21 protein-coding genes and 1 riboswitch (1 of these 22 running past the window's edge) are annotated in these 57,671 nt (G+C 52.0%); of the genes, 4 read left to right on the forward strand and 17 right to left on the reverse strand.

Translation table 11 applies throughout. The features are described 5' to 3' along the window. Together V5J77_RS21400 and V5J77_RS21405 are read left to right on the forward strand one after the other, a co-directional pair. Positions 1-231: the 3' portion of an ATP-binding protein gene (locus tag V5J77_RS21400; RefSeq protein ID WP_338552847.1), read on the forward strand. The gene continues 2,886 nt to the left of window position 1, outside the view; only the last 231 of its 3,117 coding nucleotides appear in the window; its start codon lies off the left edge, out of view; it ends in the stop codon at positions 229-231. Positions 232-305: 74 nt separating this feature from the next. Then, positions 306-1,064, forward strand: a complete 759-nt coding sequence (locus tag V5J77_RS21405; RefSeq protein ID WP_338552849.1) for a GGDEF domain-containing protein — start codon at positions 306-308, stop codon at positions 1,062-1,064. Positions 1,065-1,159: 95 nt separating this feature from the next. Here the strand turns inward: V5J77_RS21405 and V5J77_RS21410 are convergent, their stop codons facing one another. The 17 genes from V5J77_RS21410 to pyk all read right to left on the reverse strand — a co-directional run bounded on the left by V5J77_RS21410 (position 1,160) and on the right by pyk (position 55,421). After that, a complete protein-coding gene (locus tag V5J77_RS21410; protein ID WP_338552850.1) occupies positions 1,160-1,804 on the reverse strand; it encodes a class D sortase in 645 nt (214 codons plus the stop codon). A 303-nt stretch (positions 1,805-2,107) separates the two neighbouring features. Continuing rightward, positions 2,108-7,981: an SdrD B-like domain-containing protein gene (locus tag V5J77_RS21415; protein ID WP_338552851.1), complete on the reverse strand. Its 5,874-nt coding sequence runs from the start codon at positions 7,979-7,981 to the stop codon at positions 2,108-2,110. A 256-nt stretch (positions 7,982-8,237) separates the two neighbouring features. Next, on the reverse strand, positions 8,238-9,050 hold the full coding sequence (locus V5J77_RS21420; RefSeq protein ID WP_338552852.1) for a transglutaminase-like domain-containing protein: 813 nt from the start codon (positions 9,048-9,050) through the stop codon (positions 8,238-8,240). Between the two features lie 13 nt (positions 9,051-9,063). After that, a riboswitch (cyclic di-GMP riboswitch) is annotated at positions 9,064-9,149 on the reverse strand. A gap of 353 nt (positions 9,150-9,502) precedes the next feature. Beyond that, positions 9,503-10,033 carry a hypothetical protein gene (locus V5J77_RS21425; protein ID WP_338552853.1) on the reverse strand — a complete coding sequence of 177 codons (531 nt, stop codon included), beginning with the start codon at positions 10,031-10,033 and terminating at the stop codon, positions 9,503-9,505. Between the two features lie 88 nt (positions 10,034-10,121). After that, entirely contained in the window at positions 10,122-11,285 is a 1,164-nt protein-coding gene (locus V5J77_RS21430; protein ID WP_338552854.1) for a response regulator, read from the reverse strand. A 276-nt stretch (positions 11,286-11,561) separates the two neighbouring features. Then, positions 11,562-12,083 (reverse strand): type 1 glutamine amidotransferase domain-containing protein, encoded by a 522-nt coding sequence (locus V5J77_RS21435; RefSeq protein ID WP_338556973.1) that lies wholly within the window; start codon positions 12,081-12,083, stop codon positions 11,562-11,564. Between the two features lie 103 nt (positions 12,084-12,186). Next, positions 12,187-12,744 (reverse strand): hypothetical protein, encoded by a 558-nt coding sequence (locus V5J77_RS21440; RefSeq protein ID WP_338552855.1) that lies wholly within the window; start codon positions 12,742-12,744, stop codon positions 12,187-12,189. Between the two features lie 48 nt (positions 12,745-12,792). Then, entirely contained in the window at positions 12,793-13,242 is a 450-nt protein-coding gene (locus V5J77_RS21445; protein WP_338552856.1) for a hypothetical protein, read from the reverse strand. A gap of 125 nt (positions 13,243-13,367) precedes the next feature. After that, on the reverse strand, positions 13,368-14,699 hold the full coding sequence (locus tag V5J77_RS21450) for an SPFH domain-containing protein (RefSeq protein WP_338552857.1): 1,332 nt from the start codon (positions 14,697-14,699) through the stop codon (positions 13,368-13,370). Between the two features lie 332 nt (positions 14,700-15,031). Next, entirely contained in the window at positions 15,032-16,804 is a 1,773-nt protein-coding gene (locus V5J77_RS21455; protein ID WP_338552858.1) for an ABC transporter ATP-binding protein, read from the reverse strand. After that, positions 16,801-18,585: an ABC transporter ATP-binding protein gene (locus V5J77_RS21460; protein ID WP_338552859.1), complete on the reverse strand. Its 1,785-nt coding sequence runs from the start codon at positions 18,583-18,585 to the stop codon at positions 16,801-16,803. The genes V5J77_RS21455 and V5J77_RS21460 overlap by 4 nt, the downstream gene beginning before the upstream one ends. Positions 18,586-18,625: 40 nt before the next feature. Continuing rightward, entirely contained in the window at positions 18,626-21,907 is a 3,282-nt protein-coding gene (locus tag V5J77_RS21465; RefSeq protein ID WP_338552861.1) for an amino acid adenylation domain-containing protein, read from the reverse strand. Positions 21,908-22,026: 119 nt separating this feature from the next. After that, entirely contained in the window at positions 22,027-43,014 is a 20,988-nt protein-coding gene (locus tag V5J77_RS21470) for a non-ribosomal peptide synthase/polyketide synthase (protein WP_338552863.1), read from the reverse strand. Between the two features lie 111 nt (positions 43,015-43,125). Beyond that, on the reverse strand, positions 43,126-50,778 hold the full coding sequence (locus tag V5J77_RS21475; protein WP_338552864.1) for an amino acid adenylation domain-containing protein: 7,653 nt from the start codon (positions 50,776-50,778) through the stop codon (positions 43,126-43,128). Between the two features lie 151 nt (positions 50,779-50,929). Then, complete coding sequence (gene ectB / locus V5J77_RS21480) at positions 50,930-52,216, reverse strand: diaminobutyrate--2-oxoglutarate transaminase (protein ID WP_338552865.1); 1,287 nt, start codon at positions 52,214-52,216, stop codon at positions 50,930-50,932. Between the two features lie 109 nt (positions 52,217-52,325). Beyond that, on the reverse strand, positions 52,326-53,111 hold the full coding sequence (locus tag V5J77_RS21485) for an alpha/beta fold hydrolase (protein WP_338552866.1): 786 nt from the start codon (positions 53,109-53,111) through the stop codon (positions 52,326-52,328). An 888-nt stretch (positions 53,112-53,999) separates the two neighbouring features. After that, positions 54,000-55,421 carry a pyruvate kinase gene (gene pyk / locus V5J77_RS21490; protein WP_338552867.1) on the reverse strand — a complete coding sequence of 474 codons (1,422 nt, stop codon included), beginning with the start codon at positions 55,419-55,421 and terminating at the stop codon, positions 54,000-54,002. Positions 55,422-55,645: 224 nt separating this feature from the next. On the opposite strand from pyk, the gene V5J77_RS21495 reads away from it, so the two are divergent. Together V5J77_RS21495 and V5J77_RS21500 are read left to right on the forward strand one after the other, a co-directional pair. Next, positions 55,646-56,431 (forward strand): AraC family transcriptional regulator, encoded by a 786-nt coding sequence (locus V5J77_RS21495; protein ID WP_338552869.1) that lies wholly within the window; start codon positions 55,646-55,648, stop codon positions 56,429-56,431. Positions 56,432-56,579: 148 nt separating this feature from the next. Next, the gene (locus V5J77_RS21500) at positions 56,580-57,554 is read left to right on the forward strand and encodes an aldo/keto reductase (protein WP_338552871.1); all 975 of its coding nucleotides are present in this window, start codon (positions 56,580-56,582) and stop codon (positions 57,552-57,554) included. The last annotated feature ends 117 nt before the right edge of the window (positions 57,555-57,671 follow it).

Consider the following 57,671-nt stretch of genomic DNA (forward strand, 5'->3'; position numbering starts at 1 on the left):
GATTATGCTGAAATTGCGATTATAGATAACGGGGTCGGTATGGAAGAAGAGAAGGCCAGAAGCGTGCTGGAGCATAACCGTGGAGGAATTGGCCTCCGCAATACGGACCGTCGTTTGAAACAGCTGTACGGCAAGGGATTATATATCGACAGCACAGTAAGACAAGGTACGATTGTTCGCTTTTCTATTCCAAAATTGTCATCCGATGAAGCTAATTTAAATAGGCTATAAAACAAGTATAGAAATTGTATAGATATTGCGTGTATAATATTGGGGAACAAAAAAAATAACTATGGTGATAAAACATGCGCTTAAAAAAATGGATTAAAATTCTCCCGACTTCCATTATGATTGCCGTAATAGCGGGAATGCTGGTGCTGTTTTTCACACAATTGTTCAGACTCCCCGAGCCATTCTTCTCTAATCAGAACCTTCCTTTCTTCTTCAACACCTTAATGGTCATTATCATTACCGTTCTTATTATTATCATGCGTGCCATGCTTGTTGAGAGAGCAGTATTGAAGAAGCTTGCCTTTAGGGACGGTATTACGGGTCTTTATAATCGACATGGGCTTGAGCAATTTTGGAAAACATATCGCAGCAAAAAAAGTATGGCGATTCTTTATCTGGATTTGGATCACTTTAAAGAAATAAATGATCGTTTCGGCCATCATGTTGGAGACGCACTGCTTCGGGAGGTCAGTGTTCGCTTACAGCAGGTGGAGCCTAAAAAGCGCTGTGTGCTATTCCGTCTTGGCGGTGATGAGTTTGTGATGATTCTCAAAAACTGCGATCCTATTATGGCAAAGCGCGCTGCCACGCAAATTTTGGAAAAGCTGACGACACCTTACGCAGTAGAAGGTTATAACGTGTTAATTACCGTTAGTATCGGTATTCGGATGTGCACGGCCAGAAACGCTGAGCATGATATGCTTGTGAAAGAAGCGGATGCTGCGATGTACGTTGCCAAGAAACAAGGCAAAAATGGATTTTTTGTATTCAGGGAAGGCAGAAGCACGCTTCCGAAAGAGAAATACGGCCATATTAATCAAGCCAAGCTGTAAGGTCAATACGCAAGGAATACTACACCCTCCGCTTGTTTAGTGGATCGTGAGGTACTTCCTTGCTTTTTTACGTTTCTATCAGCCCTCAATTCCTTTTATAATGTCTCCATTTGACGGGCATGCACAATTAACCTGTGAGTCGGGTTGATAAGTGGATCGCAGGTAATAAGTGTAAGCAATTTGTCACCGGGAGCACTATTTAATACTGACAGCTCAGTTGGCTCGACAATAAGGGTCTCGTACACTTTGTAAACATATTTTGCGTTACTGGTCTGAACAACAATTTCATCGCCAATCTCGACTTCATTCAGCCGATTGAATAACCTTCCGGTTGTATGAGCACGATGCGCTGCGACAGCCGCATTTCCCTCCTCCCCAAACAAAGCAGTCTCTTGCATATGAACGGCCGCATGCTTCATATTAGCCTTAGTAGCGCCATCTAAGATCGGTAATAAGACATCAATACGATCTATTGTAATTGTCGCAATAGGCTTGCCGTTCTGAAAATCGTTTAATAGAGAAGCTGCCTCATCCTCGGTTTCTTCTCCTGCATTTAACATATCATTTAGCTGCGCGTAGCTATGTGCAGCCCCCGTATTTACAGGCTCGGGCGTATCCATGAGCAGGAGCGCTTCTTGTAACAGCTTCTTCTGCTCCCGATCAGCCATCCATTCATTCCACTGCGGATAAATGAGTAGCAGCACTCCGGCTGCCATCAATATTAATGCGATTTTACGCAAATTCTCAGCTCCCTCTGCTTATGTGTTTCTTAACTAAACGGAATAGGCTTCTCTATTATGCAGAGCCTGACTCTACAGTTTCTATACAGGCCGCACACTTCAATCAAGCAAAAACGACTTCGTCGTCCTTCCATGGCGATGAAGCGCTTTGCCTTAGAAATATAGGCCCATTTATAAGTGTGAAACGTATAAATGCTTATATTTTAAAAAAACCTCCAAAACGAATGAAAAATCTTCGTTTTGGAGGTCTTATGCGCAGAGTATCCAACTTCTTCTACTCTGATGAAGCTTGCTGCATCACAATTACGAGCGTGAGCGTTTTTTTCTAAGCAATATCGCTCCAAGTGCAATTAATACTGCACCTGCAAGCTGGATTGGCAATTGACTGGATTCACCTGTCTTCGGAAGTGTGCCTTGGTTATTCGGTGCTGGCGTTTTTCCATCTGAATCCGAATCCTCCACTACTCCGAGCGGGATTTCATCCACATCGATTTCAAACAATATTTCCTCTTCGATTCCGTCAGCATCTTTTACGATAATCGTGAAATCATCTTTGCCTGTATACCCTGGATCAGGTGTATACACCCATTTTCCATTATCGTCGACCGTTACTTGTCCATGCTCCGGTTGCTTGCCAACATCTGCATTTCCACCTTTTGGAACGTCAACCTTACCTTCAACTGGCGTATTTTCCTGTGTCTTATCTTTCTCTACGACAGGAGTCGCAGTTGGTGCTGGTGTCGGTGTACCTGATTGCTCAGGACTTGGAGCCACCGGCGTTGGTGTTGGCGTTGGAGGCACTGTAGGCGTCCCCGTTACAGCAGGTGTTGGTGTAGGAGATGGTGTCGCCGTAGGTGTAGGCGTCGGCGTTGGTACAGATGGGTTACCCGAATTTCCACCTGGACTAGTTGGCTTATAAATAAGCCCAAGGTCAATCGTCAGGTCTTCCCAGCCACGCGGTGCCCCTTCACCAATAACGATAACTTCTGTATAATCATCAACCTGTTTGTTTGAATCTTCCTCAGCAGAAACACCGTCTGCCTCGGCTTTTGTTACTGTGTAGCCGACTGGCACTATAAATTTCACAAAATATTGTCCGCTTGGCAGTTGATCAAACAAATAGTAACCAGGATTTCCACTTGCATCATTTGCTGTAGTGGTTTCGCTAATTTGCTCTTTGTTTTGATTAAAAAGCTGTACGGTTACGCCATTGCGGCCATCCGTAGCCAGTTCATCCTGCTTGCCATTATCGTTGCGGTCAAACCATACATAATTGCCAATAACCCCTTTGGCAACTACCCCAAGGTCAATCGTATGATCAACCCAGCCGGCCGTTTCATTAATAATGATTTTGGCTGTTATGCCGTCTGCATCCGTTGCATTGGAATCAAGAGCTGTGCTTGCTCCCTGCTCCGCGCTTGTTTTCACATAATCGCTTGGCAAAACGAATTGAACATAATATTCGCCTGCAAGCAAATTATCGAATAAATAATAGCCCGGCTTGCCGCTTGCATCATTCGCTGTTGTCGTCTCAGCTACAGGCGACCCTGTGCTGCTGCCTTTATACAGCTTCACCACAATGCCATTAATACCGTCTTTCTCATCTTCGTTCTGCAAGCCGTCGCGGTTGCGATCAAGCCATACATAATTCCCGATTTCACCGCGTGGAACAAGACCCAAATCAATCGTCAAATCATTCCAGCCCGCTGGTCCAATCGCAATGACCTCGGTTATTCCTTGGCCATCCGTTTTGTTCGAATCCACATCTGGCGCTCCAGCTTCCGGCTTAGTTACACCATATTCCGCCGGAATGACGAACTGAACATGATAGTCGCCTTGCGGCAATCCAGCAAATAAATAATAGCCTGGTTTGCCATTTTCATCATGCGTAACGGTCTCAGCCAATACATGGTTTGCATCGTCATAAAGCTTAACGATAATGCCATTAATGCCTGTTTCCGCTGCATCTTGCAGCCCATCTTCATTACGGTCAAGCCATACAAAGTTGCCGATTGAGCCGCGCTCATCCGAAACGACAGGTATTTCATGCTCAGTCGTCACTGGCGGCGTTTCATTCGATACCGCTTTAGCCACATTAATAATGGAAGCCGCTGCTGTATCTACTGATGTTACCTGGTAGGAATACGTAAATTCTTTTGATTCCCCAGATTTCAGCGATGGAATGCTTGGTATGCCAGATACTTTTGTATCGGTAATCACAACATTCGTTAAATCGCGCTTGCCAGTATTGGTTACTTTAACCGTGTAGTTAATCCAGCTTCCTGCTGCTGTATCGGACACAGCAACTGCACTGCTCTTTTTCTCAATCTTGAGCCCTGCTGTCGGAATGCTAGCCTCATCCTTAATTGGATCAGGAGATTCATTGTAATATACAGTTGCTACATTATCTAAATCTGTCAAATCCAAATCTGCATTTGTGACGCGGTATACACCCTCAAGCGTCAATCCCGCACCTGCTGCCAGATCTTTAATGATGATAGACGGATTTGTACCCGTGCTTACCAGTTGACCAATAATGTCTGGTCTGCCATGACTGCCGCTATTCAAGGCAATTTCCTCGCCATTATACGTCAGCTTAGTAAACTCAAAGCCGGCTTGCAGTCTATCAAGCGCATCTGAAATTTTAAAATTATGCAAAGTAACAGAAGAGGTATTTTTCAAAGAAAGCTTATAATGTACATCGTTTCCTACCACTACATACTGCTGCGAAGGAGCAATCGTGGAGGAGCCTTGCGTCACACTCGTAATTTCTTTCTCGAATGTGATGGAAGGGTACGGGTCGCCCGTAGGTGATGCCGTTTCAATGAGTCCCAAATCGATTGTCGGAATTTTACCAGCTGTACCTAAGCTGATCATATCCGTACGATATGGCGTATAACCGTCTACAGTAGCGCCTTTCGTAACCAGATTGGAGTCATTGTCAATTGTATGGCTCGGATCTGCTCCACTCACATTTGCAGTCGTTGGCATGTAACGATCCGGCAGCACAAACTCAACGAAATAATTGCCTGCCTCAAGTCCCTGGAACAAATAATAGCCTGGACTGCCGTTGTAATGGTAGCCCGTCTTGCTTGACTTGAACGGCGTCGTTTCACCTGCTTTGTACAGATTTACGGTAATGCCGTTAATACCTGCACCTTGACCGCTGTCTCCCGGATATTCTTCATCCTGCGTGCCATCGCGGTTGCTGTCGAACCAGACAAAATTCCCGATTTCGCCAAGCGGTACATGCTCGTTGTTTGGATGAATCAGGAAACCCACCTTATTAGGCGCTGTTGGAAGCATTTTGCTGCCTTCATCATTGCCTGCACCGACTTCAGTTGCTTGAATGGCAAAAGAGTTCCAAGCTACTTCATTGGTCGGTGCTCCTACAGGGGCATCCATCTTCCAGTCCAATACGATATAGTCGCCTGGCGCAAGTCCTGCTAATCCATCACTGCCTACAATGTTCGACAGTTGGAAGTATAGCGACTTGATGTCTGTCAAATCATCCTTCTGATAATTGCCTTGTTCGATCCAGCCTTGCTTGCTATCATTCACATTCGTGAAATTGACAACCTGCTCCTGATTAACCGACTTGCTGTAATAGGTGGACAGCGTATAGTTCACCGTTCGGCTGCCCGCTGCCGCTGAAGAGGTAAAGGTTTTATTGCCGGAAGAAAGTACTTCCGCCAAGTTAGGCTGCCACTGCGTGCCCCTTGCTTCATAAGGTGAGCTGCTGTTGACGCGCAGCGCATGATCACCTACATGCGGCAAAATATCGAGTACATCAATGACGCCGAGTCTCGTATTCCCGCTATTGCGTACCGCCAAACGATAATCTGCTGTTCCGCCTTCATACGTTACACTGTAGCGTGGATACTCGGTGTAATCAATATCGCCAGCATAATCAAATGGCGGTACGGGAATAGCCGGTTCTCCATCGTACGTAGCATCATCTGATGCCCGGAAAATAGGCTCCAGATCGCCTTGATTCCATTTTGTCGACTGTACGAGCGACGCCTTGCGTACCGTTACATTCGCAGAGGCATGGACAAAAAATTCATCCGTTCCCGCTGTAGGATCAAAGCCTATTACTGTATCTTTAATCGCATTGTTGCGTGTTTGCCATGCTGGCAGACTTTGCGGATTATCCTGTGCGGAATCTCCTGCATGCCAGAATTCTGAGTTTGGATCACCTGTCGTAATATACATGTCGTTCGTGTAGGTTGTACCTTGAGGCGTCCCCGCACGAACCTCCCCTTTATAGCTAATCTCAAAGCTTGTGCCTGGAGCAAAAGAAGTGCCGTCAGACCATGACCATTTGACAAGAGTCCGTCCAGTACCGTTCCAGTTTTTATCAACAATCTCTAGCTGTGGAGTACTTGCCCCAGCAGGCGTGCCCGTGAACGTAAACGAGGCTGCCAGCGCCGCAGCAGGATCGGCTATTTTAGGATTGAGGTAATAATTAAAGCTTGTTGGCAATAAATCATAGACCACTGGATTAACATAAGGTCCCGTTGCTTTAATGTCATTGCGAACCGTTAAAGTGAATGGCACCGTGCTGAGTGGACGGAAATTGCCTGCTCCAACCGTTTTATTGGCAACAAGCCATGGTTTCTCATTGTTGATATTGAAATCTGCTTGAGCCGTTTTCTGCGGCTTGTTATCCCATTGGCCCGGAATGGCAACATTCAGTGCCTGATAGTCCAGCGTCACTTGATTCGTTACTTGGTTGCCATGGACGACGGGGGAATTCGTGCCATTGGCAAACTCTCTAACGGTTCCTGTAATTTCAATGCCGCCAATCGTACCGCCTGGAGCCAAAGAGTTGAATGACCACTCTAAAGCGGCCAAATATTCCCCAGCATTTAACACGATGCGATTTGTACCAGCTGTCGTGCTCACTGTAATGGTGCCGTTAGGCGCAAGACTGCCGCTATAAGCATGCCAAGTTTCAGTCACGCCATCGCTTGTTTTATAACGAAGCTGGGATGTGAAAACATTGGGCATTTTAATGCTGCTGTAGTCCATTTCCACAGGCAGCACATCAGTTAATACCAGGCTCGACAAAGAGGTATTTACATTCGTTCCCGTATTGCTGATGCCGCCGATGTTGAACTTCTGGGTTTGACCATGCCAGCGATACTGATAAACGCGTGACTTAGTTAAACCGGAAACGCCAGATACCGGCTCTCCGAATTTAGTTGTCACATCAGCGTCTGGATCAGTAACCGAGCCGTCTCCCTCAAGCGTATAGCCGCTCAAAATTTCAACATTGTTTTTACGCTCCAGCGGTGTTCCAGTAGGATGACCATACCCTAAATCGTCAGGGAAGGTGACCGATACCTTCGCTTCGAAGGACTGTCCAGAAGTCAGCTCAATGTTCGACCAAGTGACCGTACGAGCCGATGAATCATAGACGCCACTTTCTGTTGAGCTTACATAAACGGCATCCGGCGGCAAAGTATCGACTAACGTCGCATTTTTCAAGCTGCCCGGATTCGTATTGCCCGCTTCACCCTTAATACCTACCGTATACTCTACTGCTCCGCCAATAATTGGAACTCCGCTGCCAAATCCAGTCGTTTGGCTTTTGTAAGCCCACCATTTATCGTATGTGGAGGCAGTTGGCGTTGCTGTCGGTGTCGCTGTAGGCGTTGGTGTAGCTACCGGATTCGGGTCCGCGTTAATCGTTACATCCGCCGACGCTGTTGTACTTTCCGCTGAATCAACGAGTGTAATCGTCGCCGTATTCGTCGTAGGAACAGCTGAGCTTGAGCCAGTCGGCTTCGCCTTCACTGGAATTTCCAGCTTCACCGAAGTACCCGAAGGCAGTGGATGTGCATTAACCGTTAGCGTTTGGCCGTTTTTCGTATCCCAGCCTCCATCCTCCCAGCCATCCACAATTTCAAATTGTGCCGGTACCGTATCCACAATCGTTACGTTTTTACCAACATGAGTCGCGCCATCCGCCTGATACAAGATGGTATACTTGAAGGTATCTCCTACATTTACGGTGCTCACACTGGCTGTCTTTGTAAAAGTCAGTCCTGTAATCGGTCCTGCTGCCTGTATTGGAGCTGCGAATGGCTGGAATGCGGCTTGCAGTAGCAAAACGAGCAGCATAATCCAGGAAATCCTTTGCCTAATCGCTCTCTGTCTACTTGCGGGCATCTTATCAATCCTCTCTTTTTCTCTATCTTGAGTTGTTCTCTTGTTGTGATTACCTCACGAAAGCCAAGTCTTTCTCCATCCTCTCCCTCCTTGCATTCAAATAAGTAAATTATATCTAGCTAAACTGTACAAAAACTTTACAAGCTTCCTCACCATTGGACAGCCTAAATAACAGTAAAAAAAGCTCCGTCCATCCCATATTAGGATAGACGAAGCTTCTGTGCGTACCTATTAATTTATCTGTGTTTAAATCCGTTTAATAAACCTTAGCAGCTATATAACGCGAGCTGTCCTTAATCATTTTGCCCGCTTTCTTGCTGTTCTTCATACCAGCATCAAGCGTCGTATCGACCGTGATCCATTTGCCGTCCAAGTATACTTCATTCCAGGCATGATAATTTGATACATCGGACGCTTTACCCGTCACCATCTTGGTCGGTATGTCCAAGCTGCGAAGCATGCCCGCCATTAATGCAGCATAACCGTAGCATATGTCTTTCTGCGAGCTAAGCGTACGATCGATTTGAGGCAAATAATCGTTAGTCACCTTAGCCGCAAGCTTATGATCGTAAGAAATATTCGCTACAATATAATTGTAGATCGCCGTTACCTTCTCGGTATCCGTCTTGGCACCCTTAGTTAGTTCCAATGCTTTCTTGACTGCTTTGCTGTTGCTGCTCCAGTCAATATTTTGAATAGAATTTAAATAGACGACGTTGCTGTCACTCAAATTCAAGGTAACTTTTCCTGTTTGAACTGCTCTATATTTATTGGTTCCACTGACATTTTCCAATAATGTTATCGTATAGTCTCCATTGCCCAGTTGAAGCGCGAACCACTCTTCTGTTTGGTTTGCCCGGAGCGCATACGTGTAATTTTTGCCGTCTTTGGCTACAACCAGCCTTGTATCTACGCCTGACTTGACCTCATAACGAATACCGATGCTTCCTTTATCCACATTGGATTCATCGAGCCAGCTTGTCCCAGCTGCTGCCACTTGAGAAGCTGCTTGAGGGAACACGGATAGGATCAAAGCAAGCAAAATCATAACCGTTAAAATTTTACGCATAAAAAAAACTCCCTTCGGTGGCTAGGCTGCCATCTAATGAATAGAGAAGGCCCTTTAGCTTTGCGTCCCTGCCTTTCGACAGGTTTGCCGTTATCGTGTAAAGTTTTGAAAGTGGTGTTAGGTAGAAAAACTACCTTATATAAAACTATCTCTAGTATATACCCATTAATTGCAACAAACAATACGTTAAACCTTTTTCATTTCCAGGCTGAAGCTTTTATTTTCTTATTTCTCTTCATCCATTTCCGCTTTAATCGCTTCATGAAAGACTCTTCTTTGCGTTCTTTAAGCATGTCCTTTACATCTCTTAGCAGGAGCAAATACCGCATTTCATCCTCATGCTTCAAGCTTTGAAACTCTCTCAAATGCTCAGCGCCCATCCTACTTCAGCTCCATCATGCGTTTTATCAATCCTGTGTAGGCTGATAAAATTCTGATACCCGAACCAGCATTTAGCTGCTTTTTACCGTATAAAATTTTTGGAATCTCCAAAACTTCCTCGGTCCTGTCGACAAATAAAGCCAAGCAAAAAAATCACGAATACCGTCATCCACAATTCCCTCATTGTATTGATAAAGCTGCCGCTGATAGCTCAGTCGACATATTTCTACCCCATCCCACCAAAAAGAGAACGTGTTTTGCTTGTCGTCATGCTCCAGAGCAATCATAAACTTGCCCTCCGAAAGCTGAAAATATTGCTTGTCATAGAAAAACAAAGGCCCCTCAGAAGTAGCTGTAATGCCAATAAAATGACCCCGATGATGGGTATAAAAGCCTCGAACAATCGTGTAATCGGTCATTTGATTTAAATTCAGCTGTCGTAGGTGCTGGGCTCCCGCGCTTATACAGCAAGCCAGCTCAGGATAGCGAAAATGGCGAATGACGTTTATTTGCCGCTTCTCGGTTATCATCATTTTCTTCAACCATTCCTTTGAACATGCTATTTTTTGAAAATAAAGCCCGTTAAGCTTATCCGTCTCCATTTTCACCTGCTCCCCCATTATAAATATACAAACTCTACAATTTCTCGACAAAATTCTTGTTTAATTTCGGAAAATTTACAAAATAGCTCTACAACGCGCTAACGCTGCTTTTCCACTCTTTATACCATTCTGTAATGTACGCGCTTGGCTGCTCATTCAATTCTTCCAACAGCGCAGCGGTTAAAGCATTGTACTGCTGATTAACCATAAGATGATTCCCTTTAGACGCATACAGCTGCATTAAGGCAAAATAAGCCTCTTCCTCTGGCGCATGCTCCTCGATAATCCGCATATATCCGGCAATCGCTTTATCCAGCTGACCATGCTCGACATGCCATGCCTCCAAGCGATAGGAAATATTCAGCCATAGCCGTTTCAGCCGCTGGCGCTCGCTCTCCGCCCACCAATAATCATAATCCTTTAAATAATCGCCTCTGTAAAGATTCATAGCCTCTTCATATTCCGCAAGCGTTGCCGCCGCTAGCGGCGGTGCGGAAGCAATGCCTCGTTCCCATTCCTCTACATCGAGCACAACCTGATTCAGCGTCAATATGTAGCCTTCTGTTGTATTCGCAATGTGAAAGCACTTTCCAAACTGATCTAGCGTTTTCCTAATGTGATACACCGTCGTATACAGCTGGGCATATATTTTTTCCGTCCCATTATCGGGCCATAGCAAATCGATTAAAATCGATTTTCTTACAAGCTGCTCGCGATGCTGGAGCAAATACAGAAACAACTCCTGCGCCTTCGTTGTGCGCCATCTTATGGCTGCATCCTTTTTCCCCGAATACTCCACACTGAACTGCCCCAATAGCTGCAAAACCAGCTGCTGCTGCTCATGCGCATTTTTCACTGGCTGTAGAGCCTGCTCTTTATCCTTTGCAGACGAGTCCAACTGCTTCTGAATCCGTTCCATCGTTTTCAACAAACGCTCAGGATGAATCGGCTTAACGACATAATCCAGTGCATTCAGCTCAAAAGCTTTCACTGCATATTCATCATAAGCAGTTACAAATACGATATTCAGCTCCGGCCTGACCTCAAGCAGTTGTTCAGCAAGCGCAATACCACTGACTTCGGGCAAATTAATATCCAAAAACACAACATCTGGCAAATCGCGCAAAATCCGCTCTTTCCCAATCATCGGATCCTCATATTTCCCCAAAATCTCGACGTTATTTAATTTCACGAGTTGTCGCTCCAAGTAATCCAAAGCGAGGCATTCATCATCTACAAGGATAACCTTCATGCTTTACTCCTTTAATATACGAAATAACCACTCGTTCACAAACTGCCATACTGACAACAATTATAATCCAGTTAAATAGTTGCCGCAATCATTTGGCTTGAGCAGTCGTTACAAATTAAGGAAAATTTGCAAAGCAAAAAGAGCAGCATCCGATAGCCTCACCATAGGCTAATCGCTTGCTGCTCTTACAATCTGCTGGCTTCGTTTTGCCTGGGGGCAGAACGAAGCATCGTTAGTAGCTGGAATGGTTGTGCGCAAATACTGGTAGAAAGTCGTCTACCAGGCGTTGACACCCAGCTGTTCAATCGTTGCCTGAATAAAAGCGGGCTCGTCCTTTGGTGTGCGGGAAGTAATCAAATTGCGATCTACCACAACTTCCTCATTGCGAAAATGTCCACCTGCTGCCTGCACTTCCTGCGCAAGCTCCGGATAAGCCGTCAGCGTCCGACCTTGCAGCAAGCCCGCCTCTGCCAAAATTTGCGGGCCATGACAGATAGCTGCAATGGTTATGCCTTTTGCATCGGCCTCCTTGACGAAAGCATGGACTGCGGCATCCTTCTTCAAGTGCGAGGGGGAAGCACCACCAGGAATAATAATCGCCGCATAATCGCTCGCCTTCGCTTCATTAATCGCTAGATGCGACTTATACGCAACCGTCCCCTGCTTGCCCTTTAACTCCTCATTGCTGCGCAAGCTTATAATAACCGCCTCATGGCCATTTTTGACCATTTCATCATACGGATTTTGCATTTCGGAGTCTTCAAAGCCATCAGCCAGCAGAAAAGCTACCTTCTTCATCTGCGTCATCACCTACACGCTCCTTCTTGTTTGGGCTCTAGATTACTTTGCCCTAAAAAAGGATTTGCAAACAGTTTTTTCATTTATCGTGTGGGCACAGCCCTTAACTGTACACTAGCATCGTGCCGCAATAGTCGCATTCCGTACTTTGCATCGGCTGAAGCACCTTTCTTGCGCCACAGCCCGCACAGCTGATATTTTTAGGCATGAGCGGCGGTGGTGGCGGAGAAGATGGTGGAATTGGCGGAGTTGACATGCGTCTCCTCGCAGCAGCCCGCCTTGCCGCTTCCTCCGTTTCTGCGCGCATAGCCGCCAGCGTCGCTTCCTTCTCCGCCTCTAGCCTAGCCGCTTCCTCAGCCGCTTCCGCTCGTTCGCGCTCCTCTCTTGCCAGCTCCTGCTCATGCTCCAGCTTCTGGAGCTCCAGTCGAAACTGAACCAGATACGGCTCCTGCTCATCTAAATATTTTTGCTTCCATTTAAAACGCCTGCTCTTCCTCGCCCCGATGCAATAAAGGGAAACTCCAGGAAATAAAGAAAAGATAATCAAAGTTGCTATGAGTCCATCTAATCCATAACTTGGGGACAATGTATGCGGATATAAGATAAGACTTAAAGCTGACCAAAATACACCAAATGCCTTGTACCAAAAACCAGCTCCCATTTACATTCACCCCGTCTTTCGCTCCAAATAGCATAGGAGCCGTTACACCTAGCGGTATTCAATATTTGCATGGCAATATTCACAGAGGATCGTTTGTTTAGGCCACAGCATCGTATGATTGCCGCAGCTTGGGCAAGCAACCGACTTTCTCCCTTGCCCCGAGCTGCCTACAGGAGACCTTCCTTCCCTTGCCTGCTCCCTCTGCAGCCGCGCTTGCCTCATTTCATCGGCCATTTTTTTAGCTTCTAAAGTATTCTGTTGTATGGTCGCATAGCTCGCCCTAATGTCTGCAACCCATGCGGCATCCTTCTTCTTCTCTCCTTTGGCAGAAAAATAGGCCAACATAAAGAAAAACCAAGCAGGAAGAATCGCTGTATATATAAACAACTCTATTTTCTGTGAGAATAAGCGCGAGCTTGTCCTACCATCAAATTCCCCAAATATATCAGTTCCAAATAGCAAAATTCCTATTGCGATTAGACGAAACAGCAAACTCATGTAGTCTTCCCTCTTTCCCAGCAGCAACACAATGACAGCTTACGCTCCATCATTCGCTGCTTTTGATAGCTGCCGCAGCCTAGTCACCTGCTTCTCCCATGGACTGTACACAAGCTGCTTAGGAGCTATGCTCTGCCAGCAAGTCCATGCCCGCATTCTGGGCAAAACTTCTGCCCTGCCAGCACTTCATGACGGCATCCCGGACATTGCTGGCTGCCGCTGCTATTATTGGTGCCGCAATGCGGACAAAACTTGGCGCTGGCGGCCACCTGCTCGCCGCAGCCTCTACATGGACGCGGCAGCGTCTCGCCGCAAGCGCTGCAATTGACTGCATCCTCCGCACAATCCGCGCCGCAGCTTGGACAAGGATTATACGCATCGCCGCAGTTGCCGCAAAACTTTGAATTTTCCCGATGCGGCATGCCGCATTTATCACAATTATGAATGGGTCTCGGCGCTCCCGCTTGACCACCGGCGGAGCTGCCAGCAAGCCCTTTGCCGCAGCTGTTGCAAAACTTCGCCTGCGCATCATTGCGGCCTTGGCAGCTCGGACAAACCTGAGCTGCGCCTGCTGCACCATATAGCTGCTCGCCCAACTGCCCAAATTGGCTGCCAAAAATGCCGCCAATTCCCGCTCCCATGCTCAGTCCAAGCGCTGCGCCCATAACGCCAGCTTGCGAGCTGCCTTCATTTTTCGCTGCGCCCTCCAGTGTGTCGAAGGTACGCTCCTGCTGGTAATTGTAGCCGATAATGTCCATCTCTGCTTTGCGCGCAAGCGCATCACGAAGCCGTTTCAGCGAGGCATCATCCTCCGGCGTACTGATTGAATCAATGAAGAAATTGATGAGTCGAATGCCGAAGGGATGCATTAGCGCACCAACACGTTCCTCGACATGCTTCGAAATTTCACCGATGTAGGCGTTGATTTCCAGTAGACTCACTTTTTTGAACACGAGGTAGGAAGAAAGCAGTTCATTAATATTCATCATAATCATGCCGCGCAAATGTTTGGACAGCGTGTCCTGATTAAACACTGGCAGCGTTCCGACCAATTTGGACAAAAATCGGCGTGAATCCTCAATCGCAATGCCGAATTGGCCGAAAGCACGAACTGGAATGACAATATTGTATTTTGGGTCCTGCAATTGAATCGGCGACGCCGTACCCCACTTCACATCGAGCGACACCTGCTTGTTCACAAACCACACCTCGGCCGAGAACGGCGATCTCCCGCCAAAAGGGATATTAACCAGCTGGTTTAAAATCGGTATATTAAGCGTACTAAGCGTATGCCTGCCAGGGCCAAATAAATCGAGCGCCTGACCGCCCTTGAATAACAGCGCCTCTTGCGTATTATTAACGATTAGCTGCGTCCAGGTTCCTAGCTCCGCATTCGGATATTTCCAAGCGTATACATCCGGAGAACCGTCGTATTTGACCACCTCTACTATAGCCATTCCCTCTCACCTCTACCATGCTGACATTTTTAGTTTCTATTAAAACTTTATATCTCTATATCTATACGTTTAATAATAAGAACAATTTTCCTGTTTTTCAACAAAATTATGTTCCCTATTCCACATATTCACGCGAATTTCGCCAGCTTTCGACTATACTGCGCATACCTATACATAAGAAAAAAGACATAGATTGATAGTCCTGCCCCGTCTGGGCCAGTCTATCATCCATGTCTTATCTTGTAGCTCACGTTCAGCCTATCGTTTAGGCTTGCTGTCAGCCGTTATTTTTCAGATTGAGGTTTTGGCCTAACAACCCTCGTCACTCCCTCCTACTTCACTTCCGAGCTGCCGTATAATTTTCTGAAGTAGCCCTCTCGCTCAAGCAATTCCTGATACGTGCCTTGCTCCACAACGGTTCCCTCATTCATGACCATGATCAGATCCGCCTTCTCCACGGTGCTGAGCTGATGAGCGATCAGAATAGTCGTGCGGCCTTCCATCAATTGGTTGAGTGCCTGCTGCACCCAATATTCCGATTCGGAATCCAAGGCGGACGTTGCCTCATCCAGCAGCAAAATCGGGGCGTTCTTAAGCAATGCGCGGGCAATGGCAATCCGCTGTCTCTGACCGCCTGACAAAGACTTCCCGCGCTCCCCCACCTGCGCCCGATACTGCTCGGGCAGCTCCTCAATAAAATGATGCGCATGTGCCGCTTTAGCCGCCTCTATAATCTCCTCATCCGTGGCTTGCGGATTGCCGTAACGAATGTTCTCTTCGATTGTACCGCTGAACAGGAAGGCATCCTGCGGCACATAGGCGATGCGTGCGCGAAGCTCGTTCAAGGTATAATGTCCTAGCGGCTTGCCCTCAATCAGAAGCTCCCCGCCGTCAATGGGGTAGAAGCCCAACAGCAGCTTGATTAGCGTGCTTTTGCCGCTGCCGCTGCTGCCTACGATCGCAGCGATTTGTCCCGGAGCTACTCGTAAGGATACATCGCTCAGCGCTTTTTTGCCTGGCAGATAGGAAAAATCTACGCTCTGGAGCTCCACCATAGCAGGCGAAGATGCAGACAAGGTCTTAAACGCGGGCTTCTCCTCTGACCGATATCCGATTTGCTCGGGCTCCTCTTGCTCGTCCAATAATTGCTCCAGACGCTGCGCACCCGCCAATGAGTTCTGCGCCATGGATAGCGTCGTGCCAAAATTCATAATGGCGTGAGTCAAGTTGATTTGAAGCACGGCCAGCGCCGCTACAGTTCCCATTCCAATTAAGTCATAGGTGTAGAGCACACTGCCTGTGGCAATGATTCCGCATAAGGTTACATAACTGACAAAATAATTCACGGCGGCCAGCATGCCATTCTTTTTTGCGGTTTGTGTAGCTACTTTCGTTACTTGTTCATTCAAGCCCGCATACTGCTCATAGATCGGCTGGATATGAAATAATTTAACAAGCTGTATCCCTCCGATAAAGTCGGAGAATTTACCCGTCATTTTGGCCAGAAGCAGCAGCGATTGCTCGGAGAGTAAGCGGATCTGCTGTACAAACCGCGCACCGATTGCAAAGGAAATCAGCAATATGGCAAGCGACGCGCACGCAAACGGCCAATGAACGACAAACATCGCCACAAGCGAGCCCACACCGAATACGAGCTGCAGCAGCAGCACGAAATACACGCCTGTGTAGGTCACTTCCAATGTAGTTACGTCGTTGTTCATCCTAGAGAGGATATCCCCGTTGTGTGTTTGCTCCAAATACCTCGACCGAAGCTTGCAAAGCTTGACAAACAGACGCTCCCTTATATCCGCCATCGTCAATTCCACGCTGCTGCGAAACATATAGGAAAAAAACGGAGCGACGAAGTTCACAAGAAACAGGGAGCCGGCCAAGATAAAAAGGGCGCGATACATTAGCGAAATATCCTGCGTCACCGCAAAATCCACCAGACCCTGGACGACCAGACTGAAGGATACCAAAAACAAGCTTTGAATGCTCGTGCTTATACTAAGACCCGTGAAATAACGAAATTTGCTTCTTTTGCTCATAAAGCTTAGGATATGGCCAAGTTCCTTTGCATGGAAGACTATGTCAGCCACTTTCATAAGTAGACCACCTCTCTACTCTTCACAAGAGCGGTGGTAAACTCCTGATGATACGAACGGGCGTACAAGCCGTTCAACGCTAGCAGCTCGCCATGATTGCCAGCCTCTGCAATCCCGCCCTGCTCCATAACCAAGATTTCATCCGCCTTCTCAATGGTTGACAGTCGGTGCGCAATTACAATGGTTGTTCGGTCCTTCATGAGTACGTTCAGCGCTTCCTGAACGTACAATTCAGATGCCGTATCCAGCGCGGATGTAGGCTCGTCCAAGAGCAGGATAGGCGCGTCCTTAAGGAACGCGCGCGCAATGGTAATCCGCTGACGCTGTCCGCCGGACAGAAGTCCTCCCCGCTCTCCTACCTCAGCTTGGTACCCGCCGGGAAGCTCCATGATGAACGAATGCGCATTAGCCAGCTTCGCCGCCTCGATAACCTCGTCCATCGTCGCATGCTCCCGTCCGTAAGCAATATTGTCGGCAATCGTACCGCTGAACAAATATGCATCCTGAGTAACAACGGAAAAACAAGAACGAAGCTCATTTGGGTTGCTTTCTTGAATCGGCTGGTCGAAAATTCGAATCGTTCCTTGGTCAGCAGGCAAGGGATAAAATCCGCATAGCAGCTTAAACACCGTGCTCTTTCCCCCGCCGCTCTCTCCAACCAGCGCAACGGTTTTCCCCGCCGCTACCGTAAAGCTGAGATTTCGCAGCACAGGGGCGTTATTATCGTAAGCGAACGTAACATTATCGAATACGACAGGGGGATCATCGGTTTTTGCAATCGCATGCCCCTCCAGATTTTCGGCAGGCTGCTTCAGCATTTCGGCCACCCTCTTCAAAGCCCCAGTCATTTGAAAGGTGTTCGTAATCAGAGTCGGGATATGTTCCAGCGGCTCCAGGCATAAATTAAGCAGATACAAGAAGGCGATTAATTGTCCGGCGCCAAACTTTCCTATGGATATCAAGTAGCTGCCGTAGATGACGGCAAAGATAATCGGACTTAGCATCAACGAGAACAAGAGCGGATCAACCCATGCCTCACGTTTTCGCAAGGCCAGTTTCTTGAGCAGCGTCAATTGAAGCAAAGACTGATACGAACGAAGCAGCATTCCTGAGAGCAGGTAACTTTTCACAATTGGCATTCCGCCCAGCGTATCCTGCGTAATAGCGTTCATTTGCCCCGTATGCTCTTGCACCTCTTCCGTCAGCCGCTGCATTTGTTTGCCAACCCAATGCGATACAAGCAAGGATATAGGAAGAAGCAGAATACTGAACAATACGAGCTGCCATTGAATCCAAATCAAATAGATGAAGCAGCCGATAAACAATATCGGATGGTAAAACCATTGCGCCAAATCTCGACTCATGAATTGATGGATGACCTGCAGGTCATTGCTGGACCGCGACAACACATCTCCAGAGTGCTGCTTTTCGATATAATGAACAGGCAGCTTCCCAATATGGTTCATCAGATGATTACGAATATCTCTTATGGTCAGGGCGCTGCTTCGCTCCACGCCGAACGCCATAAAATACTTCGCAGGAACGCCGATTAGGATGACGGCAAAAACGGTGAAAACGATGGATAAGACAAGCCGCCCTGCCCCATTCTCCGCACGAGTCGTTAAATCTTGAATGAAGCTGCCTATCCATATCTCGATCAGCGCTGCCGCCATGGCCGAAATAATTCCAACGATCATCCAGCCTATGTGAGTTTTCATATATGTCCATATCCAAAGAAATGATTTCCACAGGGTCAATCCGTCTTTTCGCTCTTGCACCACATGTTGTCCCCTTTCAAGGTATGCGCAGGGTTTATCGACTTCAAAACGGCACCTTATGAGATTCCAGCTTCCGCTCAATAATGTGTTGGACGATGCCGCCAATCACGTTTGCGTTCTCTTCCACGTATTCAGGAGCAAACACCTGCTCGTGAACCCCGGCGAGCTCATATTCCTCATAATTTTGCAAGGTCGCTTCCTGCCATGACGGCCTATGTTCAAGCGCTCCGCGCTCTCTGGAGCCCTCCGCGATTAGCCCATGAATATTCGCCTGAACCGTGCCCGAGTGAATCAGCCTCGCTCCATATGTCAAATACGCCCGCACTTTGCGCTCCACGCGTTCGCGAATGAATGGGTTGTCGAGCAATTCTTTCTCCTCGCCCTCGGCAGGCTCCAGAATTTCCTTGATGTCACTTTCCACCTCGTCCATCGGCGTTTCGAATTGTTTATACGCAGAATCCAACATGATTAGGTCGGAGACGCGGCCGCCTCTCCTCTCTATCGCTTGGGCCACCTCATACATTAAATTGCCGCCTAGCGAATACCCCAGCAGCACATACGGCGAGCCATCCTGCACGCGGAGTATCTCTTCTACATAACGGTCTGGTATGTCCTTGAAGCCATCCGTGTCGTCTATAAAATCTATGGCGTAAAGCACGCAGCGGTCATCCAGCTTCTTCGCAAGCTCCATATAGCTTATGCCATATCCGCCCCCCGGAGGAAAGCAAAAGACGTTGATCGCTCCGTTCTCGTTGAGCTTCATAAAGCGATTGCCGCTATGTCCCTCCAGCCCGGATTGCCATATCTCATAAGCCATCGCTTCGACGGACGGATTCTGGAACATGCTGTGGAGTGAAATTTCGACTCCCATTGCGGCATAAACTTTTTGAATCATTTGCATAAGGCTTAAGGAATGCCCGCCAAGATCGAAGAAATTGTCCTTCACTCCGATCCTTTCCGTTCCAAGCACCTCTTGCCAAATGCGCACGAGCTGCTCCTCCAGCGCTGTACGAGGCGCGATGTATTCCGTACCGGTATTCACGCTTCCCTCCGGCGCAGGCAGCGCCTTGCGGTCCGTCTTCCCGTTCGCCGTCAGCGGCATTTTCTCCAGCTGTACGAAGTACGACGGAATCATGTACCCCGGCATCTCCTGCAGCAGCCTTCCTCTTAGCTCGCTCACCGTCAGCAGCTTGTCCGCTACTACGTACGCGCACAGCTGCTTCTCGCCGCTTTCATCCTCCCGCGCCATGACCATCGCTTCCCGCACGGACTCCACCTTCAACAGCTGCGCTTCCACTTCCCCAAGCTCGATTCGGTACCCGCGTATTTTCACTTGATGGTCGATCCGTCCCATGTATTCGATGTTGCCGTCCGGCAGCCATCTCGCCAAATCCCCTGACCGGTACATCCGCTCGCCTGGCGCAAACGGATCGTCCACGAATTTCTCCGCTGTCAGCTCGGGGCGGTTCAAGTAACCGCGCGCCAGACCTTCTCCGGCTACATACATCTCTCCTGCCACTCCCGCTGGCACGCATCGGCGCTTCCCATCCAGCACGTACACCTTCAGCGTCGGGATCGGTCTTCCGATATTGCTTCTTCCCTCGGCGATTTCCACCTCGGTAATTTCCTTGTAGGTCACGTGTACCGTCGTTTCGGTGATCCCATACATATTGATCAGCTGCGTATTCGGGTACCTCTTCCTCCACGCCTTCAGCTGCTGCGGCGCCAGCGCCTCTCCTCCGAAGATGACCTTTCGAAGGCTCAGCGTTTGCCCGCTCTCCGCCAGCGCTTCGCGAAGCAGCTGGTAGAAATACGTCGGCGTCTGGTTCAGAATCGTCACGCCTCGCTCCTTCAGCAGCTGCAAAAACTGTCCCGGCTGCTTCGCCGTCATCGGCGGCACAATGACCAGCTTGCCTCCGTACAGCAGCGCTCCGTACATTTCCCACACTGAGAAGTCGAAGCAGAACGAGTGGAACAAGGTCCATGTATCGGATGCGCCGAAGTCGAACTGGTTTTTGCTGTTGAACAGCAGCCGCACGACGTTTTTATGCTCGATCAAGGTGCCTTTCGGCTTGCCTGTCGTTCCCGAGGTATAGATCACGTAAGCCAAATCGTTCGGCTCGTTAACCGAGGCGAGGCTCGTGCCGTCCGCTGCGTAGGTCTGCTCGTCATCCAGCAGCAGGCAGACGCCCGCAAACGTCACTTTGTCACGCAAATGCGCTTGCAGCAGCAGCACGCCGACTCCTGAATCGTCCAGCATGTAGCGAATACGCTCCTCTGGATATTCCGGATCAATCGGCACATACGCCCCGCCCGCCTTCAGAATGGCGAGAATCCCGATCACCATGGAAGGAGAACGTTCAGCCATAATGCCCACCAGCTGATCCGCCCCTACGCCTTGGCTGCGCAGAGTACGCGCCAGACGGTTCGCCCGCTCATTCAGCTCGCGGTACGTCAGACGCTCGTCCTCGTACTCGACCGCGACCGCATCCGCATGACGCTCCGCCTGCTCCTCGAACAACATGTGAATCGTCTTCTCTCTCGGGTAATCCGCTTCCGTATCGTTGAATACAGTAACAATCTCATGCTTCTCGGCTTCAGACAGGATGTCCGCTCTATCAACGGCAAGATCCGGCTCGAACAAAATGCCAGAAAGAAGCCGAATGTAATGATCGGTCACCTTGACCATAAAATCTTGGTCGTATCGAGTGGAGTCGAAGCTTAGATTCAATACGATAGAGCCCTTCTTCAATTCGAATTGAAACAAGCTGTCGGTCCAAGCTTTGTTCTTCCCGGCATCCATATGTATGTTTGCAAACGAGACCACTGTTGGGACAATGGGCTCGCCAAGCGAATTGTACTCTACATTCATAGGCCGAACCATTTTTCGAAACGGAATATTCTGATGCTCTATCGCTCCGCTGACAGACGATTTGATTTGGCCCAGCAGCGTTCTTATCGTGCTCTCACCATTCACCCTGGTTTTAATCAAAAGAACTTCTTGGCTCAGCAGATTTCCATCATCGGGCTCGCTGTAAGCGGGCATGCCCACAATTGTATGTTCTTGGTGAGTATAGGTGTAGAGCAACCCATTGACCCCAGCAAGTACGATCAAATAGACGGCCATGTCCGATCCATTCGCCAGCGAAAGAATTTTCGCCGATAGCTCCGGCGGCAGCGTGCGGCAGATTACACCTATGTTGGATGCAGCATTCACGCTCGCTCCGTTATTGACGGGGCTGCTGTACGGCAAAAAGCTCATACTATCTTCGGCGTCAAATATGTCGTTCCAATAGGCCTCTTCCCTCTCAAACACCGACTTCATTATTATCCCTCCCCATACTGATGTCAGACAAAACCCGGATTGTGTGCCCCCAGAACAAAGCGGGCACACAATCTTTCGGGTATATTTCGGGTGTAGACGGTGCATTTCTTCAGTTCTTTCTAAAATGCAAATTCAATATCCTCCAAGGAGCCCCTGCGGCTTGCCGAAGGTGCATGACATTGGATTTGGTTTAATGGGATGTTCGGGTCTTCACAAATCTGCGACAACACGTACAGGAAATCCTTCAACATTTTATGGATCATCGCCGGCTTGAACAGCTTAGCGCAGTACTGGAAGCCGCCCGTGATAACTCCGTTATCTTCCGCTACAAACAATGAAAGATCGAATTTCGCATCATTCGTATGGTCAAGAACGTACGGGGTCAAGTGCAGCGCTTCAAACCGGGCCTCGCGCTCCTCGGTATTTTGCATGACAAACATCGTGTCAAACACCGGATTGCGACTTGCGTCCCGTTGCACATTCAGCCTTTCTACAAGCTCTTCGAAAGGATAGTCTTGATGATCGAATGCACCCAAGGTCGTTTCTTTGACTTCTTCTAGGAAGGAAGCAAACGTCTTGTCTCCCGCCGGATAATTGCGGAGGGCAAGCGTGTTGACAAACATCCCGAGCAGCGGCTCCAAATCCGGATGTGTTCTTCCTGCGACAGGCGTCCCCACAATGATGTCTGCCTGGCCACTGTACCGGGAAAGCAGCACGTTATAGGCGGATAGGAGAACCATATACAGCGTGCTTCCGCTTGTCGCCGCCAATTGGTTTAATTGCCGTGCAAGCTCGGAATCGACCTCGAATTCGACATGTGCTCCTTCAAAGCTTCGAACAGAAGGCCGTTCGTAATCCGTTGGTAAATCTGCAACAGGCAATTCCCCTGCGAACGCCTGCAGCCAATAGCCCTCCTGCTTATTCATGCGCTCGCGCTGCTCCTCGTGCTGCTGCCATACGGCAAAATCCTTGTATTGAATCCGCAAAGCGGGGAGCTCCTCGCCTGCATAGAGTCGGGACCATTCATCCACCAAAATCCCCATAGAGGCACCGTCGGAAATGATGTGATGCATGTCCACCATCAGCAGATGGCGCTCCGGCTCCAGCTCAACAAGTTCTACGCGCAGCAGAGACGGATGTCTTAAATCAAAGGTGCGGACGAAACCGCGGACAATGTCCTCGACCTCTTTTTCGTCAGCCTGACTGTACTCCACCTCAAATTCCACATTCGCGTGTACCCGCTGTACCGGTTCGCCGTGAACCATCTCAAAGCCGGTGCGCAAAATCTCATGCCGTGCGATCAGCTTCCTAAACGACTCTTCAAACTGTACGCGATTCAGCGGACCCTCAAGCGTCATGAATTCCGGCATGTTGTAGCTTTGTTCCGCGCCTTCCAGTTGATGCAAAATGTAAAGCCGCTTTTGCGCCGAGGATAGCGGGTAGTACGCCCTTTCCTCAACGGCCGGTATGGATGCATAGGTCATTTGCGCCATGCCCTTGATTGCTTTCGCCATCTCCTCAATGGTCGGAAGTCGGAATACGTCCCGCAGCGGCAAATTGATGTTCATCTCTTTGTAGAGCTGGCTTACCAATGCGGTCGCACGAAGGGAATGCCCGCCAAGATCGAAGAAATTGTCCTTCACTCCGATCCTTTCCGTTCCAAGCACCTCTTGCCAAATGCGCACGAGCTGCTCCTCCAGCGCTGTACGAGGCGCGATGTATTCCGCACCGGTATTCACGCTTCCCTCTGGCGCAGGCAGCGCCTTGCGGTCCGTCTTCCCGTTCGCCGTCAGCGGCATCTTCTCCAGCTGAACGAAGTACGACGGAATCATATACCCCGGCATCTCCTGCAACAGCCTTCCCCTTAGCTCGCTCACCGTCAGCAGCTTGTCCGCTACCACGTACGCGCACAGCTGCTTCTCGCCGTTTTCATCCTCCCGCGCCATGACCATCGCTTCCCGCACGGACTCCACCTTCAACAGCTGCGCTTCCACTTCCCCAAGCTCGATTCGGTACCCGCGTATTTTCACTTGATGGTCGATCCGTCCCATGTATTCGATGTTGCCGTCCGGCAGCCATCTCGCCAAATCCCCTGATCGGTACATTCGCTCGCCTGGCGCAAACGGATCGTCCACGAATTTCTCCGCTGTCAGCTCGGGGCGGTTCAAGTAACCGCGCGCCAGACCTTCTCCGGCTACATACATCTCTCCTGCCACTCCCGCTGGCACGCATCGGCGCTTCCCATCCAGAACGTACACCTTCAGCGTCGGGATCGGTCTTCCGATATTGCTTCTTCCCTCGGCGATTTCCACCTCGGTAATTTCCTTGTAGGTCACGTGTACCGTCGTTTCGGTGATCCCGTACATATTGATCAGCTGCGTATTCGGGTACCTCTTCCTCCACGCCTTCAGCTGCTGCGGCGCCAGCGCCTCTCCTCCGAAGATCACCTTTCGAAGGCTCAGCGTTTGCCCGCTCTCCGCCAGCGCTTCGCGAAGCAGCTGGTAGAAATACGTCGGCGTCTGGTTCAGAATCGTCACGCCTCGCTCCTTCAGCAGCTGCAAAAACTGTCCCGGCTGCTTCGCCGTCATCGGCGGCACAATGACCAGCTTGCCTCCGTACAGCAGCGCTCCGTACATTTCCCACACCGAGAAGTCGAAGCAGAACGAATGGAACAAGGTCCATGTATCGGATGCGCCGAAGTCGAACTGGTTTTTGCTGTTGAACAGCAGCCGCACGACGTTTTTATGCTCGATCAAGGTGCCTTTCGGCTTGCCCGTCGTTCCCGAGGTATAGATCACGTAAGCCAAATCGTTCGGCTCGTTAACCGAGGCGAGGCTCGTGCTGTCCGCTGCGTAGGTCTGCTCGTCATCCAGCAGCAGGCAGACGCCCGCAAACGTCGCTTTGTCCCGCAAATGCGCTTGCAGCAGCAGCACGCCGACTCCTGAATCGTCCAGCATGTAGCGAATACGCTCCTCTGGATATTCCGGATCAATCGGCACATACGCCCCGCCCGCCTTCAGAATGGCGAGAATCCCGATCACCATGGAAGGAGAACGTTCAGCCATAATGCCCACCAGCTGATCCGCCCCTACGCCTTGGCTGCGCAGAGTACGCGCCAGACGGTTCGCCCGCTCATTCAGCTCGCGGTACGTCAGACGCTCGTCCTCGTACTCGACCGCGACCGCATCCGCATGACGCTCCGCCTGCTCCTCGAACAACGCCTGAATCGTCTTCTCTCTCGGGTAATCCGCTTCCGTATCGTTGAAGGCGGTAAGCAATTGAATCCGCTCTTCCGCTGTCATCATATCCAGCGCTTCAAGGGTCGCCGATGGGGTCTGGATGACGGTCTCAATCAACCGGTCGAAGTGCTTCGCCAAACGTTCCACCGTTTCCCTTGTATATAACGCCGTCGTGTATTCGATGCCGCATACCAGCTTGTCAGCATCCTCTGCAATTTCCAGCGTCAGATCAAACTTCGCTACAGTCCGTTCGTTAGCGAAAGGTGCCAGGCGCAGCCCGTTGATCGCAAATTCTCCTTCTTCCACGTTTTGCATGACCAGAAGCGTGTCAAAAAGCGGATTGCGGCTTACGTCGCGAGACACTCGTACTTTTTCCACTAATTCCTCGAACGGGTAATCCTGGTGTTCATAGGCCTGCATGGTCGTTTCTTGTATTTCCGTCAGGAAGGAGCGGAATGATTTCTCCCCTGAAGGATAGCTGCGAATTGCCAGCGTGTTGACAAACATCCCGATCAGCGGCTCCAAATCGCCGTGACTTCTTCCAGCAATTGGCGAGCCTACGATGATGTCTTCTTGGCCGGAATATTTATGAAGCAGCGTGGTATAAAGGGCTAAAAGCACCATATACAACGTGGCCCCGGTTTCAGCGGCAAGCTGCCGCAAGGCTGCACTCTTCCGCGCGTCGATCACAAACTCGTACGTGTCTCCTTTGAAGCTGCGGAATACAGGACGAGAGAAATCCGTCGGCATCTCGAGCACCGGAAGCTCTCCGCTGAACTGCTCCAGCCAGTACGCCTCCTGACGCTTCATCCTATCCTTCTGCGACTCGGACTGCTGCCACACGGCATAATCCTTGTACTGAATGCGCAGAGGTGACAGTTCTTCTCCGCCGTACAAGCGGACAAACTCCGCAACCAATATCTCCATCGACACGCCATCCGAGATAATATGATGCATGTCGAACAACAGAATGTGGCGGCTTTGCTCCAACTCGATCAATCCGACCCGCAGCAGCGGAGGCTTCGTAAGGTCAAACGACCGGACAAATTCGCGCACGAGCTCGTCGGCTTCCCGTTCGTTAGCGACCTGCTTGTACTCCACCGCAAAATCCACCTGCGCGTATATCCGCTGTACCGGCTCGCCGTCTACTAGCTCAAACCCAGTGCGCAGTGACTCATGACGCGCAATCAGAGCGCGGAATGCCGCTTCAAAACGGGCCCGGTCGAGTGCCCCTTCTAGCAGCATCGCTCCCGGCATGTTATAGCTTTGCTCGGCTTCTTCCATCTGGTGCAAAATGTACATCCGTTTCTGTGTGGAGGATAAAGGATAATACTCCTGATCCTTAGCCGCCGGAATGGAGGCATATTGCCGCTGCTCCATCCGCTTGATCGCTTCGGCCATTTCCTCGACCGTCGCGTAGCGGAATACGTCCCGCAGCGGCAGCTCCACGTTCAGCTCCTTGTGAATTTTGCTGACCAGTGTGGTTGCCCGCAAGGAGTGACCCCCGAGGTCAAAGAAATTGGCTCGAACGCCAACCCGCTCAGCCCCGAGCACCTCCTGCCAGATGCCTGCCAGCTTCGCCTCCAGCGCTGTCCGTGGCGCCACATGCTCCACGCCGCTCTGTCCGCCTTCCGGCGCTGGCAGCGCCTTGCGGTCGATTTTGCCGTTCGCCGTGAGCGGCAGCCTCTCCAGCTGCACAAAGTACGACGGGATCATGTACCCCGGCAGCTCCTGCGACAGCGCTGCTCTCAGCTCGCTTGCCTTCCGCTCATGGTCCGCCGTGTAGTACGCGCACAGGGCTTTCTCCCCGCCTGCGTCCTCTCGCACCACCACGACCGCTTCTCCTATGCCTTCTGCTTTCAGCAGCTGCGACTCGATCTCCCCGATCTCGATCCGGTAGCCCCGGATTTTCGCCTGATGGTCGATCCGGCCGATAAAGTCCACGTTCCCGTCCGGCATCCAGCGTGCCAGATCACCCGTTCGGTACAACCGCTCCCTCGCTTCGAACGGGCTAGGCACAAACTTCTCCGCCGTCAGCTCCGGTTGATTCCAGTAGCCGCGGGCCACGCCCGCTCCTCCGATGCACAACTCGCCCAGCACGCCCACCGGCACCGGATTCAGATGCGCATCGACGATTGCAAACCGTGCGTTCAGCCACGCCTTGCCGATCGGCACGTTGCCTGCTTCCGGTAGCTGCTCCAATGGCTCCTCGTAGTAGCTCGAGTCAATCGCCGCTTCCGTCACGCCGTACGCGTTGATGATGCGGATCTGCTCGCCGTACCTCTCCTGCAGCTCGCGGTAATCCCCCACGCTGCAGCTGTCCGAGCTCGTAATCAGCAGTCGCATCGAGGGAAGCGACAGCTCCTGCTCGGTGATATACGCCATGAACGGTACGATGAGCGCCGGTGTCGATTCGAAGATTGTAATCTCGCATTCCCGTATCCAGCTGTACAGCCGGGCAGGGTCGATCCGGTCGTCCTTTGGACAAATGACCATCGTTCCCCCGTTGTACAGCGTCCGCGCTATATCCCCCACGAACACGTCGAAGGAGAAGCTCGCTAATTGCAGCAGCCGGACGGGGAACTCGTTCAGGCGGTATTCCCGGCGATAGCCATCCGCCGTATTCACCAAACTGCGGTGCTCAATCATGACGCCCTTCGGTCGCCCCGTTGTCCCCGACGTGTAGATGACATAGGCCAGATCACTCGGCTTGTTGACATGCGTCAAATTCATTCGGTTCGAATCGTTCGACGCGCCTTCGCGGTACAGCGCCTCATCATCCAAGCACAGCACGGTCTGCAACGTCTGCTCCTCCGCCAGCCACTCCCGCGTGCGCTCCTCCAGATGCGTCTGTGTCAACAGCACTTCCGCTCCGCTATCCGCCAGCATAAAACGGATGCGGTCGGCCGGGTAATCCGGATCGAGCGGCACATAGGCGCCTCCCGCCTTCCATACCGCCAGCGCCCCGACCAGCAGGTCCACCGACCGATCGGCCAAAATACCGACCAGCTGATCCGGCTTCACCCCTTGGGCTCGCAGGCTGCGCGCCAGAACGTTCGAACGCTCGTTCAGCTCGCGGTACGTCAGACGCGTCTCCTCGTACACCACCGCCGTCGCCTCCGGGCTTCGCTCCGCTTGCTCCTCAAACTGGTGATGGAAGGTTTTCTCCAGCAGCGGCGGCAAGGTCTCTGGATTGAATACGCGCTGAATTTGCTCCTGCTCCTCCGCCGTCAGCAGACCTAACGACGCGATTGTCGCGCCCGGATCATTCACGATCGCGGCGACCACTTGCTCGAAGTGCTTCGCTAACCGCTCTATCGTTTCTTGCTTGTACAGTGCGGTTGCATATTCGAGGGCACATTCCAGCCCGTCGCTGCCTTCCATAACGTCAAGGCTCAAGTCAAATTTCGCCATCCCGTAGTCACTCGGGAACGACGTCAAACGAAGCCCTTCGAGCGCAAATGCCTTGTTTTCAATATTTTGCAGCGAAAACATCGTTTCAAAGAGCGGACTACGGCTCAAGTCTCTGGTCAGCTGCAATTGCTCCACCAGTTCCTCGAACGGATAATCCTGGTGCTCGTAGGCTCCCAAGGTCGTTTCCTTCACTTCCGCCAAATACGACAGGAAGGTTTTGTCCCCCACCGGGTTATTGCGCAGCGCCAGTGTATTGACGAACATCCCGATCAAAGGCTGCAGGTCGCCATGCGTCCTTCCCGCGATGGGCGTGCCGACAATAATATCTTCCTGACCCGTATACTTTTGCAGCAAAATCGTATACGCCGCAAGCAACACCATGTACAGCGTCGCACCGTTTTCCGCCGCGATTCGCTTCAAGCCCTCGCTCTTCTCCGCATCCAGATGGAATTGCAGCGTATGCCCATCGTAGCGCTGCACGGCAGGACGCGCATAATCTGTCGGCAGCTCCAGCACCGGCAGTTCGCCGCTAAACTGGCTCAGCCAGTAGGCTCCCTGCTTGTTCAGGCGCTCGCGCTGCGCTTCGGATTGCTGCCATACTGCGTAATCCTTGTACTGGATTCGCAGCTCAGGCAGCTCCTCGCCGCCATACAGGCGGGCGAATTCTTCGACGAGGACATCCGTAGATACGCCATCCGAAATAATATGATGCATGTCCACGAGCAGGATATGGCGCTCTTCCGCCAGCTGGATCAAGCCGATCCGCAGGAGCGGCGGCTTCTTCAGATCGAACGCACGGATGAAGGCCCGCACCTTCTGTTCCGCCTCTTCCTCCCTTGCCTCCATGTAAGCCACGGCAAAATCCACCTCAGGATATACCCGTTGTACCGGTTCGCCGTTAACGATCTCGAACCCGGTGCGCAGCGTCTCATGGCGTGCGATCAGAGCGCGGAACACCGCCTCAAACCGTTCACGCGCAAGCGTCCCCTCCAGCAGCATCGCTCCCGGCATGTTGTAGCTTTGCTCCGCTCCTTCCAGCTGGTGCAAAATATAAAGCCGCTTCTGCGCCGACGATACCGGGTAATGCTCGCTTGCCTCCGTTCGAGGAATCGCTTCGTAGGCCTGCTGCGCCATCCCCTCGAGCACCTCCGCCATCTTCTCGACGGTAGCCGAGCGAAACACCTCTTTTAACGGCAGACTAACGTGCAATTCCTTGTGAATCCGACCCACCAGCGTCGTCGCGCGCAGCGAGTGGCCGCCAAGCTCGAAGAAATGATCGTGGACGCCGACCCTTTCCACGCCAAGCACGTCCTGCCAGATGAGTGCCAGCTTCGCTTCCAGCGGCGCTCTTGGCGCCACATAGTCCATCCCCGTCTGCATGCTTTCCTCCGGGGACGGAAGCGCTCGGCGATCCACCTTCCCGTTGGTCGTCAGCGGCATCTGCTCCAGCTGTACAAAGTACGTCGGGATCATATAGCCCGGAAGCTCTTGCGACAGCGTGTTTCGTAGCTCGCTTGCCGCAAGCTGGCCACCAGCTACGAAGTAGGCGCAGAGCTGCTTCTCCCCTTCGGCGGTTTCACGAACCACGACTGTCGCTTTCTCAATCGGCTCCACCTTGAGCAAATGCGATTCGATCTCGCCCAGCTCGATGCGGAAGCCGCGAATTTTCACCTGATCATCCATCCGGCCCACATACTCAATCGTGCCGTCTGGCAGCCATCTAGCTAGGTCGCCCGTTCGGTACATCCGCTCGCCTGGCGCAAACGGGTTGTCCACAAATTTCTCCGCCGTCAGCTCTGGACGGTTCAAGTAGCCTCGAACCAATCCTTCTCCTCCTACACACAGCTCCCCGGCTACTCCAATCGGCTGTAGCTTGTTACGTGCATCAACGATGTAGACCGTCGTGTTGCTGAGCGGCTGTCCAATTGGGATGTTCACAGCATCCTCGCTCACCTCATTCACGTCCAGCCAGGTTGTATAAACCGCGCTTTCCGACGGACCGTATGCATGCTTGAGCTTGCCGGGACCGATATAGCTGAGCGCTTTGCGGACGTGACTGACGGAAACCCGTTCGCCCCCGAACAAAATCACTCTTAGGTGGCGCAAGCAATGGACATTCACGTCCACAAGCACATTAAAGAAAGCTGTTGTAATGAGCATCACCGAAATGTGCTGCGTTTCGATTAGACCCGCCAATTGCTGGACGTCCAGCATCGTTTCTTTTGGCACCAGAACCAGTCTAGCTCCATTGGTTAAAGCCCCGAAAATATCAAAGGCCGACCCGTCGAAGGAGTAGCTGGACAACTGGAGCACATGGTCCTTATCTGTAATCTCAATATAGTTTGTATTCCGAACAATTCGCATCAGGTTGCGATGAGTGGTTAGATTGCCTTTCGGCTTGCCGGTCGTACCGGACGTGTAAATGACGCACACCAAGTCAGTCGCTTCGTTGCAGTGCTCCAGATTGGAGCCGTCGTCGCTGTACGATTGCTCATCGTCAAGGAAGACTAGTGTGCTCTGTGTCGGAATCCGCTCGCGCAGCTGGCGCTGTGCCAGCATCACATGCGCTCCCGAATCCTCGATCATGTAGCGGATGCGTTCTTCCGGATATTCCGGGTCGATCGCCACGTAGGCTCCTCCAGCTTTTAGAATCGCCAGCATACCTACGATCATTTCCATGGATCGCTCCGCCATCAGAGCCACCAAACGTTCCTCGCCGACTCCTTGGGAGCGCAGCGTCCTCGCCAGTCGATTGGCCCGCTCATTCAATTCACCGTAGGTCAACTGCCGCTCCTCAAACACAAGCGCCACTGCATCCGGGAGACGCTGCGCTTGTTCCTCAATCAGCTGGTGAAGCGTCTTCTCCCGTGGATACACCGTCGCCGTATTATTAAACTGCTCTACAATCTCGGCTTTCTCCCCGGCTGTCGCAAGCTCCAGTTCTCCTACAGCAGCGAGTGGATTTTCGACGATTTGTTCGAAGATGTAGACCAGATGCCCCTTCAACCGCTCCATTCCCGCCCGATCAAACACATTGGCATTGTAGTCCAGATGCAGTTGAATGTTGTCTCCCGGAAGCACCGTCAGTGTAAAGTCATAGTTCGTATGCTCTGCCATTTCAACATCCGCAATTGAAAGCTTTCCGCCGTCTTCATGTCCGGCCTGCTCCATCTGCTCATCGACCGGATAGTTTTCGAACGCCATAATATGGCTGATCAGATTCTGCTTTTGTGTGCTCTGCGCCTGTATTTCGTACAGCGGATAATAATCGTAACGACCAGATTCCAACGCCTGTTCCTGCAATCTTCCCATCACTTCGACAAAGCTCGTATCCGGTTCAGAAGTGACGCGCAGCGGGGTCGTATTAATAAATAGCCCGATCATCTCCTCAATCCCCGGAATTTCCGCTGGTCTTCCCGACACGACATGGCCGAATACCACATCACCAGTTCCGTTATATTTCTGCAAAATGATCCCCCATGCCGCTTGCATGAGCGTATTAACCGTCACCTGATGCCGCTTTGCAACACGGCTCATCCGTTCGCTCAGGCTGTTGCCCAAATCGCATACGATGCGCTCCAAGGCATACCCTGAGCTTCTTCCCTCCGTCTTGTCCTGCGGCAATAGGGTCTGCCCCTCGTAGCCTGATAAGTACTCGTTCCAATAGTGGGACGCCGCTTCCTTATCCTGCCGCTCCAGCCACTCAATATAATGGCTGTAGACTGGCGTTAGGCTCCGCTCCGCAGCGTCTTCCCGCTCTGGACCCTGTACGTAGGCGGCGTACGTTTCAAACAGCTCTTTCGTCAACTGCGGCAAGCACCAGCCGTCCATCAAAATGTGATGGAAGCTCCAGAGCACCTGGCAGCTTTCCTCTTCTGTACGAATGACCGTTACGCGTGCCAGCGCATCCCGCTGCAAATCAAATCCGCGAGCTTTATCGTCTTGCTCTAATTGGTCAATCTGCGCTTGCTGCTCAGACGCATCAAGAGCAGTAAGATCCTTGTAAGCAAATCCGATCCGCTTGTCTCGGAACACGATTTGCATCGGCTCCCCGTTCCAGCCGCTGTAGAAATTGGTCCGCAGTACGGCATGACGTACCGCCAGCTCCTCCCAGCTTTTCGCAAATGTTTCGATATTGAGCGTTCCTCGCAAGGTAAATCGCGCTTGCTCAAAATATGCGCTGGCATCCGGGTCCATGGCGCTGTGGAACCACATCCCCTTCTGCATAGGCGTAAGCGCATAGATGTTGTCAATCTGTCCGAGATGACGCGTTTGCTCCGCGAGCTGCTCCAGTTCCTCCAAGCTCAATCCCTTAAGCTGCACATCGTTTGGCGTCAGCTCCGCCTTATCCTTCGCCTCGCAATGAGCGATCAGTTCCCGCAGGCTCTCAAGCAGGAATGAAGCCAGCTCCTCCATCGTTTCCCTGCGATACTCCTTGCCGCTGTAGCCGAGGTCCAGCGTCAGCGAGCCGTCCGCGATCATTCCGTTAATGTCCAGCGCGTAGCTCCGGGCTTGCTTGCCGCTCCACTGCGCCCCACCTGCATACCGTGATATGCCAAGCTCGTTGTTTTGCAGATCTTGATCAAACTGACCCAAGTAGTTGAAGCTGATCTGCGGTGTCACTCTCCATACGTCTTCCTTCGCATGCTCCGACAAATACCGACATATGCCGTACCCGATCCCTTTACTTGGGATCTGACGCAGATCTTCCTTCGTCTTCTTGATCCGGTAGGACACATCCTTGCCTGGGTCCATCTCCAGCAATACCGGATACTTGCTTGTAAACCATCCCACGGTACGCGTAATATCAATATCCGGCAGGATGGATTCACGGCCGTGACCTTCCAGATTCACCAGCACCCGGTCATGACGGCTCCACCTCTGAATCGCCGTTCCCAGCGCCGTCAGCAAAATGTCGTTCATTTCGGTGTTATACGCTTTATGAACCTGCTTGAGCAGCAGCTCCGTTTCTGCCGCGCTCCACTGAATCGTGATCGTTTCGCTATCCTCCTGCAAGGAGAGCTCCGCTTCCTGATCCTTGGGCAGCGGCGGCACAACTGTTTGTGCAACGCGTTGCCAATAGGCCACTTCCTTGTCCATGGCCAAACTTTGCGCGTATGTCGAAAGCTGCCCTGACCAAGCACGATAAGAATCGGTCTTCGCCGGAAGACGAATCTCATCTCCCTTCACGGCTTGCTCATACCCAGCCGCGATATCCTCAAGCAGGATGCGCCACGATACGCCGTCGATGACGCCATGGTGTATCGCAATAAGCCAATGATCCCCATCCTCACCGTGGAATAACCCGGCTTTCACCAACGGGCCCGACTCCAGATTGATGCTGCTCTGAATGTCGCTTGCTTTGGCTTCGATCGCTTTTTCGTAAGCCGACGCTTCTATTCCCTTAAAGTCGACCTCTTCCAGACTGTAAAGCTCGCCTTCCTCCACTGCTCGGTTCCATGCTTTAACTCCGTTTTCCGTCTGACGGAAGACGATACGCAGCGCGTCGTGATGCTCAACGATTGTTTGAAGCACCTTGCGAATCGCCGCTTCGTTGAAGCCCTCCTTGCGATGAAGCATGACCGATTGGTTAAAGTGGTGAGGGTCGGCAAATTGCTGTTCAAAAAACCAGCGCTGGATTGGCGCTAACGCAACCTCTCCGGCCACCTCGCCCTGATCAGCCAGTCTGGCAATCGGCCTGATGTGCCGCCCCAGTTGGGCAACGGTCGGGTATTTGAACAAGTCGCGAATTTCCAGCTTGTAGCCAGCCTGATGCAGCCGTGACGAAACCTGAATCGACTTAATGGAATCGCCGCCAAGCTCGAAGAAATGATCCGTCACGCTGATGCGCTCCGCTCCAAGTACCGCCTTCCATACAGCCGCAAGCACTTTTTCCTCCTCGGTTCTAGGCGCGACATACTCACCGCCGGTGTGCACATTTCCTTCTGGAGCGGGCAGCGCCTTGCGGTCGATCTTCCCGCTCGCAGTGAGCGGCATCCGCTCCAGCTGCACAAAGTGGGACGGAATCATGTAGCCTGGCAGCTCCTGCGACAGCGTTAACCTCAGCTCGCTCACCGTAAGCTCACCGTGCGCCACAAAGTAGGCACAAAGCTGGTTTTGACCACTCTCGTCCTCGCGTGCAAGCACAATCGCTTCTTGAACATGCTCCACCTTCAAAAATTGCTCCTCAATCTCTCCAAGCTCGATGCGGTAACCGCGAATTTTCACCTGATGGTCGATCCGTCCCAAATATTCGATATTGCCGTCAGGCAGCCATCTAGTCAAGTCACCTGTTCGGTACATTCTCTCTCCCGGCGCGAACGGATTATCCACGAACTTCTCCGCCGTCAGCTCGGGGCGGTTCAAGTAGCCGCGGGCCAGCCCAACGCCCGCAATGCATAATTCGCCGGCCACGCCGACAGGCAGCGGTTGATTGTACGCATCCAAAATGTAGATCCGATGGTTCGCAATCGGACGGCCGATTGGCACAGACTTTTGCTCGAACACGCCTGACGGGGCTGCCCAAATCGACGTTACAATGGAGGCTTCGGTTGGGCCATAGGCATTGAAATACATCACCTTGTCCTTCCACTGGTTCACAAGCTCAACGGATACCGCCGAACCTCCTGTAATTAACTTCTTGAAGCTCGGCATATGCTCCGGATTCAGGTAGGTCACATAGGTAGGAGGCAGAATTGCCGCTGTAATCCCGTTTTCATTCATGTAGGCTTCGAACAATTGATAATCCAGAATCGTCGCAGCCGTCGGGATGTATAAGGTTGCTCCGAAGAACAAGGCTTTATAGATTTCCCAGCACGCCGCGTCGAAGGAGAGACTGGCGAATTGGACGACCCGGTCCCGATCGGTAATTCCCAAGGTGTTCTTAAACATCAGCTTCAGGCTGCAAAGCCCGTGGTGCTCTACCATAACCCCTTTGGGCTTGCCCGTTGTTCCTGACGTATAAATTACATAAGCCAAATGATTCGGCCCGACTACCGGCTCAAGATTCGAGCTATCCTCGCCGTATGACTGCTCGTCATCCACAATGACGTATTTTCCAGCAAAAGCCACGCGATCCCGAAGACGACTTTGCACCAGCATCAGCTTCGCACCGCAATCCTCTAGCATATAACGGATGCGTTCCTCCGGATATTCGGCATCAATTGGCACATAGGCGCCCCCGGCTTTTAAGACCGCGAGTATTCCGACGATCATCTCCAAGGATCGCTCCAGCATAATGCCGACCGGCTCGTCCGCCTGCACGCCCTCCGCTCTCAATGTCCGCGCCAGCCGATTGGCCCGTTCGTTCAACTCCCTATACGAAAGCTGATTGCCCTCAAATACGACAGCCGCATGATCCGGCGTGCGCTCTGCCTGCTCCTCGATCAATTGATGGATAGTGGCCCCGGCCGGATAAGCCGCCGCCGTCTTGTTGAACACGCGGTGAAGCTGGTTCTCTTCTTGCGCCGTCAGCATACCGAGCATCGCAATGGTCGCTTCTGGAGAAGACACAATAGCTTCGAGCAGTTGCTCATAGTGCTTGGCCACCCGCTCAATCGTTTCCCGTTTATATAAGGAGGTGGCGTATTCCAAGCTGCACGCCAAACCGTCATTCCCCTCCGTTACATCCAAAATCAGGTCGAATTTTGCCACCGTATACTCGCTCGGGTACGGCTTAAGATGAAGACCTTCGAGAGCGAGCTCCTTGTTTTCCGTGTTTTGCAGAGCAAACATCGTGTCAAAGAGTGGGTTGCGGCTTAAATCGCGGGTCACCTGTAATTTTTCCACCAGCTCCTCGAAGGGGTAATCCTGATGCTCGTAAGCCCCGAAGGTAGCTTCCTTGACTTCCTTCAGATACGAAAGGAACGGCTTGCCCCCGGCCGGAGCTATGCGAATGGCTAACGTATTGACGAACATTCCGATCAGCGGCTGCAAATCTTCGTGGGTTCTGCCTGCAATCGGCGTGCCGACAATGATGTCCTCTTGCCCCGTATACTTTTGCAGTAAAACGGTATAGGCCGCAAGCAACACCATGTACAGCGTCGCTCCATTTTCCGCTGCCATTTGCTTCAAGCCCTCGACCTTTTGCGCAGCGATCTGGAAATGAAGCGTGTTCCCATTAAACCGCTGTACCGCAGGGCGCACGTAATCAAGCGGCATTTCCAATACGGGCAGATCCCCGCCTAGCTGCTCCAGCCAGTAGACTTCCTGCTGCTTTATTCGCTCCTTCTGCGACTCGGATTGCTGCCACACAGCATAATCCTTGTACTGAATGTGCAGAGGCGGCAATTGCTCCCCGCCATACAAGGAGATAAACTCCCCTACCAGAACATCTGTCGAGATTCCGTCAGAGATAATATGATGCATATCGAACAGCAGAATGTGACGGCTTTGCTCCAGCTCGATTAATCCGACTCGCAGCAGCGGAGGACTCGTAAGGTCAAACGGCCGGACAAATTCGCGCACGAGTTCGTCGGCTTCCCCTTCGTTGGCTGCCTGCTTGTACTCCACCGCAAAATCCACCTGCGGGTATATCCGCTGCAAAGGCTCGCCGTCTACCAGCTCAAAACCGGTGCGCAGCGTCTCATGACGCGCAATCAGAGCCCGGAATGCCGCTTCGAAACGCGCCCCGTCGAGTACCCCTTCGAGCAGCATCGCTCCAGGCATGTTATAGCTCTGTTCAACCTCCGCCATCTGGCGTAAAATATACAGCCGTTTCTGCGCCGAAGACATCGGGTAATAATCGCTTTCTTCCGCCGCAGGAATGGAGACGTGCTCCGCTTGCTCCATCCGCTTGATCGCTTCGGCCATTTCCTCAACCGTCGCGTAGCGGAATACGTCCCGCAGCGGCAGCTCCACGTTCAGCTCCTTGTGAATTTTGCTGACCAGCGTGGTTGCCCGCAAGGAGTGACCCCCGAGGTCAAAGAAATTGGCTCGAACGCCAACCCGCTCGGCCCCGAGCACCTCCTGCCAGATGCCTGCCAGCTTCGCCTCCAGCGCTGTCCGTGGCGCCACATGCTCCACGCCGCTCTGTCCGCCTTCCGGCGCCGGCAGCGCCTTGCGGTCGATTTTGCCGTTCGCCGTGAGCGGCAGCCTCTCCAACTGCACAAAGTACGACGGGATCATGTACCCCGGCAGCTCCTGCGACAGCGCTGCTCTCAGCTCGCTTGCCTTCCGCTCATGGTCCGCCGTGTAGTACGCGCACAGGGCTTTCTCCCCGCCTGCGTCCTCTCGCACCACCACGACCGCTTCTCCTATGCCTTCTGCTTTCAGCAACTGCGACTCGATCTCCCCGATCTCGATCCGATACCCCCGGATTTTCGCCTGATGGTCGATCCGGCCAATAAAGTCCACGTTCCCGTCCGGCATCCAGCGTGCCAGATCACCCGTTCGGTACAACCGCTCCTTCGCTTCGAACGGGCTCGGCACAAACTTCTCCGCCGTCAGCTCCGGTTGATTCCAGTAGCCGCGGGCCACGCCCGCTCCCCCGATGCACAACTCGCCCAGCACGCCCACCGGCACCGGATTCAGATGCGCATCGACGATTGCAAACCGTGCGTTCAGCCACGCCTTGCCGATCGGCACGTTGCCTGCTTCCGGTAGCTGCTCCAATGGCTCCTCGTAGTAGCTCGAGTCAATCGCCGCTTCCGTCACGCCGTACGCGTTGATGATGCGGATCTGCTCGCCGTACCTCTCCTGCAGCTCGCGGTAATCCCCCACGCTGCAGCTGTCCGAGCTCGTAATCAGCAGTCGCATCGAGGGAAGCGACAGCTCCTGCTCGGTGATATACGCCATGAACGGTACGATGAGCGCCGGTGTCGATTCGAAGATCGTAATCTCGCATTCCCGTATCCAGCTGTACAGCCGGGCAGGGTCGATCCGGTCGTCCTTCGGACAAATGACCATCGTTCCCCCGTTGTACAGCGTCCGCGCTATATCCCCCACGAACACGTCGAAGGAGAAGCTCGCTAATTGCAGCAGCCGGACGGGGAACTCGTTCAGGCGGTATTCCCGGCGATAGCCATCTGCCGTATTCACCAAACTGCGGTGCTCAATCATGACGCCCTTCGGTCGCCCCGTTGTCCCCGACGTGTAGATGACATAGGCCAGATCACTCGGCTTGTTGACATGCGTCAAATTCATCCGACTCAGGTCGTTCGACGCGCCTTCGTTATAAAGCGCCTCATCATCCAAGCACAGCACGGTCTGCAACGTCTGCTCCTCCGCCAGCCACTCCCGCGTGCGCTCCTCCAGATGCGTCTGTGTCAGCAGCACTTCCGCTCCGCTATCCGCCAGCATAAAACGGATGCGGTCGGCCGGGTAATCCGGATCGAGCGGCACATAGGCGCCTCCCGCCTTCCATACCGCCAGCGCCCCGACCAGCAGGTCCACTGACCGATCGGCCAAAATACCGACCAGCTGATCCGGCTTCACCCCTTGGGCTCGCAGGCTACGCGCCAGAACGTTCGAACGCTCGTTCAGCTCGCGGTACGTCAGCCGCGTCTCCTCGTACACCACCGCCGTCGCCTCTGGGCTTCGCTCCGCTTGCTCCTCAAACTGGTGATGGAAGGTTTTCTCCAGCAGCGGCGGCGCGGTCTCGGGATTGAATACGCGCTGAATTTGCTCCTGCTCCTCCGCCGTCAGCAGGCCTAACGACGCGATTGTCGCGCCCGGATCATTCACGATCGCGGCCACCACTTGCTCGAAGTGCTTCGCCAAACGCTCTGCCGTTTCTTGCTTGTACAACGCGGTTGCATATTCGAGGGCACATTCCAAACCGCCCTTGCCTTCCATAACGTCAAGGCTCAAGTCAAATTTCGCCATCCCGTAGTCACTCGGGAACGACGTCAAACGAAGCCCTTCGAGCGCAAATGCCTTGTTTTCAATATTTTGCAGCGAAAACATCGTTTCAAAGAGCGGACTACGGCTTAAGTCTCTGGTCAACTGCAATTGCTCCACCAGTTCCTCAAACGGATAATCCTGGTGCTCGTAGGCTCCCAAGGTCGTTTCCTTCACTTCCGCCAAATACGACAGGAAGGTTTTGTCTCCCACCGGGTTATTGCGCAGCGCCAGTGTATTGACGAACATCCCGATCAAAGGCTGCAGGTCGCCATGCGTCCTTCCCGCGATTGGCGTACCGACGACAATATCTTCCTGACCCGTATACTTTTGCAGCAGAATCGTATACGCCGCAAGCAACACCATGTACAGCGTCGCACCGTTTTCCGCCGCGATTCGCTTCAAGCCCTCGCTCTTCTCCGCATCCAGATGGAATTGCAGCGTATGCCCATCGTAGCGCTGCACGGCAGGACGCGCATAATCCGTCGGCAGCTCCAGCACCGGCAGTTCGCCGCTAAACTGGCTCAGCCAGTAGGCTCCCTGCTTGTTCAAACGCTCGCGCTGCGCTTCGGATTGCTGCCATACTGCGTAATCCTTGTACTGGATTCGCAGCTCAGGCAGCTCCTCGCCGCCATACAGGCGGGCGAATTCTTCGACGAGGACATCCGTAGATACGCCATCCGAAATAATATGATGCATGTCCACGAGCAGGATATGGCGCTCTTCCGCCAGCTGGATCAAGCCGATCCGCAGGAGCGGCGGCTTCTTCAGATCGAACGCACGGATGAAGGCCCGCACCTTCTGTTCCGCCTCTTCCTCCCTTGCCTCCATGTAAGCCACGGCAAAATCCACCTCAGGATATACCCGTTGTACCGGTTCGCCGTTAACGATCTCGAACCCGGTGCGCAGCGTCTCATGACGTGCGATCAGAGCGCGGAACACCGCTTCAAACCGTTCACGCGCAAGCGTCCCCTCCAGCAGCATCGCTCCCGGCATGTTGTAGCTTTGCTCCGCTCCTTCCAGCTGGTGCAAAATATAAAGCCGCTTCTGCGCCGACGATACCGGGTAATGCTCGCTTGCCTCCGTTCGAGGAATCGCTTCGTAGGCCTGCTGCGCCATCCCCTCGAGCACCTCCGCCATCTTCTCGACGGTAGCCGAGCGAAACACCTCTTTTAACGGCAGACTAACGTGCAATTCCTTGTGAATCCGGCCCACCAGCGTCGTCGCGCGCAGCGAGTGGCCGCCAAGCTCGAAGAAATGATCGTGAACGCCGACCCTTTCCACGCCAAGCACGTCCTGCCAGATGAGTGCCAGCTTCGCTTCCAGCGGCGTTCTTGGCGCCACATAGTCCATCCCCGTCTGCATGCTTTCCTCCGGGGACGGAAGCGCTCGGCGATCCACCTTCCCGTTGGTCGTCAGCGGCATCTGCTCCAGCTGTACAAAGTACGTCGGGATCATATAGCCCGGAAGCTCTTGCGACAGCGTGTTTCGTAGCTCGCTTGCCGCAAGCTGGCCGCCAGCTACGAAGTAGGCGCAGAGCTGCTTCTCCCCTTCGGCGGTTTCACGAACCACGACTGTCGCTTTCTCAATCGGCTCCACCTTGAGCAAATGCGATTCGATCTCGCCCAGCTCGATGCGGAAGCCGCGAATTTTCACCTGATCATCCATCCGGCCCACATACTCAATGGTGCCGTCTGGCAGCCATCTAGCTAGGTCGCCCGTTCGGTACATCCGCTCGCCTGGCGCAAACGGGTTGTCCGCAAACTTCTCCGCCGTCAGCTCTGGACGGTTCAAGTAGCCTCTGGCCAGTCCGTCGCCAGCCACACACAGCTCCCCGGCTACTCCAATCGGCTGCGGCTTGTTCTGTTCGTCGACGATGTAGATCGCTGTATTGCTGATCGGCTGCCCGATCGGAATCGTGATCGCATCCTCTTGCACTTCGTTCACATCGTGGCAGGTCGCAAATACCGTGCTCTCCGTCGGTCCATACACATGCTTGATTTTGCCCGGTCCAAGATGCTTAAGCGCTTTTCGCACATGGTTGACGGAAACCCGTTCTCCGCCGAACAAAACAGCACGAATGTAGCGCAGACAATCCGGTTTCATGTCTACGAGCACATTGAAAAATGCGGTGGTAATAAACATCACCGAAATTTGCTGCCGTTCGATCAGGCCAGCCAAGTTTCCTACATCCAGCATCGTTTCCTTGGGAACAAGAATCAGCCTGGCTCCATTTAATAGCGCTCCGAAAATATCGAACGTCGATCCGTCGAAGGAATAGCTTGATAATTGCAGCACGCTGTCCTTATCGGTCACGTTTATGTAGTTGGTGTTGCGCACAACACGAACGATGTTGCGATGGGTCGTCAAATTTCCCTTCGGCTTGCCGGTCGTGCCGGATGTATAAATGACATAGGTCAGATGCTCCGGCTCGTTGACATTTTCCAGATTGGAGCTATTATCGTCATAAGATGCTTCATCATCCAGCTCGATCCATGTACCGCCAAAGGATGCCCGTGTTTGCAAACCACGCTGAGCCAACAGCACCTGCACTCCCGAATCCTCCAGCATGTAGTGAATGCGCTCCTCTGGATACTCCGGATCAATCGGCACATAAGCCCCGCCAGCTTTCAAGATCGCCATAATTCCAACGATCATCTCCAGCGAGCGCTCTGCCATCAGACCGACAAGCTCGTCCGCCTGCACTCCGCTTGCGCGCAATGTCCGAGCCAGCCGGTTCGACCGTTCATTCAGCTCCCGGTAGGTCAAATGCTCCTGCTCATAAACGACCGCCACCGCTTCTGGGATTCGCTCCGCCTGCTCCTCAAACAACTGATGGAGCGTGCGTTCACGCGGGTACTCCGTGCTGGTTTCGTTGAAGGCGTGAAGCAATTGCTGCTTCTCAGATTCAAACAACATATCTACTTGACGAATTTCAAGCTCGGGCGAAGAGAGAACGATCGAATACAGCCGTTGCAGGTGGTCTAAAGCCTGAGTCATAAACGATGCATGATACAAATTCTCGTTATACTCAAGCTGGTAACGAACTAGGCCGTTCTCAATTGAGAACTGCAATGAAATATCTGTCATCACATGCTGACTGACATCAGCCGTGTGGATTTCCTTCAAAGAGACGAGGGTGTTGACTACAGGAACTCCGTCGATATATTCAAGCTCCAGCCGTTCTGTCATTTTTCGGAACGGTATGTTCTGATGCTTGATCGCTTCCGTCAATGAAAGCTTTACTTGGTTCAATAGAGCCTTAAAGGTTTGCTCCGCGCTGAATTTATCCTTGAGCATGACAACAGGGCTGATATGCCCCGCGGTTTCGTTCGACTTGCTGACAACCGGCATGCCGAGCAGGATATGCTGCTCGTTGGTATATTTGTAAAGGAGGCATTGCACTCCCGTTATTAGAACCATGTATGTAGCCAAGCCGGAGCCTTTGCTTAACTGAATAATCTGTTGCGATACATCCGCAGACAGCGCGCCAGCAATCGTCTGAATTTTCGCTGCAGCGTTATTTGGCGATTTGTTATAGGGTAGCTTCGTAGGTGTAACGTCTTCACCATCAAATTTTCCATTCCAAAAAAGGGCTTCCTTATCAAATGCCACTTTCATCGTCTCCTTCTCTACCCGAAAAAGTCTGGTTGTACCATGCTTACATTCGCCGTATGTGTGCGCTATGGCGTTTCGGCCATCACGCACACTTGCAGCAAATGAAAACTAAAAAGCAAAATCAATGAATTCTTCAAGGAGCTGCTCTTGCTCCGCACTACGTGTAAGCGAAATCGTGTTCAACAGAACGGAAGGCTGTTCACAAATCTGGCTAATAATCGTTAATAAATCCTCGGCGAAATGACGAATCATATTCGGGGTAAACAATTTCGTACAGTATTCGAATTGACCGCTAATCGTGCCATCCTTCTCTACTTTCAGTTCCAGAGTCAGATCGAATCTGGCGATCGTTTGATAGTGCATGAACGGTTCTACGGTCATCTCTCGGATCTCGTCAATACTTCGGTCTTCGGTGTTTTGCAGCACAAATACGGTGTCAAACAACGGATTGCGGCTTAATTCCCACGCAACCTGCACTTTTTCCAAAAGCTCCTCGAACGGATAATCCTGATGCTCATAGGCTTGGAGAGTCGTCTCCTTCATTTCCTCCAAATAGGACAGGAACGTCTTCTCTCCCGCCGGATAACTGCGGATGGCGAGCGTATTGACGAACATTCCGATCAGCGCCTCAACATCTGTATGCGTTCTTCCTGCAATCGGCGCGCCCACGATGATATCTTCCTGACCAGAGTATTTATGAAGCAAAACCGTATAAGCTGCCAACAACACCATGTATAAAGTTGACCCGGTTTCCTCGCAAATTCGCTTCAATCCTTCGCTTCTCTGATTGTCGATGACGATGCTCAGCACGGCTCCCTCAAAGCTGCGAATGACCGGTCTGGCGAAATCGGTCGGCAGTTCCAAGCGCGGCAGTTCGCCGCTCAAAACATTTGTCCAGTAAGCCTCCAGCTGTTTCATTCGTTCACGCTGCGCTGCGGACTGTTGCCATACGGCATAATCCTTATATTGAATCCGCAGAGGCGGCAACGTCTCCTCGCTGTACAAACGAACAAATTCATCTATTACAATGTTGATGGAAATGCCGTCGGAAATGATATGGTGCATATCAAACAACAGAATATGGCGTTTTTTCTCTATTTGAATCAGCCCTACCCTCAGTAAAGGAGGCTGCTCCAGATCAAAGGTACGGACAAATTGTCGTGCAATTTCCTCAGCTTCCTCTTCCGTTGCCTGCCTATACTCCACCGCAAAATCCACCTGCGGGTATATCCGCTGTACCGGCTCGCCGTCTACTAGCTCAAACCCGGTGCGCAGCGTCTCATGACGCGCAATCAGAGTGCGGAATGCCGTTTCGAAACGCGCCCGGTCGAGCGGCCCTGAAAGGAGCAGCGCTCCCGACATGTTATAGCTTTGTTCCGCTCCCTCCGTTTGCTGCAAAATATATAACCGTTTCTGCGCCGAAGACATCGGGTAATAATCGCTTTCTTCTGCCGTAGGAATGGAGACGTGCTCCGCTCGCTCCATCCGCTTGATCGCTTCGGCCATTTCCTCGACCGTCGCGTAGCGGAATACGTCCCGCAGCGGCAGCTCCACGTTCAGCTCCTTGTGAATTTTGCTGACCAGTGTGGTTGCCCGCAAGGAGTGACCCCCGAGGTCAAAGAAATTGGCTCGAACGCCAACCCGCTCAGCCCCGAGCACCTCCTGCCAGATGCCTGCCAGCTTCGCCTCCAGCGCTGTCCGTGGCGCCACATGCTCCACGCCGCTCTGTCCGCCTTCCGGCGCTGGCAGCGCCTTGCGGTCGATTTTGCCGTTCGCCGTGAGCGGCAGCCTCTCCAGCTGCACAAAGTACGACGGGATCATGTACCCCGGCAGCTCCTGCGACAGCGCTGCTCTCAGCTCGCTTGCCTTCCGCTCATGGTCCGCCGTGTAGTACGCGCACAGGGCTTTCTCCCCGCCTGCGTCCTCTCGCACCACCACGACCGCTTCTCCTATGCCTTCTGCTTTCAGCAGCTGCGACTCGATCTCCCCGATCTCGATCCGGTAGCCCCGGATTTTCGCCTGATGGTCGATCCGGCCGATAAAGTCCACGTTCCCGTCCGGCATCCAGCGTGCCAGATCACCCGTTCGGTACAACCGCTCCCTCGCTTCGAACGGGCTAGGCACAAACTTCTCCGCCGTCAGCTCCGGTTGATTCCAGTAGCCGCGGGCCACGCCCGCTCCTCCGATGCACAATTCCCCCAGCACGCCCACCGGCACCGGATTCAGATGCGCATCGACGATTGCAAACCGTGCGTTCAGCCACGCCTTGCCGATCGGCACATTGCCTGCTTCCGGCAGTTGCTCCAATGGCTCCTCGTAGTAGCTCGAGTCAATCGCCGCTTCCGTCACGCCGTACGCGTTGATGATGCGGATCTGCTCGCCGTACCTCTCCTGCAGCTCGCGGTAATCCCCCACGCTGCAGCTGTCCGAGCTCGTAATCAGCAGTCGCATCGAGGGAAGCGACAGCTCCTGCTCGGTGATATACGCCATGAACGGCACGATGAGCGCCGGTGTCGATTCGAAGATCGTAATCTCGCATTCCCGTATCCAGCTGTACAGCCGGGCAGGGTCGATCCGATCGTCCTTCGGACAAATGACTATCGTTCCCCCGTTGTACAGCGTCCGCGCTATATCCCCCACGAACACGTCGAAGGAGAAGCTCGCTAATTGCAGCAGCCGGACGGGGAACTCGTTCAGGCGGTATTCCCGGCGATAGCCATCCGCCGTATTCACCAAACTGCGGTGCTCAATCATGACGCCCTTCGGTCGCCCCGTTGTCCCCGACGTGTAGATGACATAGGCCAGATCACTCGGCTTGTTGACATGCGTCAAATTCATTCGGTTCGAATCGTTCGACGCGCCTTCGTTATAAAGCGCCTCGTCATCCAAGCACAGCACGGTCTGCAGCGTCTGCTCCTCCGCCAGCCACTCCCGCGTGCGCTCCTCCAGATGCGTCTGTGTCAGCAGCACTTCCGCTCCGCTATCCGCCAGCATAAAACGGATGCGGTCGGCCGGGTAATCCGGATCGAGCGGCACATAGGCGCCTCCCGCCTTCCATACCGCCAGCGCCCCGACCAGCAGGTCCACCGACCGATCGGCCAAAATGCCGACCAGCTGATCCGGCTTCACCCCTTGGGCTCGCAGGCTGCGCGCCAGAACGTTCGAACGATCGTTCAGCTCGCGGTACGTCAGCCGCGTCTTCTCGTACACCACCGCCGTCGCCTCCGGGCTTCGCTCCGCTTGCTCCTCAAACTGGTGATGGAAGGTTTTCTCCAGCAGCGGCGGCGCGGTCTCAGGATTGAATACGCGCTGAATTTGCTCCTGCTCCTCCGCCGTCAGCAGACCTAACGACGCGATTGTCGCGCCCGGATCATTCACGATCGCGGCGACCACTTGCTCGAAGTGCTTCGCTAACCGCTCTATCGTTTCTTGCTTGTACAATGCCGTTGCATATTCGAGGGCACATTCCAAACCGCCCTTGCCTTCCATAACGTCCAGACTCAGGTCAAATTTCGACACCAAATGGGCATTCGGATACAAAGCCAGTTGAAGGCCCTCAAGATGATAAGCTCTATTTTCCAAGCTTTGCAGCGAAAACATAGTGTCAAAGAGCGGATTCCGGCTCAAGTCGCGGGTCAGCTGCAATTGCTCCACCAGTTCCTCGAACGGATAATCCTGGTGCTCGTAGGCTCCCAAGGTCGTTTCCTTCACTTCCGCCAAATACGACAGGAAGGTTTTGTCCCCCACCGGGTTATTGCGCAGCGCCAGTGTATTGACGAACATCCCGATCAAAGGCTGCAGGTCGCCATGCGTCCTTCCCGCGATGGGCGTGCCGACAATAATATCTTCCTGACCCGTATACTTTTGCAGCAAAATCGTATACGCCGCAAGCAACACCATGTACAGCGTCGCACCGTTTTCCGCCGCGATTCGCTTCAAGCCCTCGCTCTTCTCCGCATCCAGATGGAATTGCAGCGTATGCCCATCGTAGCGCTGCACGGCAGGACGCGCATAATCTGTCGGCAGCTCCAGCACCGGCAGTTCGCCGCTAAACTGGCTCAGCCAGTAGGCTCCCTGCTTGTTCAAACGCTCGCGCTGCGCTTCGGATTGCTGCCATACTGCGTAATCCTTGTACTGGATTCGCAGCTCAGGCAGCTCCTCGCCTCCGTATAAGCGGACAAGCTCCTCCACTAAGATATCCACGGACACGCCGTCGGAGATAATATGATGCATATCCAGCAACAGGAGTTGGCTCTCTTTAGACAGCTCCAGCAAACCTGCACGCAATAATGGCGGCTGTCCCAGATCGAACGCTCGGGCAAAATGTCTCATCGCCTCCTGCGCTTCTTCATCACTTACTTTCCGATGCTCCAATATTAATTCCGCCTGCGGGTATATCCGCTGCACAGGTTCCCCATCCACCAGCACAAAGCCAGTGCGCAGCGTCTCATGACGCGCGATTAAAAGCCGGAAAGCTTCTTCAAGCCGCTCCCGGTCAAGTATGCCGTCAAGCTTCATAATCCCCGGCATGTTATAGCTTTGCTCTGCTCCATCCAACTGTTGCAAAATATAAAGCCGCTTTTGCGCTGACGATACCGGGTAATACTCCTTTTCTTCGGTGAGCGGTATAGAGGCATACAGCTTCTCTTCCATCCCGCCCATCTCCCGAGCCATTTCCTCAATGGTCGGAAGTCGGAATACGTCCCGCAGTGACAGATTGATGTTCATCTCTTCGTGGAGCTTGCTTGCCAACGCGGTCGCACGAAGGGAATGCCCGCCAAGATCGAAGAAATTGTCCTTCACTCCGATCCTTTCCGTTCCAAGCACCTCTTGCCAAATGCGCACGAGCTGCTCCTCCAGCGCTGTACGAGGCGCGATGTATTCCGCACCGGTATTCACGCTTCCCTCTGGCGCAGGCAGCGCCTTGCGGTCCGTCTTCCCGTTCGCCGTCAGCGGCATCTTCTCCAGCTGCACGAAGTACGACGGAATCATGTACCCCGGCATCTCCTGCAACAGCCTTCCTCTTAGCTCGCTCACCGTCAGCAGCTTGTCCGCTACTACGTACGCGCACAGCTGCTTCTCGCCGTTTTCATCCTCCCGCGCCATGACCATCGCTTCCCGCACGGACTCCACCTTCAACAGCTGCGCTTCCACTTCCCCAAGCTCGATTCGGTACCCGCGTATTTTCACTTGATGGTCGATCCGTCCCATGTATTCGATGTTGCCGTCCGGCAGCCATCTCGCCAAATCCCCTGATCGGTACATCCGCTCGCCTGGCGCAAACGGATCGTCCACGAATTTCTCCGCTGTCAGCTCGGGGCGGTTCAAGTAACCGCGCGCCAGACCTTCTCCGGCTACATACATCTCTCCTGCCACTCCCGCTGGCACGCATCGGCGCTTCCCATCCAGAACGTACACCTTCAGCGTCGGGATCGGTCTTCCGATATTGCTTCTTCCCTCGGCGATTTCCACCTCGGTAATTTCCTTGTAGGTCACGTGTACCGTCGTTTCGGTGATCCCGTACATATTGATCAGCTGCGTATTCGGGTACCTCTTCCTCCACGCCTTCAGCTGCTGCGGCGCCAGCGCCTCTCCTCCGAAGATCACCTTTCGAAGGCTCAGCGTTTGCCCGCTCTCCGCCAGCGCTTCGCGAAGCAGCTGGTAGAAATACGTCGGCGTCTGGTTCAGAATCGTCACGCCTCGCTCCTTCAGCAGCTGCAAAAACTGTCCCGGCTGCTTCGCCGTCATCGGCGGCACAATGACCAGCTTGCCTCCGTACAGCAGCGCTCCGTACATTTCCCACACCGAGAAGTCGAAGCAGAACGAATGGAACAAGGTCCATGTATCGGATGCGCCGAAGTCGAACTGGTTTTTGCTGTTGAACAGCAGCCGCACGACGTTTTTATGCTCGATCAAGGTGCCTTTCGGCTTGCCTGTCGTTCCCGAGGTATAGATCACGTAAGCCAAATCGTTCGGCTCGTTAACCGAGGCGAGGCTCGTGCTGTCCGCTGCGTAGGTCTGCTCGTCATCCAGCAGCAGGCAGACGCCCGCAAACGTCGCTTTGTCCCGCAAATGCGCTTGCAGCAGCAGCACGCCGACTCCCGAATCGTCCAGCATGTAGCGAATACGCTCCTCTGGATATTCCGGATCAATCGGCACATACGCCCCGCCCGCCTTCAAAATCGCGAGAATCCCGATCACCATGAAAGGAGAACGTTCAGCCATAATGCCCACCAGCTGATCCGCCCCTACGCCTTGACTGCGCAGAGTACGCGCCAGACGATTCGCCCGCTCATTCAGCTCGCGGTACGTCAGACGCTCGTCCTCGTACTCGACCGCGACCGCATCCGCATGACGCTCCGCCTGCTCCTCGAACAACGCCTGAATCGTCTTCTCTCTCGGGTAATCCGCTTCCGTATCGTTGAAGGCGGTGATCAGCCTGCGCTGCTCCTCTTCGCTTATAAGCGAAAGCTCGGAGATTTTCTGATATGGGCTGCGAATCATATGCTCCAAGACACAGTTGAATTGTTGAATGATCGCCTTCGCTTCCTGCTCGTCAAATAGCTGTGTGCGGTAATACAGATCAACAAAGAGCTTCCCATCATCTGTAAAATCCAGTACATGAATATCAAAGTCGTTAACCGAATCCTCGGTGTAATCTTGATTCCCATTTACAACCGCCTCATCCATACGAAAGAAGCTCAATGCTCGGTATTGTATCGACACGCCAAACAACCGCTGGACATCCTGATTGCGGTGAACCTCTCGCAAGTCCTGAATGATCTTATTGTACGGATAACGCTGATGACGCAGGATGGAGGCTTGTTCTTTGGCGACATTTTTTAGAAACGAAAGCAATTCCTGCTCAGGCTCTACCAGCATCCTCGTTGCGACCGTACTGACGAACATACCTACCGTTTCCTTTTCTTTCCTTGTCGTCCGGTTCGCATACAATGTTCCAATTGCCACATCCTGCTCGCTCGTTACCTTATGCATGTAAATATATAAAGCGCTCAAAAAGAAGGTAAAGATACTGATCTGATGCTCCTCGCAAAAAGCTTTTACGCCATGATGCAGCTCATCATTAAGCATCCATCTCTCAGCTCTTGCGTCCGTACCCATCGTTAGCGGATTGTATGACTTCAAGCTTATGGCTTCGGGCAAAGTGCCGAATTTTGCGAGCCAATAGTCCTTGTCCTTCTGATAGCGCTCGGATTGCTCGTAATCGTGCTCGACCTGAATAAAATCAATATAAGAGCTGTACTTACAAGGAGAGCTGTTGCCCCTTATGATATTGGAATAATGCTGCATGATTTCATTCGTGACCAAATTCATGGAGATGCCATCGGATACGATGTGATGCATCTTGAAATTGATCCACGTCTCCTCGTCCCCAATCCGTACCACAACGAACTCGTGCAGCTCGGATTCCAGCAGCTCAAGCGGAATCGACCGAAGCTCAAGCATCTTTTGCTCCGCCTGCTCCTTGCTCAAATCCATACATTCGAAATCCTTCTCCTCATAATCCCGAACGTATTGATAAGGAACTCCATTCTCCGTCTTCAATCGGATACGAAAAGAGTCGCTTTGCTCAATGACTTTGTTTATGGCTTGCTTCAAAGCGGTCACATGGATGCGGCCTGTTATTTTCACTATCGCAACGATCGTCGAGGTCGTTCGATTTGGATATAGCAATTCGGTATACCAAATCCGCTCCTGGGGTTGCGTTAATGGAAATAATGGAACATTGTTGTTTTTCATCGTCTCTCCCCTTGATAAATTCTTGATTGAACCTCCGAGGTACGCGCCGCCTAGCCAGACGCTCCGACGTTGTGCTATGTAAACGCCAAAATGATCGCTACAAGCCAGAGCGCTTGGCAAGAGCATCGCCGTCCATTCTTCCAAGCGGTGTTTATGTCAGCTGAGGCTGAAGTGAATTGATCAAGGTGCAGCATTCCGATACGACCCGCTTGAATATTTCGCATCCGGCAGCTAGCTCGTCCATGGAAATCGTAAGCGCAGGCATCAGCTTAACAACCATATCTTGACGTCCGGCTCGTTCGACAATGAGTCCAAGCTCATAGCATCGAGACACGATGGCTTTGGAGAGATGCTCATCCTGGCAAGCCGATACGTCGATGCCCCAAATCAATCCCATACCGCGCATCGTGATGAGTGGATTGATCGGCAAAATATGCTCCTTCAAGTATTGCTCAACAAACTGCGCTTTACGTTCCGTCTCTGCTTCCAACTGCGTCAATTCCCGCAGCTCAAGAGCCGCCGTCGCGCCAACGAACGCAAGCTGATTTCCCCGGAACGTCCCGTTATGTTCAGCCGGCTGCCAAACATCCAGTTCGGGCTTTAACAGCAGCAACGACATCGGCAGGCCATAACCGCTGATTGATTTGGAGAGCACGACCAGATCGGGAACAATCCCCGCCCGTTCGAAGGAGAAAAATGAACCTGTTCGTCCGCAGCCTACCTGGATATCGTCGACGATCAGCAATATATCGTGACGGTTGCAAAGCTCCCGAAGATCCTGCAGCCACTGGGTAGGCGCCGCATTTAAACCGCCCTCAGCTTGCATGGTTTCAAGGATGATAGCTGCCGGCTTGGCTATCCCCGAATGATCATCCGTTAATATCGCTTCCATGTAGCCGATTGTATCCAAGCTGTCGATAAAGCCCGTTGGGAATGGCATAAACGTAACATCATGAAGCGGCAATCCTCCCGCTTCGCGGTGGTATAGACTACTTGTAGCGGATAAGCTTCCAAGCGACATTCCATGAAACGAACCGATGAAAGCAAACACGCCCGTCCTTCCCTTCACTTTTCTTGCCAATTTCAGCGCCGCCTCTACCGCATTGGTTCCAGTAGGGCCGCAAAACTGTAGCTTGTAGTCGAGACCGCGCGGCTTCAGAATTTTGTCTGAGAACGTCTGCAAAAAGGTCTCCTTGGCGGAAGTGTACATATCCAGTCCGTGACTAAGGCCGTCCGATTGCAAATATTGGATGAGCTGTTGCTTGATAAAATCATTATTGTGCCCGTAATTTAGCGCTCCGGCTCCGGCGAAGAAATCGATAAACGCTTTGCCGGACTCGGCGTATAATACCGAGCCTTTCGCACGCACAAAAACATCGGGGAAAGAACGGCAATAAGATCTTACATTGGATTCCAGCATTTCGAATGTGGTTGTCATAAAAAAAATCCCTCCATAATTATGAAAATGTGCATAACAAAAAGACTTCCTTAATAGGCGGCGATGGACAGCAATGAGCGTGATTTCATCATTTTTATGCGACCGTTGGTTAACGTACAGCCTGACCGCTTGCAGCAACCCCCCTCAACTGAGGTGATAATTCGCGCAACACACTTCTGATGACCTCTTGTTCCTGTTGTTGGAGAAAAAAATGATTACCCTCCAGCATCTGAACTTGGAATGCACCATTTGTATGCTCTTGCCAAGCGTCAAGCGATTCAATACTTACGTCATGGTCCTGCAATCCGCCAAAAACCGAAATCGGACAAGGAAGCACTTCCCCCGGTCTGTATACATAGTTTTCAACGGCGGAAAAGTCAGCCCGCAATTGAGGCATTACAATTTCCATCAATTCATCATTCTGTAAAACTTCTTCAGGTGTGCCTTGCATGAGCTGAAGCTCTTTCTTAAACTGATCATCGGGCAATTTGTGTAGGGATTTTCTTGGATAAGGCAGGTGAGGCGCAGTTTTACCTGATACGAATAAGTGGAGTGGAGCCACATGATGCTTGAAGTGTAATTGACGAGCGGTTTCAAAGGCTATTAGCCCCCCCATGCTGTGGCCGAAAAATGCGAAGGGCGTATGTAAAAACGGTGTTATCTCCGAGACAAGCGAATGAACGATAGCCTCGACGGAATCCATCGGGTCCTCTAACATTCTGCTTTCTCGGCCTGGAAGCTGAACGGGACAAACTTGAATGTGAGTCGGCAATTCTCGCTTCCAGTTACTAAATACAGAGGCTCCGCCGCCGGCGTAAGGAAAACAAAATAAGCGGAGCTTTGCAAAAGAGCCGGCATGCGCATTCAAGAACCAGGAACTCTCTCGAACAGTCATCTCTCTATCACCCACATCATAGTATTTATGTGGCTACTATAACAAAAATATCAAAAATATACAATTTAAAAATTGTAAAAAGCGAGTAAAACAGACTAAATTAAACATTAAGAGACCGTAAAGGCGCATAACCATTGATTTTTATAGATATTGGGAGATTTCCCATAAGGTTCTTTAGTTCGTGAATCCTCACTGCCTAAAACACCCCATTTTCATCAAAAATCCATATAGGACAAGGCTTACGCCTGCACCACCTTGGTTCATTTCCTCCCATTTCAATTTTTGAAGCTTTTGGTTTTTACCATTTTGGAATTATTATAGATTTTTATGGTTATTACACCAAAAAACTCGATTTTTACTACCTACCTACAAATTAACGAGAAACTAGGCTGCAATCCGGAACCCGTTGAAGACGAAAACTTACCCTTTGTGCAGAGCTGTCTATCTACTACGCTTCTTGTATACATAATTCATTAAGCCTATTGACAGTACATACCAAACCCTTGTCTGTGACAACATGAAGGAGCACTCAAACGATTAGTCGGTGATGAGAAAGAGCCTACCGAAGAGCTATTGCAATTATCTGTTTACTATGAATTTGGGTTTCGCTTTCGGTTTTGTCATGTTCGTAGCGGAAAAGAAAAAGCCTGGCGCATTAACCGATAGCACGGCAATTGCGCAGGCTTAATCCTACATCAAAAACATATATAAGACCTATATTCCAAAACAGGCCGAAATACACTTGCGTCAGTACGACGAAATGTTTAGAGCCCAAATGCGACCAAAGGAGGAGTCGATTGCATGACTCCATCCATGCGCAAGGCTTGTTGATATGATCCTTCTTGTTGGGGCTCTGGCTTACGTTCAGCCTATCGTTTAGGCTTGCGGCTATACGCCATATTGCTCGATTTTGATTAAATTCGTCGTGCCGGACTGACCAACAGGCGCACCTGCCGTAATGACGACAAAATCGCCCTCAGCAAGCAGTCCCGTTTGCTCCGCATCCGCCATTGCAGCATGCAGCAGCTCGTCCGTCGTTCCTGTCTTCGTGCCCTTCACCGGAATAACGCCCCATAGCAGCGCTAGCAGCGGCAACATTTTCTCGTCGGAAGTAATCGCGATAACTGGCGATTGCGGGCGATATTTGGATACCATTCGCGCCGTAAAGCCGCTTTCCGTGCGCGTTAGAATCGCTTTCGCCTTCAGCTCAAGAGATGAGCTGACAACCGCTTGGCTAATGACTTCTGTAATCGTCGTTGAAGCAAGCTGACGGCGCTCTTGGAAGCCTGTGTAGTAGTCCAACTGAGACTCTGCTTTAAGCGCAATGGCTGCCATTGTCGCAACCGATTGGACCGGATATTTTCCTGCAGCCGTCTCGCCGGACAGCATGATCGCATCCGTTCCTTGCATAACCGCACCTGCAACGTCACTCACTTCAGCGCGTGAAGGACGAGGGTTTACTTGCATGGAATCCAGCATATGAGTCGCAACGATAACAGCTTTGCCAGCAACGTTACATTTATTGATCATGTCACGCTGCATAGAGGGAACATCCTGAACTGGAATCTCAACACCGAGGTCTCCACGGGCAACCATAATGCCATCCGATGCTGCAATGATCGCATCTAGGTTGACGACGCCCTCTTCATTTTCAATTTTCGAAATGATTTGAACATGGCCAGCACCGTGCGCCTGCAGCAGCTCGCGAATTTCCAAAATGTCCTCCGCTCTTCTTACGAAGGAAGGCGCGATAATATCAATATTTTGTTGAATGCCGAAGTGGATATGGCGAATGTCGCGCTCCGTAACACCCGGCAGCGTCGTGCGGATACCCGGCAGGTTAACCCCTTTGCGCGGTTTGATCAGACCACCGTTTACGATCGTACAGTGCACTTCCGTCGCTTCCACCGATGCTACCTCAAGATCAATCAGACCATCGTCAAGCAAAATCGTATTGCCCGGCTTCACGACAAGCGGAAGCTCGCTGTAGTTAACATGAATGCGGCGGCCGTTGCCAAGCACGTCTTCCGTCGTCAGCGTCAGCGTTTCGCCAGCCACCAGCAGGTAAGAGGCTTCCTCCAGCTTGCCAATCCGCACCTCCGGCCCTTTAATATCCAGCAAAATCGGCACGATTGCATTTTCAGCAGCAGCCGCTTCGCGAATCCGCTCAATCCGCCCAGCATGATCCTCCAGTTCCCCGTGCGCCATATTCAGCCGCGCCACATTCATCCCTGATCGAATCATTTCCCTTAAAGTATCAACCGAATCACAAGCGGGTCCCATCGTACAAACAATTTTGGTTTTACGCATGAAGTCTCAATCCTCCTGAACATTTATACCCCTATTATAAACCTAGCCGTTTCAATCGACTACGAAATATAGTATTCTAAATGAAATATAGTACTATCAAAGCGTAAACGACTTTCGCCGTCCTTTGGCGGCAAAGCTTCCGTTTTGAGAACAGAAAATAAGCCGAATACATGAGTGAAACTTATCATTTCATATATTTTTTAAAAAGGAGGCTAACGCCCTAAATGCTGCAAGTAACAGACGTTCGGCAGGACCGGGGAATGGATTGGTTTTACGAAAAAAATACAACAAATACGAACGAAGCCGCGTTGATACTGGTGAGCTACGGGACCGTCGTCTATTGGATTGAAAACGAGAAGGTTATCGCCGAGAAAGGCGACCTGCTCTATATTCCGCCGAATCAAGCTTATTATGGCAAATGTGTGCCTACTGTTTTTCATGAGAAGTTTGTGGTTGCCATAACGCTGTCTGCCGCTCCCGTGTTGCCGCTGCTTCAGCGCCAGACATGGGTGAAATCCCGCATTGGCATGTACGATATGCTGCTAGCCAGAATGAAGCATTTGCATGCGGAATGGCTAGAGCAGGCTGAGTATGCGAATATAATCGCGCAGGCTGTCGTAACCGAATGGCTGGCGGTCTGGAACCGCGAATGGAACAAGGGGCCAGCGATGGCCGATACGAACCAGCAGGTAGAGCGCATGAAGCATTATATTTTCAACCATTACCGTGAAAAAATTACGAAGGAGGAGCTTGGCAGCTACATTCAGAAAAGCCCCAACTATGCCGCCACCCTCTTCCGCCGTGTTACGGGGCAGACGATCAGCACCTTCGTTCATGATACGCGGATGAAAAAAGCGATCTATCTACTCATCGACTCCATGCTGACGGTTGGTGAGGTTGCTGAATTCGTCGGCTATCGCGACGTTTCTTACTTCCAGCGGCTATTCAAGCGCTTTACTGGAAGGACGCCGACCTTTTATATGACAGAGCGCGCCAAGACCCAGCCGTGAATACGTGAATAACCCATTGAATATACCGAATAATCGTCCTTACTGGGCAAGGTGCGACCTATTTTTTCATCTTTAAGCACTGCACGCTTGTCCATTTAGCATTATAATAAGAAATGATGTAATCACTTACATGGAGGTTGATAAACGTATGAGTTCGATCCCTTTGCATAAACGCGGCATTGAAGCGAGCCAGCTCGTTCTCGGCTGCATGCGCTTTGGCGGCGGCTGGAACCGCAATCCGATTGAGGCCGAGCACTTTAAGGAAGGCCATGCAGCCGTCGACGCAGCGCTGGAAATTGGCATTAATATGTATGATCATGCAGATATCTATACGTTCGGCAAAGCCGAGCAGGTTTTCGGTCAAGTGCTGAAGGACCGTCCGGGCCTGCGCGAGCAAATCATTTTGCAATCCAAATGCGGCATTCGCCTGCAAGGCGGCGATGATGAGCCTCAGCGCTTTGACTTTTCGGAAAGTCATATTTTAAGCAGTGTTGATGGCATTTTGGAGCGGCTGCAAACGGAATATCTCGACATTTTGCTGCTGCATCGCCCTGACGCGCTTGTCGAGCCGGAGGAAGTGGCCAGCGCCATTGCGAAGCTTAAGGCTTCCGGCAAGGTTCGCGCATTTGGCGTTTCCAATATGAGCCAAGGACAGATTAAACTGCTTCGTGCCTATACGGACGAGCCGTTTATTGTCAATCAACTGGAGCTTAGCCTGCTCAAGCATGGATTTATTGATACAGGGATGCATGTCAATCAGCTCGCAGCACGCGATAATGTGTTCCCGGAGGGGACGCTGGAATATTGCCGAATGGAAAATATTCAGCTGCAATCGTGGGGCCCGCTCGCCCAAGGCATCTATTCTGGCGCTTCGCTGGGCGACAGCCCGGAATCGGTTGTGGCAACAGCCGCCCTCGTTGCTGAATTCGCCGAGCGTAAGGATACGACGCCGGAATCGATTGTGCTCGCATGGCTAATGAGACATCCGGCGAACATTCAGCCGGTTATCGGCTCAATCAATCCTAAGCGTATACTCGCCTGCAAAGATGCAAATACGCTGCGCCTGACACGTGAGGAATGGTACAGACTGTATAACTGCTCGCGCGGCAAAGCGCTGCCTTAAGGTTGATGAGGCTGTTGAGCACAATGATACTTCTACGTTTTTGCAAATAGCCCCACCGAAAAAATCCAAGAAGACAAGGCTTGCTCGACCAGCATGCAAAAAAAGCTTCCAGCCCCG

The sequence above is a fragment of the Paenibacillus sp. KS-LC4 genome, from assembly GCF_036894955.1.
Lineage (GTDB): Bacteria > Bacillota > Bacilli > Paenibacillales > Paenibacillaceae > Pristimantibacillus.

Excerpts from the sequence above, each read along its gene's own strand:
- V5J77_RS21405 (WP_338552849.1), top strand. The coding sequence starts at position 306 with ATGCGCTTAAAAAAATGGATTAAAATTCTCCCGACTTCCATTATGATT.
- V5J77_RS21415 (WP_338552851.1), bottom strand. The coding sequence starts at position 7,981 with ATGCCCGCAAGTAGACAGAGAGCGATTAGGCAAAGGATTTCCTGGATT.
- V5J77_RS21420 (WP_338552852.1), bottom strand. The coding sequence starts at position 9,050 with ATGCGTAAAATTTTAACGGTTATGATTTTGCTTGCTTTGATCCTATCC.
- V5J77_RS21425 (WP_338552853.1), bottom strand. The coding sequence starts at position 10,033 with ATGGAGACGGATAAGCTTAACGGGCTTTATTTTCAAAAAATAGCATGT.
- V5J77_RS21430 (WP_338552854.1), bottom strand. The coding sequence starts at position 11,285 with ATGAAGGTTATCCTTGTAGATGATGAATGCCTCGCTTTGGATTACTTG.
- V5J77_RS21435 (WP_338556973.1), bottom strand. The coding sequence starts at position 12,083 with ATGAAGAAGGTAGCTTTTCTGCTGGCTGATGGCTTTGAAGACTCCGAA.
- V5J77_RS21440 (WP_338552855.1), bottom strand. The coding sequence starts at position 12,744 with ATGGGAGCTGGTTTTTGGTACAAGGCATTTGGTGTATTTTGGTCAGCT.
- V5J77_RS21445 (WP_338552856.1), bottom strand. The coding sequence starts at position 13,242 with ATGAGTTTGCTGTTTCGTCTAATCGCAATAGGAATTTTGCTATTTGGA.
- V5J77_RS21450 (WP_338552857.1), bottom strand. The coding sequence starts at position 14,699 with ATGGCTATAGTAGAGGTGGTCAAATACGACGGTTCTCCGGATGTATAC.
- V5J77_RS21455 (WP_338552858.1), bottom strand. The coding sequence starts at position 16,804 with ATGAAAGTGGCTGACATAGTCTTCCATGCAAAGGAACTTGGCCATATC.
- V5J77_RS21465 (WP_338552861.1), bottom strand. The coding sequence starts at position 21,907 with ATGAAGTCGGTGTTTGAGAGGGAAGAGGCCTATTGGAACGACATATTT.
- V5J77_RS21475 (WP_338552864.1), bottom strand. The coding sequence starts at position 50,778 with ATGAAAAACAACAATGTTCCATTATTTCCATTAACGCAACCCCAGGAG.
- ectB (WP_338552865.1), bottom strand. The coding sequence starts at position 52,216 with ATGACAACCACATTCGAAATGCTGGAATCCAATGTAAGATCTTATTGC.
- V5J77_RS21485 (WP_338552866.1), bottom strand. The coding sequence starts at position 53,111 with ATGACTGTTCGAGAGAGTTCCTGGTTCTTGAATGCGCATGCCGGCTCT.
- pyk (WP_338552867.1), bottom strand. The coding sequence starts at position 55,421 with ATGCGTAAAACCAAAATTGTTTGTACGATGGGACCCGCTTGTGATTCG.
- V5J77_RS21495 (WP_338552869.1), top strand. The coding sequence starts at position 55,646 with ATGCTGCAAGTAACAGACGTTCGGCAGGACCGGGGAATGGATTGGTTT.
- V5J77_RS21500 (WP_338552871.1), top strand. The coding sequence starts at position 56,580 with ATGAGTTCGATCCCTTTGCATAAACGCGGCATTGAAGCGAGCCAGCTC.